This is a genomic window from Microbacterium sp. 2RAF4, from assembly GCF_052115285.1.
GTDB lineage: Bacteria > Actinomycetota > Actinomycetes > Actinomycetales > Microbacteriaceae > Microbacterium > Microbacterium oxydans.
Genome location: NZ_JBFRGI010000002.1, coordinates 1,456,297 through 1,512,139, shown reverse-complemented (window position 1 = coordinate 1,512,139; position 55,843 = coordinate 1,456,297). Strand labels below are relative to the sequence as shown.

At 69.2% G+C, this 55,843-nt stretch carries 55 protein-coding genes (2 of these 55 running past the window's edge); 23 read left to right on the top strand and 32 right to left on the bottom strand.

Features of this window, described 5'->3' with window-relative positions:
- Nucleotides 1–14, top strand: the end of a protein-coding gene (locus AB4070_RS11765; RefSeq protein ID WP_441980255.1) for a VanZ family protein. It extends 430 nt beyond the left edge of the window; 14 of the gene's 444 nt are visible here — the last part of the coding sequence; the start codon falls outside the window, past its left edge; its stop codon occupies nt 12–14.
- Between the two features lie 20 nt (nt 15–34).
- Here the strand turns inward: AB4070_RS11765 and AB4070_RS11760 are convergent, their stop codons facing one another.
- Nucleotides 35–1,231, bottom strand: a complete 1,197-nt coding sequence (locus AB4070_RS11760) for an MFS transporter (protein ID WP_441980254.1) — start codon at nt 1,229–1,231, stop codon at nt 35–37.
- Complete coding sequence (locus tag AB4070_RS11755) at nt 1,228–1,764, bottom strand: Chromate resistance protein ChrB (protein ID WP_441980253.1); 537 nt, start codon at nt 1,762–1,764, stop codon at nt 1,228–1,230. Before AB4070_RS11755 ends, AB4070_RS11760 begins: the two co-directional genes overlap by 4 nt.
- Before the next feature lie 86 nt (nt 1,765–1,850).
- Between AB4070_RS11755 and AB4070_RS11750 the strand changes: the two genes are divergently transcribed.
- Entirely contained in the window at nt 1,851–2,465 is a 615-nt protein-coding gene (locus tag AB4070_RS11750) for a class I SAM-dependent methyltransferase (RefSeq protein WP_441980252.1), read from the top strand.
- Between the two features lie 29 nt (nt 2,466–2,494).
- Here AB4070_RS11750 and AB4070_RS11745 read toward each other — a convergent pair whose 3' ends face one another.
- Nucleotides 2,495–2,950 carry an Lrp/AsnC family transcriptional regulator gene (locus tag AB4070_RS11745; protein ID WP_045262464.1) on the bottom strand — a complete coding sequence of 152 codons (456 nt, stop codon included), beginning with the start codon at nt 2,948–2,950 and terminating at the stop codon, nt 2,495–2,497.
- Nucleotides 2,951–3,048: 98 nt separating this feature from the next.
- On the opposite strand from AB4070_RS11745, the gene AB4070_RS11740 reads away from it, so the two are divergent.
- The 3 genes from AB4070_RS11740 (at nt 3,049) to AB4070_RS11730 (ending at nt 5,154) form a co-directional block, all read left to right on the top strand.
- Nucleotides 3,049–3,672: a LysE family translocator gene (locus AB4070_RS11740; protein WP_441980251.1), complete on the top strand. Its 624-nt coding sequence runs from the start codon at nt 3,049–3,051 to the stop codon at nt 3,670–3,672.
- A gap of 169 nt (nt 3,673–3,841) precedes the next feature.
- The gene (locus tag AB4070_RS11735; RefSeq protein WP_441980250.1) at nt 3,842–4,303 is read left to right on the top strand and encodes a hypothetical protein; all 462 of its coding nucleotides are present in this window, start codon (nt 3,842–3,844) and stop codon (nt 4,301–4,303) included.
- A 146-nt stretch (nt 4,304–4,449) separates the two neighbouring features.
- Nucleotides 4,450–5,154, top strand: coding sequence for a response regulator (locus AB4070_RS11730; protein ID WP_441980249.1), 705 nt, complete (start codon nt 4,450–4,452; stop codon nt 5,152–5,154).
- Here AB4070_RS11730 and AB4070_RS11725 read toward each other — a convergent pair.
- Entirely contained in the window at nt 5,136–5,441 is a 306-nt protein-coding gene (locus tag AB4070_RS11725) for a hypothetical protein (protein ID WP_441980248.1), read from the bottom strand. The genes AB4070_RS11730 and AB4070_RS11725 overlap by 19 nt on opposite strands.
- A 175-nt stretch (nt 5,442–5,616) precedes the next feature.
- On the opposite strand from AB4070_RS11725, the gene AB4070_RS11720 reads away from it, so the two are divergent.
- Nucleotides 5,617–7,158 (top strand): sensor histidine kinase, encoded by a 1,542-nt coding sequence (locus AB4070_RS11720; RefSeq protein ID WP_441980247.1) that lies wholly within the window; start codon nt 5,617–5,619, stop codon nt 7,156–7,158.
- Nucleotides 7,159–7,194: 36 nt separating this feature from the next.
- Here the strand turns inward: AB4070_RS11720 and AB4070_RS11715 are convergent, their stop codons facing one another.
- From AB4070_RS11715 to AB4070_RS11690, 6 genes are all read right to left on the bottom strand, one after another.
- On the bottom strand, nt 7,195–7,422 hold the full coding sequence (locus tag AB4070_RS11715) for an RNA-binding S4 domain-containing protein (RefSeq protein WP_017829834.1): 228 nt from the start codon (nt 7,420–7,422) through the stop codon (nt 7,195–7,197).
- 140 nt (nt 7,423–7,562) lie between these two features.
- On the bottom strand, nt 7,563–8,420 hold the full coding sequence (locus AB4070_RS11710; protein WP_441980246.1) for a hypothetical protein: 858 nt from the start codon (nt 8,418–8,420) through the stop codon (nt 7,563–7,565).
- A gap of 71 nt (nt 8,421–8,491) precedes the next feature.
- Nucleotides 8,492–9,808: a sensor histidine kinase gene (locus tag AB4070_RS11705; protein ID WP_441980245.1), complete on the bottom strand. Its 1,317-nt coding sequence runs from the start codon at nt 9,806–9,808 to the stop codon at nt 8,492–8,494.
- Nucleotides 9,801–10,478: a response regulator transcription factor gene (locus tag AB4070_RS11700; protein WP_441980244.1), complete on the bottom strand. Its 678-nt coding sequence runs from the start codon at nt 10,476–10,478 to the stop codon at nt 9,801–9,803. The genes AB4070_RS11705 and AB4070_RS11700 overlap by 8 nt, the downstream gene beginning before the upstream one ends.
- Nucleotides 10,479–10,570: 92 nt before the next feature.
- Nucleotides 10,571–11,125: a putative immunity protein gene (locus tag AB4070_RS11695; RefSeq protein ID WP_441980243.1), complete on the bottom strand. Its 555-nt coding sequence runs from the start codon at nt 11,123–11,125 to the stop codon at nt 10,571–10,573.
- 23 nt (nt 11,126–11,148) lie between these two features.
- Entirely contained in the window at nt 11,149–11,607 is a 459-nt protein-coding gene (locus AB4070_RS11690; RefSeq protein WP_441980242.1) for a DUF6194 family protein, read from the bottom strand.
- Between the two features lie 61 nt (nt 11,608–11,668).
- Between AB4070_RS11690 and AB4070_RS11685 the strand changes: the two genes are divergently transcribed.
- Nucleotides 11,669–12,469 (top strand): MerR family transcriptional regulator, encoded by an 801-nt coding sequence (locus AB4070_RS11685; RefSeq protein WP_441980241.1) that lies wholly within the window; start codon nt 11,669–11,671, stop codon nt 12,467–12,469.
- On the opposite strand, the gene AB4070_RS11680 is transcribed toward AB4070_RS11685, so the two are convergent.
- Nucleotides 12,402–13,151, bottom strand: a complete 750-nt coding sequence (locus tag AB4070_RS11680; protein ID WP_441980240.1) for a DeoR/GlpR family DNA-binding transcription regulator — start codon at nt 13,149–13,151, stop codon at nt 12,402–12,404. The genes AB4070_RS11685 and AB4070_RS11680 overlap by 68 nt on opposite strands.
- 54 nt (nt 13,152–13,205) lie before the next feature.
- Between AB4070_RS11680 and AB4070_RS11675 the strand changes: the two genes are divergently transcribed.
- Complete coding sequence (locus AB4070_RS11675; RefSeq protein WP_441980239.1) at nt 13,206–13,571, top strand: DUF4406 domain-containing protein; 366 nt, start codon at nt 13,206–13,208, stop codon at nt 13,569–13,571.
- Nucleotides 13,572–13,580: 9 nt separating this feature from the next.
- Complete coding sequence (locus AB4070_RS11670; RefSeq protein ID WP_046748560.1) at nt 13,581–13,757, top strand: hypothetical protein; 177 nt, start codon at nt 13,581–13,583, stop codon at nt 13,755–13,757.
- A 7-nt stretch (nt 13,758–13,764) separates the two neighbouring features.
- On the opposite strand, the gene AB4070_RS11665 is transcribed toward AB4070_RS11670, so the two are convergent.
- Nucleotides 13,765–14,706 carry an SDR family oxidoreductase gene (locus AB4070_RS11665; RefSeq protein ID WP_441980238.1) on the bottom strand — a complete coding sequence of 314 codons (942 nt, stop codon included), beginning with the start codon at nt 14,704–14,706 and terminating at the stop codon, nt 13,765–13,767.
- A 121-nt stretch (nt 14,707–14,827) separates the two neighbouring features.
- On the opposite strand from AB4070_RS11665, the gene AB4070_RS11660 reads away from it, so the two are divergent.
- On the top strand, nt 14,828–15,670 hold the full coding sequence (locus AB4070_RS11660; RefSeq protein ID WP_441980237.1) for a helix-turn-helix transcriptional regulator: 843 nt from the start codon (nt 14,828–14,830) through the stop codon (nt 15,668–15,670).
- Nucleotides 15,671–15,747: 77 nt separating this feature from the next.
- On the opposite strand, the gene AB4070_RS11655 is transcribed toward AB4070_RS11660, so the two are convergent.
- A complete protein-coding gene (locus AB4070_RS11655) occupies nt 15,748–17,130 on the bottom strand; it encodes an LLM class flavin-dependent oxidoreductase (protein WP_441980236.1) in 1,383 nt (460 codons plus the stop codon).
- 184 nt (nt 17,131–17,314) lie between these two features.
- On the opposite strand from AB4070_RS11655, the gene AB4070_RS11650 reads away from it, so the two are divergent.
- Nucleotides 17,315–18,649 (top strand): heparan-alpha-glucosaminide N-acetyltransferase domain-containing protein, encoded by a 1,335-nt coding sequence (locus AB4070_RS11650; RefSeq protein WP_441980235.1) that lies wholly within the window; start codon nt 17,315–17,317, stop codon nt 18,647–18,649.
- Between the two features lie 63 nt (nt 18,650–18,712).
- Here the strand turns inward: AB4070_RS11650 and pnuC are convergent, their stop codons facing one another.
- From pnuC to AB4070_RS11635, 3 genes are all read right to left on the bottom strand, one after another.
- On the bottom strand, nt 18,713–19,426 hold the full coding sequence (gene pnuC / locus AB4070_RS11645; RefSeq protein ID WP_378876645.1) for a nicotinamide riboside transporter PnuC: 714 nt from the start codon (nt 19,424–19,426) through the stop codon (nt 18,713–18,715).
- A gap of 2 nt (nt 19,427–19,428) precedes the next feature.
- Nucleotides 19,429–19,992: a GNAT family N-acetyltransferase gene (locus AB4070_RS11640; RefSeq protein WP_441980234.1), complete on the bottom strand. Its 564-nt coding sequence runs from the start codon at nt 19,990–19,992 to the stop codon at nt 19,429–19,431.
- A gap of 115 nt (nt 19,993–20,107) precedes the next feature.
- Complete coding sequence (locus AB4070_RS11635; protein ID WP_441980233.1) at nt 20,108–21,322, bottom strand: hypothetical protein; 1,215 nt, start codon at nt 21,320–21,322, stop codon at nt 20,108–20,110.
- Nucleotides 21,323–21,403: 81 nt separating this feature from the next.
- On the opposite strand from AB4070_RS11635, the gene AB4070_RS11630 reads away from it, so the two are divergent.
- The gene (locus AB4070_RS11630) at nt 21,404–22,753 is read left to right on the top strand and encodes a DUF222 domain-containing protein (RefSeq protein WP_441980232.1); all 1,350 of its coding nucleotides are present in this window, start codon (nt 21,404–21,406) and stop codon (nt 22,751–22,753) included.
- A 148-nt stretch (nt 22,754–22,901) separates the two neighbouring features.
- Here the strand turns inward: AB4070_RS11630 and AB4070_RS11625 are convergent, their stop codons facing one another.
- Complete coding sequence (locus tag AB4070_RS11625) at nt 22,902–23,819, bottom strand: DUF808 domain-containing protein (RefSeq protein ID WP_441980231.1); 918 nt, start codon at nt 23,817–23,819, stop codon at nt 22,902–22,904.
- 186 nt (nt 23,820–24,005) lie between these two features.
- Between AB4070_RS11625 and msrB the strand changes: the two genes are divergently transcribed.
- Both msrB and msrA read left to right on the top strand, forming a co-directional pair.
- Nucleotides 24,006–24,497 carry a peptide-methionine (R)-S-oxide reductase MsrB gene (gene msrB, locus AB4070_RS11620; protein ID WP_441980230.1) on the top strand — a complete coding sequence of 164 codons (492 nt, stop codon included), beginning with the start codon at nt 24,006–24,008 and terminating at the stop codon, nt 24,495–24,497.
- Nucleotides 24,494–25,039 carry a peptide-methionine (S)-S-oxide reductase MsrA gene (gene msrA / locus AB4070_RS11615; protein ID WP_441980229.1) on the top strand — a complete coding sequence of 182 codons (546 nt, stop codon included), beginning with the start codon at nt 24,494–24,496 and terminating at the stop codon, nt 25,037–25,039. The genes msrB and msrA overlap by 4 nt, the downstream gene beginning before the upstream one ends.
- A gap of 69 nt (nt 25,040–25,108) precedes the next feature.
- Here the strand turns inward: msrA and AB4070_RS11610 are convergent, their stop codons facing one another.
- The 3 genes from AB4070_RS11610 to AB4070_RS11600 all read right to left on the bottom strand — a co-directional run bounded on the left by AB4070_RS11610 (nt 25,109) and on the right by AB4070_RS11600 (nt 28,035).
- On the bottom strand, nt 25,109–25,909 hold the full coding sequence (locus AB4070_RS11610) for an alpha/beta fold hydrolase (protein ID WP_441980228.1): 801 nt from the start codon (nt 25,907–25,909) through the stop codon (nt 25,109–25,111).
- A 185-nt stretch (nt 25,910–26,094) separates the two neighbouring features.
- On the bottom strand, nt 26,095–27,546 hold the full coding sequence (locus AB4070_RS11605; RefSeq protein WP_441980227.1) for a catalase: 1,452 nt from the start codon (nt 27,544–27,546) through the stop codon (nt 26,095–26,097).
- A gap of 69 nt (nt 27,547–27,615) precedes the next feature.
- A complete protein-coding gene (locus AB4070_RS11600; RefSeq protein WP_441980226.1) occupies nt 27,616–28,035 on the bottom strand; it encodes a Fur family transcriptional regulator in 420 nt (139 codons plus the stop codon).
- A gap of 200 nt (nt 28,036–28,235) precedes the next feature.
- Between AB4070_RS11600 and AB4070_RS11595 the strand changes: the two genes are divergently transcribed.
- A complete protein-coding gene (locus AB4070_RS11595; protein ID WP_441980225.1) occupies nt 28,236–33,197 on the top strand; it encodes a DUF7507 domain-containing protein in 4,962 nt (1,653 codons plus the stop codon).
- A gap of 59 nt (nt 33,198–33,256) precedes the next feature.
- Here AB4070_RS11595 and AB4070_RS11590 read toward each other — a convergent pair whose 3' ends face one another.
- The 3 genes from AB4070_RS11590 to AB4070_RS11580 all read right to left on the bottom strand — a co-directional run bounded on the left by AB4070_RS11590 (nt 33,257) and on the right by AB4070_RS11580 (nt 35,962).
- The gene (locus AB4070_RS11590; protein WP_441980224.1) at nt 33,257–34,207 is read right to left on the bottom strand and encodes a DnaJ domain-containing protein; all 951 of its coding nucleotides are present in this window, start codon (nt 34,205–34,207) and stop codon (nt 33,257–33,259) included.
- 92 nt (nt 34,208–34,299) lie between these two features.
- Nucleotides 34,300–34,953 (bottom strand): IMPACT family protein, encoded by a 654-nt coding sequence (locus AB4070_RS11585; RefSeq protein WP_441980223.1) that lies wholly within the window; start codon nt 34,951–34,953, stop codon nt 34,300–34,302.
- A gap of 22 nt (nt 34,954–34,975) precedes the next feature.
- Nucleotides 34,976–35,962 (bottom strand): aldo/keto reductase, encoded by a 987-nt coding sequence (locus AB4070_RS11580; RefSeq protein ID WP_441980222.1) that lies wholly within the window; start codon nt 35,960–35,962, stop codon nt 34,976–34,978.
- 278 nt (nt 35,963–36,240) lie between these two features.
- Here AB4070_RS11580 and AB4070_RS11575 point away from each other — a divergent pair, with 278 nt between their 5' ends.
- From AB4070_RS11575 to AB4070_RS11560, 4 genes are all read left to right on the top strand, one after another.
- Nucleotides 36,241–38,364, top strand: a complete 2,124-nt coding sequence (locus tag AB4070_RS11575) for an MMPL family transporter (protein WP_441980221.1) — start codon at nt 36,241–36,243, stop codon at nt 38,362–38,364.
- Nucleotides 38,330–39,661: a sensor histidine kinase gene (locus AB4070_RS11570; protein WP_441980220.1), complete on the top strand. Its 1,332-nt coding sequence runs from the start codon at nt 38,330–38,332 to the stop codon at nt 39,659–39,661. The genes AB4070_RS11575 and AB4070_RS11570 overlap by 35 nt, the downstream gene beginning before the upstream one ends.
- Entirely contained in the window at nt 39,658–40,281 is a 624-nt protein-coding gene (locus AB4070_RS11565; RefSeq protein WP_441980219.1) for a response regulator, read from the top strand. The genes AB4070_RS11570 and AB4070_RS11565 overlap by 4 nt, the downstream gene beginning before the upstream one ends.
- A gap of 136 nt (nt 40,282–40,417) precedes the next feature.
- The gene (locus AB4070_RS11560; protein WP_441980218.1) at nt 40,418–40,843 is read left to right on the top strand and encodes a DUF2871 domain-containing protein; all 426 of its coding nucleotides are present in this window, start codon (nt 40,418–40,420) and stop codon (nt 40,841–40,843) included.
- 16 nt (nt 40,844–40,859) lie between these two features.
- Here the strand turns inward: AB4070_RS11560 and cycA are convergent, their stop codons facing one another.
- From cycA to chvE, 6 genes are all read right to left on the bottom strand, one after another.
- Nucleotides 40,860–42,329: a D-serine/D-alanine/glycine transporter gene (gene cycA / locus AB4070_RS11555; protein WP_441980217.1), complete on the bottom strand. Its 1,470-nt coding sequence runs from the start codon at nt 42,327–42,329 to the stop codon at nt 40,860–40,862.
- A 99-nt stretch (nt 42,330–42,428) separates the two neighbouring features.
- Nucleotides 42,429–43,205, bottom strand: coding sequence for an ATP-binding cassette domain-containing protein (locus AB4070_RS11550; RefSeq protein WP_441980216.1), 777 nt, complete (start codon nt 43,203–43,205; stop codon nt 42,429–42,431).
- Nucleotides 43,202–44,380, bottom strand: coding sequence for an ROK family transcriptional regulator (locus tag AB4070_RS11545; protein ID WP_441980215.1), 1,179 nt, complete (start codon nt 44,378–44,380; stop codon nt 43,202–43,204). Before AB4070_RS11545 ends, AB4070_RS11550 begins: the two co-directional genes overlap by 4 nt.
- A gap of 38 nt (nt 44,381–44,418) precedes the next feature.
- Entirely contained in the window at nt 44,419–45,597 is a 1,179-nt protein-coding gene (gene mmsB, locus AB4070_RS11540) for a multiple monosaccharide ABC transporter permease (protein WP_441980214.1), read from the bottom strand.
- Entirely contained in the window at nt 45,594–47,135 is a 1,542-nt protein-coding gene (gene mmsA / locus AB4070_RS11535; protein ID WP_441980213.1) for a multiple monosaccharide ABC transporter ATP-binding protein, read from the bottom strand. Before mmsA ends, mmsB begins: the two co-directional genes overlap by 4 nt.
- Nucleotides 47,136–47,200: 65 nt before the next feature.
- Complete coding sequence (chvE, locus tag AB4070_RS11530; RefSeq protein ID WP_441980212.1) at nt 47,201–48,355, bottom strand: multiple monosaccharide ABC transporter substrate-binding protein; 1,155 nt, start codon at nt 48,353–48,355, stop codon at nt 47,201–47,203.
- Nucleotides 48,356–48,638: 283 nt separating this feature from the next.
- Between chvE and AB4070_RS11525 the strand changes: the two genes are divergently transcribed.
- Nucleotides 48,639–50,111, top strand: a complete 1,473-nt coding sequence (locus tag AB4070_RS11525) for an MATE family efflux transporter (RefSeq protein WP_441980211.1) — start codon at nt 48,639–48,641, stop codon at nt 50,109–50,111.
- Between the two features lie 134 nt (nt 50,112–50,245).
- Nucleotides 50,246–50,668, top strand: a complete 423-nt coding sequence (locus tag AB4070_RS11520) for a hypothetical protein (protein ID WP_441980210.1) — start codon at nt 50,246–50,248, stop codon at nt 50,666–50,668.
- 46 nt (nt 50,669–50,714) lie between these two features.
- Here the strand turns inward: AB4070_RS11520 and AB4070_RS11515 are convergent, their stop codons facing one another.
- On the bottom strand, nt 50,715–52,424 hold the full coding sequence (locus AB4070_RS11515; RefSeq protein WP_441980209.1) for an AMP-binding protein: 1,710 nt from the start codon (nt 52,422–52,424) through the stop codon (nt 50,715–50,717).
- Nucleotides 52,425–52,508: 84 nt separating this feature from the next.
- Nucleotides 52,509–52,976, bottom strand: coding sequence for an Lrp/AsnC family transcriptional regulator (locus tag AB4070_RS11510; RefSeq protein ID WP_441980208.1), 468 nt, complete (start codon nt 52,974–52,976; stop codon nt 52,509–52,511).
- 112 nt (nt 52,977–53,088) lie between these two features.
- Here AB4070_RS11510 and AB4070_RS11505 point away from each other — a divergent pair, with 112 nt between their 5' ends.
- Entirely contained in the window at nt 53,089–54,339 is a 1,251-nt protein-coding gene (locus tag AB4070_RS11505) for a trans-sulfuration enzyme family protein (RefSeq protein ID WP_441980207.1), read from the top strand.
- Between the two features lie 53 nt (nt 54,340–54,392).
- Here AB4070_RS11505 and AB4070_RS11500 read toward each other — a convergent pair whose 3' ends face one another.
- Complete coding sequence (locus AB4070_RS11500) at nt 54,393–54,866, bottom strand: acyl-CoA thioesterase (protein WP_441980206.1); 474 nt, start codon at nt 54,864–54,866, stop codon at nt 54,393–54,395.
- Nucleotides 54,867–55,081: 215 nt separating this feature from the next.
- Between AB4070_RS11500 and AB4070_RS11495 the strand changes: the two genes are divergently transcribed.
- A protein-coding gene (locus tag AB4070_RS11495; RefSeq protein WP_441980205.1) for a hypothetical protein crosses the window boundary here: on the top strand, nt 55,082–55,843 show its 5' portion. The gene runs 666 nt beyond the window's last position; only the first 762 of its 1,428 coding nucleotides appear in the window; its start codon is at nt 55,082–55,084; its stop codon lies beyond the right edge, outside the window.

The window sequence follows — 55,843 nt, the reverse complement described above, 5'->3', positions numbered from 1 at the left end:
GGCGCGATCGGTGACGACGGGGCCCGCGGCTCAGTCAGGGACTGGTTGCGGTGCGCGGCAGGGCGCGGGTGGGCAGGGCACGGGTGGTCGCTCCGGACGCGGCGACGACCAGCGCGAGCGCCGCAAGACCCCAGGGCAGCGTCGCGGCCACGGCGACGGCGCCGACCAGCAACGGCCCTCCGGCGTCACCGAGTTCGCGCCCGAGCTCCGCCGTCCCCATCGTGCGCCCCATGCGTTCGGGCGGTGTCGTGTCGGCCAGATGGGCGAAGGCGAAGGGTGTGGCGATACCGATCCCGATGCCGAGCAGCCCGGCGGCGACGTACAGGCACGCGACGGCGGGGACGACGGCGGCGACGAGGATACCCGCCGCGATGACCCCGAGGCCGAGCGCCATCGCGGCCCGATCACTCAGACGTCCACTGTCGCGGAGCCGCCCCGACCAGGGCTGGGTGAGCGCCGAGCTCAGTGCCAGGACCGAGGCGATCGCGATGCTCGCGAAGAGCGGCGCGCCCTCACTGCTGGCGAGAGCGGGGAGGAAGCCGATCGCCGCACCGAGCGCGCCGGTGGACGCGGCGAGCACGAGCGTCGGGATGAGGAAGCCCCGCTCCGTCGCCTGACGGACCAGGTCGGCGACCGTGTACCGGGGTCGAGGCAGCGGCTCGAGTCGGGGCAGGGAGATCGCCACCCAGATCGCGGTGAGGACGGCGAGCGCGCTCAGGCACGTGAAGAGGAGGGTGAAGCCGCCCAGGAAGATCAGTGCGGCGCCGAGGAGAGGACCCAGCGTGTAGCCGAGGCCCTTCCAGGATCCGTACCTGCCGAAGTATCGCCCCTTCGCGCCCGGGGCTGCGAGCCGTGCGACCATCGCCGAGGAAGCGGGCGAGAACGCCGAAGCGGCCGCGCCCTGTCCGAGCCGTGCGATCGCGAGGGCTGCCGTGCTCGACGACCACACCCCGATGAGCGACGCGACACCGAACGCGAGAAGCCCGAACACGATGACCGGTTTCGCGCCGATCCGGTCGGCCAGCGAGCCGAAGACAGGTTTGAGGAACACCTCGGCGAGGTCGTAGATCGCCAGAAGCGCTCCCAGACGCAGCAGGTCGAGACCGATGTCCTCGCCGGTCGCGCCGATGCCTGCGGCGATGCTGTGGGCGCCGAACGCCGTGACGAAGCCGGCTGCATACAGCGGTGCGACCTGGCGGGTCGCCGGTGCGGCGGCGGTCGGCGCGCTCACGCGTGGACGGCCTGGTAGACGAGATCGGCGAACCGGGCGAGGTCCTGCACGCACGCGGCCAGCTCGCGGTCGGCGTCCTTGGATGAGCCGGAGTCGAACACGTCGCGGGCGCGGATCGTGCGGTGCCAGCGCTGCAGTCGGTCGAGGCTCTGCTCCTCCTCCTCGAGCTCCGCCAGCGTGAACTTCTTCTTCTCGATCTCACGCGCGATCTCGGCGCGGTACTTCGCGCAGTCGGCGACGAACTCCGCCCAGTCGTCTGCTCTCGCCGCGTCGAAGAGCTTCCGGAGCGCGGCGGTGTCGCCGCCGTCGGCCTGGGTGCGGAGCACGAGGATGTCGCCATCGCCGCGCTGTGCGAGCGCCCGTGCCCGGTCGACCCCCTCGACGCACGCCGGCACATCGGGCGTGACCCAGGTGCCCTGCCCTGCGGGCACCGCGCCGAACTGACGCAGCTCGCGCCAGACCGCGACGCGATGCCGCGACGGTGATGCGGGTACCTGCACCAGGAGCACGAGCCAGCCGTCTGATTTCGTCACACCCCAAACTGTAACAGCTGTTACATCCATCCTCGAGCGAGACATCGATAGCGTGGAGTCCGATCATCGCGAGAGCGGGGAGGGCCATGGCTCAGCAGGAGACGGACGATGCGCGTGTGCGCGACGGGTACGCCGCGCGAGCCGCCGAGTACACGAAGCTGTTCGGCGACATCGCGCAGATGGACGACGACGACCGGGAGCGCATCGGCAGCTGGGCGGACGGCGTCGACGGACGCATCCTCGACGTCGGGTGCGGTCCTGGACACTGGACGGCGTTCCTCGTCGAGCGCGGCGCCGACGCCGAGGGCATCGACCTCGTGCCGGACTTCATCGCCGGCGCCTCCGCGCGATTCCCCCATGTCTCGTATCGGACGGCGTCTCTGGCCGATACCGATCTCCCGCCCGGTTCCTTGGGTGGTGTGCTCGCCTGGTACTCGCTGATCCACGCGACTCCGGATGGGCTTCCGCATCTGCTCGGGGCCGCTCGCCGCGGGATTCGTGAGGGCGGACATCTGCTGGTCGGCTTCTTCGACGGGCCGGACGGACAGCCTTTCCCGCACACCGTGACGACGGCTCACTACTGGTCGGTGCCGGGCATGTCGACCCAGCTCGAGCGTGCCGGCTTCGCGGTGCTCGACAGCGAGACCAGGGTGCAGGAGGGAAGGCGCCCGCACGCATCGATCAGCGCGGTCGCGATCTGACGTCACGCGACTCTCGAGAGCACCCATCCTCAGGGGATCGGCACCGCGCGGTCGGCGCCGAGTCGCTTCATCACCATCGTCGACGTCAGCCGCTGCACGCCCGGCAGGGCCCCGAGGGTGTTGTCGTAGAGCTCCTGGTAGGTGCCCATGTCACGTGTGAGGATGCGCAGCATGTAGTCGGGGTCGCCGAACAGGCGCTGCGCCTCGACGACCGCCGGGATCGCCACCACCGCCTCTTCGAACGCGACGATGGTGTCTTTGTCGGTGCGCCCGATCGTGACGAAGACGATGGCCTCGAACGTCAGGCCGACGGCCGCCGGGGCCACCACCGCCCGGTACCGCTCGATGGCTCCGGACTGCTCCAGTTCCTTGAGTCGACGATGGCACGCGGACAGACTCAGCCCCACCCGGGACGCGAGGTGCGTCGCGCTCATCCGGCCGTCGTCCTGCAGCAGAGAGAGAATCTCCCGGTCAAGTGCATCCATGGTGACAATTCTTGCAGGTAGACGGCATGCTATGCCGAAGAATCGAAGCACCTTTCGCGAGATCCTTCGTAGTCTCTTCCTCGGATTGAGGAGGACCGATGGACATCGCTCTGGTCATGCAGTTCTGGCTGGTCGCCGTCATGCTCGCGTTGACCCCGGGCGCGGACTGGGCGTATGCGATCTCGGCCGGCCTGCGCGCCCGCTCGATCGCCCCGTCCATCCTCGGGATGATCGCCGGGTACACGGTCGTGATCGTCGCCGTCGCTCTGGGGCTCGGCGCCCTGGTCACCGCGTATCCCGTCACCCTGACGACCCTGACCGTGATCGGCGCGCTCTATCTGGTCTTCCTCGGAGCCATGACCCTCGCCAGCCGCCCTGCCCCGATCGCGGAGAGCGGCGAGCCGATCGCCACCGGAGGATGGGGGCAGTTCCTGCGCGGCTCCGGTGTGAGCGGCATCAACCCGAAGGGTCTGCTGCTCCTGCTCGCGCTGCTGCCCCAGTTCACGAGTCCGAGCGGATGGCCCTCGACCACGCAGATGCTCGCCCTCGGGGGACTGCACCTGCTCAATATCGCCGTCGTGTACACGACCGTCGGGCTGCTCGCCCGTCGACTGCTGCGGACGAGGCCGCGTGCGAGCTCGGTCGTCACGCGGATCGCCGGGATCGCGATGACGGTCATCGGCGTCGGCATCCTGATCGAGCAGGTGCTCGAGTGGCTGTGACGGCAGAGGGCTCTTGCCAGGACACAGGTCGTTACCAGCGCACAGGTCGTTACCAGCACACAGGTCGTTACTAGCGCACAGGGTTTTTCCCCGGTGGATGCTGACCTCTCCCGCACACCGCGGAGGTAGCGTCGAGGCGCGACCACGACCGGCGAGCCAGGAGGACCACGTGACGAAGACGGGACGGACGTCCACGGCCCTGCGGCTGCTGCTGCCCGCGTTCCTGCTGGGCGCGATCATCGCGATCTCGTTCCTCGAGGCGCCGCTGAAGTTCCTCGCACCCGGCGTCACGATTCCGATCGGGCTCGGCATCGGGCGACTCGTCTTCACCGCGTTGAACGTGCTCGCGGGTGTCGTGCTCCTCGTGCTCACGCTCGTGAACGTGCGAGCGCGGGCAGGGCGCGGTCCCCTCATCATCCTGGGCGGGATCTGGCTGGTCTTCGTCGTCGAGGTCGCCCTCATCCGTCCCGTGCTGAACCGGCGCAGCGACCTCGTGATCGCGGGTGCGGAAGCGCCGGGGACGGACTGGGCGCACTATGCGTACATCGCGGCCGACCTCGCGATCACCGCACTCCTCGTATCGTTGATCGTCATCACCGCGAGAAGTGTGCTTTCGCCGCCGGACCGCTGAGCTCGTCCCCGGCACCGCGCGGTTTCAGGCCCGCGCACGACGCTGGGCGGGACTTAGGTCCCAAGGACGTCTATCCGCATGCGCTCAAGTGGAATGACGGCCCTCGATAGCCTGACGACATCGGGGCACGCGGAGAAGGGAGACACGTGACCATCGAGGATTCTGAACGGGAAGCGCCGGTGTCGCCACCAGCGCAGGGGCTCATTCGCGTCTTCCTCGTGGATGACCACGAGGTGGTGCGCCGCGGGGTCGCTCAGATCCTGAACGCCGAGCCCGACATGACGGTGGTCGGAGAAGCCGACGGGGTGCAGGCCGCGTTGCGCGGCGTGCGCGGCACCCGCCCCGACGTCGTGGTGATCGATCTCCGGCTCCCCGACGGGAGCGGCATCGAACTGTGCCGCCAGGTGCGCTCCGACGATCCCTCCATCAGGTGCCTGATCTTCACGGCGTATGACGACGAGGCGGCGCTGTTCAGCGCGGTGCTCGCGGGCGCGGCGGGCTACGTCCTCAAAGAGGTGGGTGCGTTCGACCTCGTTTCCGATATCCGGGCGGTGGCCGCCGGAAGAACGCTGCCAGCGAGTCGAGCGAACCAGGCCGGGGAACCGGTGCTGCGCACTCAAGATCCGCGATTGGGTTCACTGGGGCTGCGCGAGCGGCAGATCCTCGGCCTGATCGGCGAAGGTCTGACCAACAGGCAGATCGGGGAGCGGCTGGGACTCGCCGAGAAGACCGTCAAGAACTACGTCTCCGGACTGCTCGAGAAGCTCGCGGTGGAGCGCCGCACCCAGGCTGCGGTGCTCCACGCCGAGTGGCGTCACCACGAATCGGACCGTCATCGCTTCGAATCCTGACCGGCTGTCCGCCGCCTCTCGAACCTCGCTCCTGTCGAGCGCGTCCCCAGATACAGTGCCGCACCGAGGGCGAGCAGGACGGCCGCTCCCGCGATGAGTGCACCGTCGGCTGATCCGCCGGTGGCGCCGAGCGCACCCGGAGCCTGCTCTCCGGGGAGGGAAACCAAGGCCCTGGACACCGAGGCGATGGCCAGGAGCATCGTCCACGGGTGTCGACGGCGGGATACGGCGGTGTCCCTCTCGTTGCTCACGTCTTCTGCCCGCTTGAGTCGGGCGATGGATGTCATGAACCGTAACCGCCGGAATCGGTCAGTGCGGGGACCGAAGGCCCGGAACGAGTGGCGACAGCCGGAACGCCCCGTCGCATGTGGGTACGATCGGCATATCGGGGGAGAGAGAGCAGGAGGAGAAGACGCAGGAGCTCGGTCGGGCATGGCCGACGGGCGAGCGAAGGAGGGTGCGATGCACGATCGCAGATACGGTCAGGAGGCCGTCGCGCGGTTGCACGCGACGGCCGAGAGGCTTTTAGCGGAGTTGGATCTCGAGACGCTGCTGACCATCATCGTCAGCGCCGGTGCCGAGTTGCTTCGGTGCCGAAAGGCGACCCTTCGGATCGTCGATGGTCAGGGGAACGTCGAACGTGAGATCCGCGCGGGGGAAGCAGGCGGCTTCGTGGACGGAGATGCTCCGACACATTCGTCGGAGTCGACGGACCGGACGAGCCTGACGAGAGACGTCGGCGTCGGCGGGATCCGTTTCGGAGTGCTCTCCTTCGTCGGACCGCATGCGGGAGGCTTCACAGAGGAAGACGTCGATATCGCGGACGCTTTCGCCGCGACGGCAGCGATCGCCTGGCAGAACGCGCTGAGGCACGGCAAGGCGCTGCGAGAGGTCCGAGCTGCTGTGGCACTGAACATGCTGATCACACCGATGATCAGTGCGGATGCCGAGGAGATCATCCAGGTCGCCGCACAGGGTGCGTTCAAGATCGTGCCTGCGACCTTCGTGAGCATCGTCTGTCCGCGCGAGGACTCGGGCATGCTGGTCGTGCGGGGAGCGGTCGGCCCTCATGCGGATGAGATCCGCGGTATCGCCTATCCGGCCGACGGCACACTGGCCGGCCGAGCGCTGGCGACGGGCCGGGTCGCCGTCGCCGTCGGCCCGATCGAGTTCCTGACGGCGTCGGGTCCCTTGCGACTCGCTCATGTGGTCGCAGTGCCGTTGCTGGACGGAGAGCGGCGCCTCGGTGTCATCCATCTGGGGCGCGACCATCGAAGCCCGCTCTTCTCGCACGCAGAGATCGACACTGTGGCGACCTTCGCGTCCGCTGCGGCGGAGATCGTCGGCCGCTTGCGGAAGCGACCGACGCTGCGGGAAGTGACTGCGGCAGTGGCGGAGGAACGCAGCCGGATCGCTCGTGACATTCATGACACGGTGATCCAACGCCTGTTCGCGACTGGTCTCGGACTGCAGGCGATCGCCGTGGCCAACCCGCTCATCGATGACGTCATCGAGGCCCAGACGAGTCAGATCGATGCGGCGATCGGCGAGCTGCGATCCACCGTGTCGAGGCTCGTCTCCGTTGCCCGTTCGGATCGACCGGAAGACGTGCGCGACCGGGTCGTGCAGGAGCTCTCTGACCTTGCGGCGACCGCGGGGGCTACCCACCGGGTGGTCTTCGCCGTCCCGCCTGATCAGAGACTCTCGCCCGCGCTGATCGACGACATCCTCGCTGTCGTGAGGGAGGGGTCGTCGAATGTCCTCCGTCACGCGCAGTCTCGCTGGAGCGAGGTGACCGTCGTCATCGACCAGACGACGGCGACCGTCTGCGTCGAGGACGACGGTGTCGGCATCGACGTGGGTGCCCACCGCAGAAGCGGAATCGGGAACATGGAGGAGCGCGCTCTCCGGCACGGTGGCAGTTTCGTCGTCCGCCCCCGCGAGGAAGGAGGAACGCTGATCAGATGGCGGGTGCCCCTCGGTGCGGAGCCTGTGCAGACCTGAGGCGTCTGCCTCGCCGACCGCGGCTCCCGGCCGAGGTCACGGCCGGACGCGGACGGTGCGCCCCTCGAACGACACGAGGTCGCCGTCGCGCAGCTGTCGTCCGCGGCGTCGATCGATCTCGCCGTTCACGGTCACGTACCCGTCGATGATGACCTCTTTGGCGTCGCCGCCCGAGTCGAGCAGGCCGGCGAACTTGAGGAACTGTCCGAGGCGGATCACCTCACCGCCGATGGAGATGTCGTCGATCGGGTCGGAGTTCGTCATCCTTGAATGCTAATCGGACTTGTGTGCTGATCGGCTTCGTCCTCGCAGGACGCGACGATGCCGCCGCCCCGGTAGGGGAGCGGCGGCATCATCATGCCGGGCGTCTCGCGTCCGCCCGACAGGACGCGGCCCGTACCGAGTCAGTCGATGTCGGTTCCGACGACCGCGAAGCCGGCGTCGAACTCGATGTCGATCGATCGGCTGTCCGCGGTGAGCACCGAGGCGTCGTACGGGCTCACCTCGTCGCCGTCCACATCGAGGTCGGTGATCATGCCCTCGGCCTCGGCGAGTGCGGCGGCGACCAGTGCGCGGATCGTCTCATCGTCAAGGGTGAGCGTCGGGCCGGTGTCGTCGCCGTCTGCCGCGTCGGTGGAGGCGACGGTCGCCGCGAGGTCCTCATCGACGCGGACCTCGGTCTCATCTCCCGCCGCTGTGCTCAGCTGCACCTCCCAGGTGCCGTCGCGCTTCGCATCGATCGAGGTGACGTCGCCGTCGGCTGCGCCGCGTGCGGCATCCGCGATCGCGATCAGCTCGTCGGCGGAGGCGGAGCCGATGCCCGTCACCGGGCCGCGACCGTTCGAGGGGGCGTCGCCGCGATCGTCGCTCCGGGGGCCGTCACCGGGCCGACCGTGATCCTCGCTGTCGTCATGGCGGGGGCCGTCCGACACCGAGGCGCGGTCGTCGTCGTCGAACTCGTCACCGATCGCCGCGCCGATGGCGATGCCGCCGCCCGCGAGGACCACGGCTGCCGCGATGCCGCCTCCGATGAAGAGCGCACGCTTGCGGCCGGCCTTCGGGGTGGATCCCGCGGCCCCGGGGGTCGGCTCGGACGCAGGGAACGTCGGGTGCTCTCCGGCGCCGGGCGTGGGTGCCGTCGCGGCAGGGGGCGCGGGAGCCGTCGGCACGGCTGCAGCATCGGGAGTCGGGGTCACCGGCACGGTCTGCGCGTCCGGCGCGCTCTCGGGGGTCTGGTCGGGAGAGGGTGTCTTGTCGTCCATGACTCGATGCTCTCCCGCGGGCGCTGAAGCCTCCCTGAAGCGTCCTGAAGAATCCTTCAGGAACCCGTCGCTCAGGCGCTGCGGGGGAGGGTGAGGACGAACCGCGCTCCGCCCCATCGGGAGTCGTCGACCGTGAGAGACCCGCGGGAGGAGCTGGCGATGCCACGCGCGATGGCGAGTCCGAGGCCGCTGCCGCCCGCGTCGCGGCTGCGTGCATCGTCGAGGCGCACGAAGCGCTCGAAGATGCGTTCACGCTCCTCGGCGGGCACGCCGGCCCCGTCGTCTTCGATCGTGACGAACACGTATCCGTCCGAGGGGACGACACCGATCGCGACCCGCCCGCGGCTGTGGCGCACGGCGTTGTCGGCGAGGTTGCGCAGCAGTTGACCGAGCAGGCGGGGGTCGCCGCTCACCCTGGCGGCGCTGATGCCCGTGCCGTCGACGTCGATCCCGGCCGTGCGGAGCCGTCGCACCTCCGCGAGGGCGATGTCGTCGAGGTCGACCGGTTCATCGTGCGTGCCCGCACCCTCGTCCAGACGAGCGAGAAGCAGCAGCGACTCCACGATGCCCTGCAGGCGGAGTCCTTCCTCGGACACGACCTCGGCGAGCTCGCCGATGCTCGTCACCTCGGGGTGGGCGTGGGCGAGCTCCGCATGCTGGCGGATGGTGGCGAGCGGGGAGCGCAGTTCGTGCGAGGCATCGGAGACGAAGCGTCGTTGGGCCGTGGCCGCGGCGTCGAGGCGATCGAGCATGCCGTTCATGGTGGTCGCGAGCGCAGCGATCTCATCCGCCGTCTCGGGCACGGGCACTCGCTGGTGCAGGCGTTCGGCGGTGATGCCGTCGACCTCTTCGCGGATGCGTTCCACCGGGCGCAGCGCGCGACCCACGACCAGCCACGTGGTGACGGCCACGAGCAGCAGCAGCAGGGGGACCGCGATCCCGAGCAGCGTCGCGACCGTCGCCAGGGTCTCGGCGTCGTCGTCCATCGAGACCGCGAGCACGAGCGTCTGATCGCCGTCGATGTCTTCCGAGACCACCAGGACGGTGTCGCCGTCGACGGTGGTCGTCTGCGGGTCGTCGTCTGCCGGGAGCGGGGTCGACCCCAGTTTGTCGCGGGCCTCCTCGCTCGCGGCGCGTACCGAGCCATCCGGACCGAGGATCTGCAGGATCTCGTCTTCGAGCGCGTCGATGCCCTTGCCGCCCGGTCCACCCGCACGCTCGGCGAGCTCGCTGAGCCGCTGTTCCGCGGCGCGCTCCGTGCTGTCGTGGATGCTCGCGCTGAGCACGCCGTAGAAGGAGAAGGCGCCGACCAGCAGCGCGACGGCGACGACCGCGGTGGCGCCGAGCGTGGTCCTGCCGCGCACCGAGCGCCAGCTGCGGCTAGCCACCGTCCGCCGCCAGACGATAGCCCGCACCGCGGATGGTCTCGATGGCCTCGCGCCCGAAGGGCTTGTCGAGTTTGCGGCGGAGGTGCCCGACGTAGACCTCGACGATGTTGGGGTCGCCGTCGAAGTCGTCGTCCCAGACGCCGTCGATCAGGGCACGCTTCGACAGCACCTGCCCGCGATGACGCATGAGGTGCTCGAGCACGGAGAACTCCCGAGCGGTGAGGGTCACGGGCGTCTCCCCGCGCCAGACGCGGTGCGCGGCCGGATCCAGCCGCAGATCGCCCGCCTCCAGGATCGCCGGACGCGCCACGGCCCCGCGGCGCACGAGGGCCCGCAGGCGAGCGACGAGGATCGCGAACGAGAACGGCTTCGTGACGTAGTCGTCGGCTCCGCTCTCGAGTGCCTCGACCTGATCCCACTCGCCGTCCTTCGCGGTGAGCATCAGCACGGGTGTCCAGTTCTCCTCGGCTCTGAGTGCCTCGCACACCTTCCAGCCGCTCATGCCCGGCATCATCAGGTCGAGCACGATCGCGTCGTACGGCGTCTCGCGCGCCCGCCAGAGTCCGTCGACCCCGTTGTGAGCGACATCGACGGCGAAGCCCTCGGCCTCGAGCCCCCGACGCACGCCGTCGGCAAGGCGCACCTCGTCGTCCACCACCAGGATCCGCATGCCTCCAGTGTGGCCGGTCGACGCTGAATCGCCGCTGAAGCCGTCACGAGCCGCAGCTCGGATGCACCATCTGCGCGATTCGAAGGAGGGACCTAATCGCTGGTGGACGAAAGGTGTGTCTGGATCTCGCGGATCACCTCGCCGAGGGAGCCGGAGGAGAGGAGCCCGGGGCCGAGGGGGCCGGCGGGGTCGGTGCCCAGGGGTGGGAGGGGGCGCAGGGCTGCAGCGGCTTCGGGGGAGAGGTGCGCGAGTTGCCAGCGCACCTCTGCGGCACGGGCGTCGGCGGCACGGGCGTCGGCGGCACGGGCGTCGGGCGCGTCCGGGTGTGCCAGCTCGACGGCCCGCGCGGCGTAGGCGGCTGCCCCGAGAGCATGCGCGCCCATGTGCGCGACCCCGGCGGCCTGAGCTGCGGAGCGGGCGGCGGCTGTCCCTGCAGGGGTCAGGGCGCTGCGGGCGGCCCTGCCAGCCACGAAACGACGACGGATCTCGCCCGCCGCCGTGAGCTCGCCCCGGGCGAAGGCGCGCGTCCTGGCGATGGCATCGCGCGCACGGACGTCGTCCGGGGCCTCCCTCTCGAACAGCGGCAGCACGCGCTCGGCGCAGTCGGCCGCCCACACCGCGACGATCCGACGGTCGGTCTCGGTCATGCCCTGAGGAGTCGACACCGGGCTCATCTCGCCCGTCGTTCGGTGCGAGCGCGTGCGGCCTCATGCGCGTCGCGGAGGAGGGCGAGCACGGCACCGTCCGTCGTCTCCGTGGGGCCGATCACGCATACCCAGCCGGCGGCGCCGTACAGAGGGTGAGGCCGGAACACGTCGACCGCCGTCGGGTCGGTGCCGTCGTCTGTGAGCGACCCCGCCGCGATGATCGACTCCGCTCGCTCGCGTCCGACGTGGATGTTCACCCGGAAGCGCCCTGGAGCATCCAGCGCCGAGGACGTGTCGTCGGGGTAGTCCTTCGTGATGATCGTCCCGTAGGGCTGAGTGCGCTCCGGCACCCGTCCGTCGGGCGCGTAGTAGAAGTACGCGTCTCCCCACGACAGTTCGGGGAAGTCGCCGCCTGCCTCCGGGGCGACGACGAGGACGCCGCTGAACGCGCTGACCTCTTCGAGGATCTCCTGCATTTCCATCCTTCAATGCTGAGGCTGACGTGCTTATGTGGACTCAAGCACGGGAAAGACGAGGATGAGCGTGCAGAACCCTCAAGAGCAGGCGATGACCACGGCGGCGCTCGGCCGACTGGTCGAATACTCGACGCAGCAGGTGCGCGACCTCGAGCGACTCGGCGTCCTCCCTGCCGCGGAGCGCGGTGCGAACGGTTACCGGCGGTATCGGGCGCCGCATGCGCTGGCGCTGCGCGCCTATCGCGCGTTGGCGACGGCGCTCGGTCCGGTGCCCGCGCGTCGACTGATGCCCGCTCTCATCGGCGGATCGGTCGAGCAGGCGGCGGAGCGGATCGACGCCCTGCACGCGGACCTCGCCCTGGAGCGCTCACGGGTGCGCGCGGCCCTGCGCGGCCTCGAGGACGCGGTGGCGGAGGCCGACGATCCGTTCGTCGAGGACGATGCGATGGCCATCGGGGAACTCGCCCAGGCGCTCGGCGTCCGTTCCTCCGCACTGCGCCACTGGGAGCGAGAAGGGCTCGTGCGCCCCCTTCGACGTGCGGGATCGGTCCGCTCCTACGACTCCATCGCGATCACCGAGGCGCGGGTCGCCGCGGCCCTGCGTTCGGGCGGCTACGGCATCCCCGCCGTTTCGCGGATCATCGACGAGGTGCGCGCGCACGGTGACACCGAGCAGGTGCAGCGCACCCTCGCCGAGCGGCTGGCCGACCTCACGCGCCGCAGCGTCGCGCTTCTCGCAGCGGCGGGACACCTGCACGCCCTGCTCGTGGAACGTCTCGCGGAGCAGGGGGGAGCGTCGCTCACGCCCGTGCCCCGATCTGCGCCAGGACTTCCGGGATCAGCGGATTCTCGTCGAGGGGGTCGGTGATGACCGCGGCGACCGCCTCGAACGGCAGCACCGGGTAGCGAGAGGCGGCGCCGATCTTCTCGTCGCTGGCCAGAACGATGGTCGCGGCGCATCGGGAGGCGATCGCCCGCTTGGTGACGGCATCGTCGAGTTCGCCCGTCGTGAGGCCGTGTCGAGGGTCGACGCCCGTGACGCCGACGAAGAACGCGTCGGCAGCGAGGTGTTGGATCGCCTCCATCGCGAGTCCTCCGCCGGCCACGAGAGAGTGCCTCGTGAGCTCGCCGCCGATCATGATCACGCGTGCATCCGAGTGCTCGGCGACGGCGAGCGCGACGGCGGGGCTCGGGGTGATGACCGTGATGTCGGTTCCGGAGGGCAGCAGCCGCGCCATCGCCAGCGTGGTGGTTCCCGCATCCAGCACGATCGTCGATCCGGGACGGATGGTCGTGACCGCCCGACGGGCGACCCGCTCTTTGCTCTCAGTCGCCAGGTCGTGGCGTTCCCGCACCGGGCGATCCGCCGCGGCGATGGGCAGCGCCCCGCCGTACACGCGCTGGAGCCTGCCCTCCTCGGCGAGCTCGCGGAGGGCGCGGCGGATGGCGTCTTCCGATACTCCGAGGTCCTCGGCCGCAGCCTTCGCCACGACCCGTCCCTCGCGGGCGAGCACGTCGAGCAGGTGTTCTTTGCGCTGAGCAGCGAGCATACGTTTCCTCACGAAGTTGCACGTTTATGCATGATTCAGACTACAGTCATCTCCATGATGAAACCACTCCTGATCCTGATCGCCGGCCCCTACCGTTCCGGCACGAACGGCGACCCCGCCCTGATCGCTCGCAATCTCGCGCGCCTGGAGGAGGCGTCCGGTCCGATCTTCCGCCTCGGCCACGTGCCGATGATCGGGGAGTGGGTCGCGTTGCCGGTCCTGCGCACCCTCGAGCAGGGCGGCTCCGGCGAGGGAGACGTCATGTACGAGACCGCCCGCCGACTGCTGCTGCACTGCGATGCCGTGCTCCGGCTGCCCGGGGAGTCGTCCGGCGCGGACAAGGACGTCGAGATCGCCCACGAGCTCGGGCTCCCCGTGTACCGGTCACTCGACGAGATTCCCGCAGCTCCGACTCCGTAGGCTGGAGGCATGACCAAGAACCTCTGGACCATCCTCGGCGTCATCCTCGCCGTCGTGATCGCGTGGTGGATCGTGAGCGCGCTGTTCTCGGTCCTCGCGTTCATCTTCAAGCTCGGGATCGTCGCTGTCGTCGCCGTGGTGGTCTTCCTCGTGCTGCGCGGCATCTTCAGTCGCAGCGACGACTGACGAGGCGTCACCGCGGGTAGGTCACGTCGCTCAGCTGCTCCGAGAGGTCCCAGCTGCGCGCGGCATCCGCGGTGCTCCGCAGCGGGCGATAAAGAGCCTGCTCGGCCGGAGCCCCGCCCACGTGGCCCAGGCCGCGCGGTCCGTACATCCGCCCGGGCAGAGCGGACGGAACGACGGCCGCATACAGGGCGGGCAGCGCGGCGCTCTCGGCCGTGCCGACGATCAGACCGCGCTGGGAAGCCCACCGGATCACCCGCACCTCGACGGTGTCGTCGGCGCGACCGAGCTCCGGGCGAGCAGCCAGCAGGCTCGTGGGGGCGACTCCGGGGTGGGACAGGTTCGATGTGATGCCCCATCCGAGCGCCTGGCTACGGCGGTCGAGTTCGAGACCGAACAGGCCGAGGGCGATCTTCGACTGCCGGTAGGCCCGCATCCCGTCGTAGGACTTCTCCCCATTCGGGTCCTGCCAGTCGATCGATCCGCGGGCGGCGGCCACGCTCACCTGCGAGGTCACGCGCGCCCGCCCCGCACGGAGCACGGGCAGGAGGTGCGCGACGAGGGCGAAGTGGCCGAGATGGTTCGTGCCGTACTGCACCTCGAATCCGTCGACCGTGGTCTGCCGGTCCGGAGGGTTCATCACGCCCGCGTTGTTGATGAGCAGATGCACGGGGCTGCCGTCCCTGCGCATCGTCTCGCCGAATTCCGCGACGGAATCGAGCGATGAGAGGTCGAGCGGCGTCGTCTGCACCTGCGCACCCGGCGCGGCGTCCCTGAGGGTCGCGGCGGCGGCATCCCCCTTCCGCGGATTGCGCACGGGCAAGACGATCTCGGCTCCGGCGCGGGCGAGACGCGTGGCGATGTGCAGGCCGATGCCGTCGCTGCCTCCCGTCACCACCGCACGGCGGCCGGCGAGAGAGGGGATGCGGATGTCGGGGATGCGCGGACTCATGGTGTGCTCCTTGGGGTCGTCCTCCAGCGTGCGTGCTGTGCGTCGCCGCAACCAGGACTCCCCGTGCAGTGGATACCCGCACCGACGGATGCGAGGATCGGGGCGTCGGGAGGAGGGCCGGATGGTCATCGACAGGACGGCGCTCGCGGGGTTCCTGCGACTGCGGCGAGACAGTCTGCAGCCGGAGGACGTGGGGCTTTCGCGTGGCGCGAGGCGTCGCACCGAGGGGCTTCGCCGCGAAGAGGTCGCCGCGCTCAGCCACATGTCGGCCGACTACTACGCGCGACTCGAACGCGGCGACGGGCCGCTGCCCTCGGAGCAGATGCTCGCCGCGATCGCCCAGGGGCTGCACCTCACGATCGACGAGCGCGACCACCTGTTCCGCCTCGCCGGACATCAACCGCCCGCGCGGGGCGGAGTCGGCGACCACATCGGACCGGGGATGCTGCGAATCCTCGACCGGCTGCAGGACACTCCGGCCGAGATCGTGAGCGAACTCGGAGAGACTCTGCGGCAGACGCCCCTCGGCGTCGCGCTCACCGGCGACACGGCGCACCTCACCGGTATGGAGCGGAGCCTCGGCTATCGCTGGTTCCGCGACCCGTCCACGCGGGACCTGTACGACCCCGCTGAGCATGGGTTCCTGTCGCGGCTGTGGGTGTCGGGACTGCGCGAGGTCATCGCCCGGCGGGGCCCGTCGTCCCGCGCTGCCCGCATGGCCGACTCGCTGCAGGAGCACAGCGCCGAGTTCCGCGAGATCTGGCAGCGTCACGAGGTCGGGCTCCGGCCCCGCGAGACGAAGCGCTTCGTGCATCCCAGCCTCGGGCCGATCGAGCTGACGTGTCAGAGCCTCATCGATCCCGAGCAGTCGCAGTTCCTGCTCGTCTACACCGCAGCCCCGGGGTCGGAGAGCTACGAGAAGCTCGCGCTGTTGTCGACCCTGGCTCCCAGGGCTCTCGTGTAGCGGGACTTTCGAATCGCGCAAAGGGTGGTGAAAGGGCGTGCGGAGTACCCATGCGCGCGATTCGAAGGTGGAGGGGGCTACGCCTTCGCGAAGGAGCCGACGCGGTACTTCGCGGCGCGGTGCGTGTCCTGCACACGGTCGCCGCGACCGTGGAGCTTGTTGCGGAGCGTGCCAGGCGCATACTCCTCGGGGTAGGCGCCACGCTCGCGCAGCACCGGGATCACGTGCTCGATGATGTCCTGCCAGGTGCCGGGTGTGACCGCGTAGGCGAGGTTGAAGCCGTCGATGTCGGTCTCGTCGACCCAGGACTGCAGCTCGTCGGCGATCTCCTCGCCCGAGCCGACGATCGTGGGGCCGAGGCCACCGATCGCGTTGTGGCGCCCGAAGTCGCCGACGGTCCATTCGCGACCGAGGTCGGCCTCTTCCTTCAGGTGCTGCAGCACCGACTGGATCGCGTTCGATTCCACGTTTCCGACCGGCTCGTCCTCGGCGTACTGCGAGAGGTCGACGCCCATCCACCCCGACATGAACGTGAGCGCACCCTCGGGGCTGGCGTAGGAGAGGTACTCGGCGTGCTTCGCGGTGGCCTCTTCGCTCGTGGCGGCGGTGATCACAGTGAGCAGGGTGTAGATGCGGGCGTCGTAGCGGTCGCGCCCCGCGGCTTCCAGGGCGTCGCGGATGCGCTTCACGGTGCCGGCGAGCACCTCCTTCGACGGCGCGGCGACGAAGATGGCCTCGGCGTTCTCGGCCGCGAACCTCACCCCGCGCGGGCTCGCACCGGCCTGGTAGATCACGGGAGTGCGCTGTGGCGACGGCTCGGAGATGTGGATGCCGGGAACGCTGAAGTGCTTCCCCTCATGCCCGATCGGGTGCACCTTGCCGGGGTCGGTGAAGATGCCGCGCTCGCGGTCCTCCACCACGGCGTTGTCCTCCCACGAGCCCTCCCAGAGCTTGTAGAGCACCTCGACGTACTCGTCCGCGTGGTCGTAGCGGTCGTCGTGGGCGAGCTGGTCCTCCTGGCCCATGTTCCGCGCGGCACTGGGCAGGTACCCGGTCACGACGTTCCAGCCGACGCGGCCCTGTGTGAGGTGGTCGAGCGTGCTGAGTCGTCGAGCGAACGGGTAGGGGTGCTCGAACGCCGTGCCGGCCGTGATGCCGAAGCCGAGGTTCTCGGTGACCGCGGCCATCGCGCTGACCAGGAGGATCGGGTCGTTCACCGGCACCTGGGCGCCGTTGCGGATGGCGGCCTCGTTCGTGCCGCCGTAGACGTCGTAGGTGCCGAGCACGTCGGCGATGAAGATGCCGTCGAAGGTCGCGCTCTCCAGCAGCTTCGCCAGGTCGGTCCAGTACGAGATGGTGTTGTACTGCCGCGACCGGTCGTCGGGATGCCGCCACAGGCCGGACGACTGGTGGGCGACGCAGTTCATGTCGAAGGCGTTGAAGCGGATCTGACGGGTCATGGGCTCCATGAAAGGCGAACCGCGCCGGGGAATCCAGAGTCGCCGACATGCGCCGACACATTCGGGCACCACGGACGCGCCACGCTCATCCGCACGACGGATCGACGGGGTACCGAGGGTGGATGCGCATCCTCGACCGCTCATGCTGAGCTTGATCTCTCCGCGATTCTTCGAGAGGTCACCCGTGAGCGCACCGCACATCATCCCGCCGACGGCCGACGGTTCCACAGCCGGATCGGGCGGCCGAGCCGACCGCCGAGAAGGCTCCGTACCGAGCCGGCCACGCATCGTCGGGGTCGACGTGGCGCGCGGACTCGCGCTGGTGGGCATGTTCGGTGCGCACCTGATGGTCGCGATCGGCCCGGAGTTCACGCTCGCGGATCCCGCGACGTGGCTCGACATCGTGAACGGGCGCTCCTCTCTGCTGTTCGCTCTGCTGGCCGGGGTGTCGCTGGCACTGATGACCGGCGGCGCCCGGAACGCGACCCCGGGGGAGTTGAGGAAGATCCGTCTGCGGCTCGTCGGGAGAGGAGCGGCGATCTTCGTGATCGGGCTCTTCGTCGAGCTGCTCGGCTCCGGCATCGCCGTGATCCTGACGCTCTACGGTGTGCTCTACATCCTGGCGGCGTTCACGGTGCACCTGCGCACCAGGACCCTCGTGATCTCGGGAGCAGCGCTGGGTGTCTTCGGGCCGCCGCTGCTCGCACTGCTCGGCACGCTGTCGCCGGACCTGAGCGGGCCAGGAGTGTCGCTCGTGCTGTTCGGCACCTACCCGATCACGGTCTGGGCGGCGCTGCTGTGCGCGGGGCTCGTCATCGGCCGGCTCGACCTGACGCGTGTGAAGACCGCCGCCGTCATGGTCGTGTGCGGTGCCCTGATCGCGATCGGCGGTTACTCGCTGGGCGGTCTGCTCTCCGGATCGCAGCCGGAGATCGACAACGCGGCCTCCGCGTCGAGCTCGCTCAGCACGACTCCGGGCGACGAGGTCGACGTGTCAGGACTCACCTGCCAGAAGAGCGACGGAGTGGTGGCGTGCTACGACCCCGGCAAGGCTTCGCTCTTCGGCGGTGACGACGTCACCGGAGGTGAACAGTCCTATATCGAGCGCGTCGTGGCGCAGGATCCGCCGGCGCAGATGCTGCATGCCGTGATCAGCGCCTCCGCACACTCGGGTGGAGTGCTCGAGGTGCTGGCCTCCGGCGGATTCGCGGTCGCCATCCTCGGCCTCTGCCTGCTGGTGACGCGCTACGCGAGATGGATCGTGCTGCCCCTGGCGGCCTACGGTGCGGTTCCGCTCACCGGCTACGTGCTCCAGGCGGTCCTGATCCTGGCGGGTGCCGGCACCTGGCTGCCGAACCCCGTGCTGGTGTGGGTCGCCCTGTCGTTGCTCATGATGGGCGGCGCGCTCATCTGGACGCGCACCGCGGGGAAGGGACCCCTCGAGCGCCTCACGGCGTGGGCGGCCGACGCCATGGCTCTCACCGGCGGGCGCGCTGCCACGGAGCGGCCGCGCGTGTGACCACCGATCTCGTGCCGAGGAGGGGCGGCATCGGGTCGGAGGGGATGCCGGGGGAGGGCGGGCTCAGGCGAGCTCTTCCTCCTCCGGCCGTCGGGGGCTCGGGTCGGGCGGAATGATCTCGATCGGCGGTGCGGCCGTGCGCTGTGCACGCCACCAGATCACGAAGCCGACCGCCGTGAAGACGCCGTAGAAGACGTACATGAGGCCGGTGGCGTAGTAGCCGGAGCCGAACAGCAGCGGCACCCCGACCACGTCGACGGCGATCCAGATCAGCCAGAATTCGGTCCAGCCCTTCGCCATGCCGTACGTGGCGAGCAGCGACCCGACGAACGTCCAGGCGTCGGCCCAGACGGGCTCCCACGATCCGAGCAGCCGGAACAGCGGGGTCAGGGCGACCGTGCCGACGATCATGACCAGCACGATGCCGATGCGCGCGCCGGTCGGGGCCCAGCGGGGGACGACGCGTCCGCCGTCGAGATTGCGCCAGCGGATCCAGCCGTAGATCGCGACGGCGATGAACATGATCTGTCGCCCGGCCTGACCCAGCAGGTGCGGCAGCGACGGGTCGGGGCTGAGGGCCGAGCCGAGGAAGACCGTGAGCAGCAGCACGTTGCCGATGATGCCGACCGGCCACGCCCACACCTTGCGGCGCATCCCTCCGAGGGCGCTCGCGAGACCGAAGGCGTTGCCCACGACTTCACGCACCAGGAGCGTCTGGCCGCCGGGCAGCATCCACTGCGAGTTGAAGGCGTCGACGAACCACTGCAGCAGGTTCATCGTCAGGATCCGGTGCGGGGTTCGGTGCGGGGTTCGGTGCCGAGTTCGCTGTCGGGTTCGGGCCGATCGTCGAGCACGAGTTGCAGCATGCTCAGATCGAGCCAGCGTCCGAACTTCGCGCCGACCTGCGGCATGCGGCCGACCTCGACGAAGCCCAATCGCTGGTGCAGGGCGATGGAGGCCGCGTTGCCGCTCTCGACCCCCGCGATCATCACGTGCATCCCGGCCGCCCTGGCACGCTCGAGGAGGGCCGTCATCAGCGTGGTGCCGATGCCCCGACCGTGTTGACCGTCGCGCACGTACACCGAGTGCTCGACCGTGTGACGGTATCCGCTGTGCGGGCGCCACTGCGCGTACGACGCGTATCCCAGCACCCCGGTGTCGTCGACGGCCACGATGACCGGGCAGCCGCGGGCGGTGCGATCCGCCAGCCAGGCGACGCGATCGGCGAGGTCGACCGCCTCCTCGTTCCAGATCGCGGTGGTGTGCAGCACGGCATGGTTGTGGATCGCGGTGATCGTCTCGAGATCGGCGGTCTCGGCATCCCTGATTCGCACGGCTGTCATCGGCGGGCGGTCCCTCTTCTTCTGCGCTTCGGGTGCGCATCCTTCGTCGGCGCTCGGGTGCGCATCGCCGACGCTAGCAGGAGGAGCGCCGTTCGGGCGCGCTGCGACCGAACAGTTACGAGGAGCGGCGCGCCGGCGCCGTGCTGACGGCCTCGCGCACGAGGATCGCCCGCCGCATGTCGGCCATGATCGGGTCGAAGAACCGCTCCCGGTAGCGGGCCTCGCTCACGGCCGAGAACACGAAGGGGAGGGCGGCGATCACGGCGAGCAGAGTCGCGGCCTTGAGCAGGTTGACGGTGAGCGGCAGCTTCGCCCCGAAGAACTCCAGGGGCTGCACCGCGAGCGGCTGGGCGGCGCTGCTGGGACCGAGCCAGATGCCGACGACGCCCTGGGGGATCGCGATGCCTCCGATCACGATCAGCAGCGCCGCGAGGAGCCCGGCGAAGAACAGAGCCTGCACGAGTTGCGCGACGGTCATCGCGAGCAGGATGTTGATGCGCTGCGGAGCGTGCAGGCGCCCCGGCCGCTCGGGTGCAGGACGCCCTTCCGCCGGGGTGTCGATGAGCAGCGCGGCTCGCTGCTCGGTAGTCGGAGCCTGGGCGTCGTCGTCGATCTCCGACGCGCTGACGCGTAGCACGACGATGCCGGCGAGCACCGCGACGACGAGGCCGACGAGGGCGATCGATCCCCATGACAGCGCGGAGGCCATCTGCCAGACCTCGGCGGAGAAGAACGAGAACACCACCAGCATGAGGATCACGGGCAGCGCGATCGATGCCATGTGCCCGATCGCCGAGGCGTTGCGCACCGCGAGTCGCGAGGCCCAGGAGATCATGGCGCCGCCGCCCATGCCCGTCACCAGGACGCAGAGGGCGAGCACGAGCGCCGTGCGCAGGATCGGCCCCACCGTCGAGTTCGGATGCGTGCTGTAGTCGTAGACGATCGTGAAGGCGAGGCTGACGGCGATCAGGACGACGGCGACCGCCGTGCCGATCCCCGCAGGGAGACGCCGCAGCAGGGCCCGGACGAGGAAGTAGGCCGCCCAGGCGAGGCCCACCGCCAGCAGGAAGATGATCAGGGCGAGGGGGACGATCAGGAACTCCCACCCGATCGAGTCGTCGTCGAGGGCGAGGTCGAACACGACCTCGATCCCGTCCTGGAAGAGGTAGGCGGCCACCGCGACCCAGGCGATGAGGGGTGCGACGCGACGGGGGAGGTCGGTGAACCAGCGCCGCAGCGGCACGAAGGTCGGAAGGCCCTGCTCGCGGAACCAGCGGTCGGCGTCGCGCTTCGTGCTGCGGGACTTCGGCGACGGCGAGGTGGCGGACATGGCGATGAGACTACGGCACCGGGGCGCACCGACTTATCCACACCCCTCCGATATATCGAAGATATGTTCTAAACTGGCGGTATGGCGAACCCGCATCTGAGCCCTCTCCTCGAGGCCGTGGAGTGCCTCGAAGACGTGTGGGCGGATGCGTCGAACGCGGCCGAGCTGACCAGAGCGCAGCTGCTCGAGGCGCATCGCACGATGGGGCTGGTGCAGCGTCGCCTCGACGGCATCCACGCCGAGATCGCGGCGAGCATCGCGCGCGAGTCGCGCCCGGAACTGGGAGCGGCGAGCCTGGCGAAGGAGCAGGGGTTCCGCAGCCCCGCGACCATGATCGCCGCGACGACCGGCGGATCGACGGGGGATGCGGTGCGCCTGGTGAAGGTGGGGGAGGCCACGGCTCCCCGGGCGAACCTGCTCGGCGAGCCGCTGCCGCCGCGTTATCCCGCGGTCCAACGGGCGATCGGCACGGGCGCGCTGAGCGCCGCAGCAGCGGCGTCGATCGTGACCCTGCTCGATCGGGCCCGGCTGAAGGTCGGTCTGGAGCGGATCATCGAAGCCGAGCGACTTCTCGTCGAACGTGCGGCAGGGCTGTCGCTCGACGACGTGCGCAAGCTGGTCGTGCACGCCGAGGCCTGGCTCGACCCCGACGGTGTGGCGCCGCGCGAGGACGAGGCCCGATCGCGGCGCTCGCTGACGATGTTCGAGCGCGACGGGTCGCTGCACCTGACGCTGCAGACCGACGTCGCTTCCGGCGCTCCGGTGAAGGCAGCGATCCAGGCCTACGTCACTGCGACGTTCCAGGCCAGGGCGCACGTGCTCGATCCCGAGGCGCCCGATGCCGATCGACGCACGATCGCGATGCTGCAGGCCGATGCGCTCGCCGAGATCTGCGCACACGCGAGCGGTTGCGACAACGGCGGCCTTCCCGTGTCCGGAGCGACGGTCGTCGTGCGGGTGGGGCTCGACGACCTGACCGGCGGCAGCGGGTTCGCGACGGTCGATGGCCTCGATGAGCCGGTCAGCATCGCCGCCTGTCGTCGGATGGCGGCGGGCGGCGGCATCATCCCCGTCGTGCTCGGCGGTGGAGGCGAGATCCTCGACTGGGGTCGTGAGAAGCGGCTGTTCACCCGTGCTCAGCGGCTTGCGCTGGTGGAGCGTGACGGCGGCTGTGTGATGTGCGGGCTCGCGCCGCAGCTGACCAGGGCGCATCACCTGCGTTGGTGGCAGCGTGATACCGGGCCGACCGACCTCGACAACGGGGTGCTGCTCTGCGAGAGCTGTCACCACCGCATCCATGACAACGACTGGGAGATCAGGATCGAAGGGGTCGGGTTCGCGGCGCGGGTATGGCTCATCCCACCGCCGAACGTCGATCCGGAACGCAGGCCGAGACTCGGGGGAAGAGCGCGCTACGACATCGCGGCGTGACTGCGTGCCGCGCGGGTGCTTGGGGTGAGGCGCGGGCGCGTGGGTGTGTGCGGGTTGGGTGAGACGCGGGCGCGGGTGCGGCTCGGACGCGGGTTCGCTCAGACGCGGGTGCGGCTCGGGAGCGGGTGTGGCTCGAACGGGGTGCGACTCAGACGTGCACGTCGGCGGGGGAGGTTTCGCCCTCGTGGAAGCTGGGCGTCTTGCCGAAGAGCCGCGCGATGCCGAGCACGATCCCGACGATCAGCAGCCCCAGTGCGAGGCCCGCGATCGCCGACACGACAGTCTCGACCAGCCAGACCACGAATCCGCCGGCCGGCTCCAGGGCGTGCTCGATCCCGTGCAGCAGGTCGGTGGTGACGTGCAGCCCCACCTCGCCCAGGTTCACGAGCGCCAGGTGGCCGCCGACCCAGAGCATCGCGACCGTGCCGAGGATGCTGATGAAGCGGAACACCGCCGGCATCGAGCGCACGATCCTGGTGCCGGTGTGGCGCACGCGCTGCACCGGATTCTTCGCCATCTTCAGGCCGATGTCGTCGATCTTCACGAGCAGCGCGACCGCACCGTAGACGACGCCCGTCATGAGGAGGGCGATCACGGCGAGGATGGCCAGCGTCGCCCAGATGTCGAGCCCCTTCTCGAGGCTCGCGAGCGAGATGAGCATGATCTCGGTGGAGAGGATCAGGTCGGTGCGCACGGCGCCCAGCACCAGCTTCCTCTCGTCGCGCGCGCCCTCGTCGGCGTGGCCGTGCTGCACGCCGAACCACTCCAGCACCTTCTCCGCGCCCTCGAAGCAGAGGTAGGCCCCGCCCAGGATCAGCAGATACGGCAGCACCCACGGCGCGAACGCGGTGAGCAGCAACGCCACCGGGATGATGATCAGGAACTTGTTCGCCAGCGAGCCCAGGGCGATCTTGCCGACGACGGGGAGTTCCCTGGCCGGAGTGAGGCCCTGCACGTACTGCGGGGTCACCGCGGCATCGTCGATCACGACTCCGGCCGCTTTGGCCGAGGCCTTCATCGCGGCGCTCAGGATGTCGTCGACGACGGCCAGAAGTCCAACGGACATGCGTGGGTTCCCCTCGGAGGTGTGCAGTGCGGAGGCAACTCTATCGACTCGGAGGGTCTCGGCCTCGCCCGCGCGAGCGGCCTGAAAACTCACAGCCCGTTCCCAGGGCTGCGGGACCAAATCGGGCCGCTCGTCGGTTCTTCTCTGAGACGGCGCAGCCAGCGACGTCGGAGAAGGAGTCAGATCATGTCGAACGACTACGGCAAGACCCCCGAGGCCGTCAGCGGTCTCAGCCCGCTGCAGTACGAGGTGACGCAGCAGGATGCCACGGAACCGCCGTTCCGCAATGCCTACTGGAACAACCACGACGACGGCATCTACGTCGACGTCGTGTCCGGCGAGCCCCTGTTCTCGTCGACCGACAAGTTCGACAGCGGTACCGGCTGGCCGAGCTTCACGAAGCCCATCGATGCGGACGCGGTGACCACGCGCACCGACCGGTCACTGTGGATGAAGCGCACCGAGGCCCGTTCCGCGGGCGCGGACAGCCACCTCGGACACGTCTTCGACGACGGACCCCGCGCCGAGGGCGGGCTGCGCTACTGCATGAACTCCGCGGCCCTCCGCTTCATCCCGGCCGACAGCCTGGAGGAAGAGGGGTACGGTCGCTACAGCGCCCTCTTCGCACGCCCCACCACCACCACCCACACCCCCGACACCGCTGAGGAGCAGTCATGACCGACGACGGAAACATCACCCGCACCCCTGGAACCGAGACCGCCGTGCTCGCCGGCGGCTGTTTCTGGGGCATGGAAGACCTGATCCGCCGCCAGCCCGGCGTGCTCGACACCCGCGTCGGCTACACCGGCGGCTCGAACGATCACGCGACCTATCGCAACCACCCCGGCCACGCCGAGGCGGTCGAGATCGTGTTCGACCCGACGAAGACGACGTACCGCGATATCCTCGCGTTCTTCTTCCAGATCCACGACCCGTCGACCAAGGACCGTCAGGGCAACGACATCGGATCGAGCTACCGTTCCGCGATCTTCCCGCTCACCCCGGAGCAGGAGACGGTCGCGCGGGACACGATCGCCGACGTCGACGCCTCCGGTCTCTGGCCCGCGAAGGCCGTCACCACGATCGAGCCGGCCGGTCCCTTCTGGGAGGCCGAGGAGGAGCACCAGGACTACCTGATCAAGTACCCGAACGGCTACACCTGCCACTTCCCGCGTGCGGGATGGGTGCTGCCGAAGCGCGACGAGGCTGCCGCCGTCTGAGCGCATCCCGACGCATGGCCCGGTCGCCTGTCGACCGGGCCATACGTGTGTGAACCGCGCGCCTGAGGGCTAGGACTCGGCGAGGAACGCCACGGCCGCTTCCTTGAAGTCGCGGGAACCAGGGGCGTTGAAGTGGTTCCGGTTCGGGATCTCGAAGAACCGGCCGTCGGGAGCCGCTGCGGCCAAGGCGCGCGAGCCCTCGATGATCGCGTCTTTCGAACCGGTGGCGAAGAGGATCGGTCGCTTCGGCGCATCCGAGGGATCGGGGTCGATCATGCCCGATGCCCGCATGCCCTCGGCGAGTGCGACGAGCGCCTGCAGGTCGTTGCCGGGCACCCGCTCGGTCAGCGCGATGTAGTTCTGCGTCGTCCGGTCGGCCACCGGCGTGCCGTCGGCGATGTAGGCGCGCACCTGATCGAGGTCGAGCCGCGCGAGGGGGATGCCGTCCGGCACGCCTCCGAGCACCGCCCGTCCGATGCGATGCGGAAGCTCGCGGACGACCTCCCAGCCCACCCGCGCGCCGAGGGAGTACCCGACGTAGAACGCATCGTCGACGAGGTACGTGTCCATCACGGTCTCGACGTCGGTGACCAGGGTGCGGATGCGATAGCCGTCGGGGTCGTGCGGCTTCTCGCTGAGGCCGTGCCCGCGCTGGTCCAGCGCCAGCACGCGGTAGCCCTCACGCGTGAGCTCGCGCACCCAGCCCGTGAGCACCCAGTTGTCGCGGGCGTTCGATGCGAAGCCGTGCACGATGACCACGACCGGCGCGTCGAACTCACCCCAGGTGTAGGTCGCCAGCCGGGTGCCGTCGGCGGCGTACACGTGTTGGGGTGCGGGCATGCTGGTCAGGTCGGAGAGAGGGACGGCCACCTCTCCATCTTGGCCCTGTTCGCGGACGCGAGGCTCAGAGCACGACGAGGAGCCGAGCACCGCGCTCGCGATGCCCGCGGCAACGGGGCGTCGGCGCAGAACGTTCCCATGACGAAACCCCCTCCTGTCGCCGGGCGCAGAAGGGGGTTTCGGTGCGAAGACGATGTCTCCGCGGGTGCGATGGATCAGACCCGATCGCGCAGAGCGGCACCGAGCTCGGCGTCGACGTTCGTCCAGTACTGGAAGAAGCGCTCGCGGATGGCGTCGACCGTGATCGAACGCCCCTGACCGGTCAGGGTTTCCAGGAAGCGTGCGCGCTGCTCACCGTCGAACACGTCGCGGTAGAGCGTGCCCGGCTGACCGAAGTCGTCGTCCTCGGCGTGCAGGGTCGCGGCGGAGCGCTGGATCTCGCCGTCGGCCTCCCAGTTCACCTCGATGCCCTTCGACGGATCGGCCTCCGGTCCGCCTGCCGCTCCGTAGGAGTTCGGCTGGTAGGTGCGGTGCTCGGCGTCGTTGAACTTGTAGCGCATCGAGCCCTCGTGCTGGTAGTTGCGGGCCTCGCTCGCGTGCGGCTGGTTCACCGGCAGCTGGTTGTAGTTCGGACCGATGCGGTGGCGCTGGGCATCCGGGTAGGCGAAGATGCGCCCCATCAGCATCTTGTCCGGGGAGATGCCGGTTCCGGGCACCTGGTTCGATGGCGAGAAGGCGGCCTGCTCGATCTGCGCGAAGAAGTTCTCCGGGTTGCGGTTCAGGGTCAGGGTGCCGACCTTGATGCGCGGGTAGTCCTTCTTGGAGATGGTCTTGGTGAGGTCGAACGGGTTGAACCGGTAGTCCTTGGCCTCGTCGTACGGCATGATCTGCACGTAGAGGTCCCACTTCGGGAACTCGCCGTCGGCGATCGACCGGAACAGGTCGCGACGGTAGTGGTCGGCGTCCGACCCGGCGAGCTGCTCGGCCTCTTCGTTGCTCATCGCCTCGACACCCTGCTGCGAGATGAAGTGGTACTTCACCCAGAAGACCTCGCCCGCGGCGTTGATCCAGGAGTAGGTGTGCGAGCCGTAGCCGTTCATGTGGCGCCAGGTGAGGGGGAGACCGCGGTCGCCCATGAGGTACGTGACCTGGTGGGCGCTCTCCGGCGACAGGGTCCAGAAGTCCCACTGCATGTCGGGGTCGCGCAGGCCCGAGTCGCCCAGTCGCTTCTGCGAGTGGATGAAGTCCGGGAACTTGATCGCGTCGCGCAGGAAGAACGTCGGAGTGTTGTTGCCGACGATGTCGAGGTTGCCCTCCTCGGAGTACATGCGGAGCGAGAAGCCGCGCACGTCGCGCCAGGTGTCGGGAGAGCCCTGCTCGCCGGCGACCGAGGAGAAGCGGATGAGGGTCTCGCTGGTCGCTCCCGGCTGGAAGACGGCTGCCCGTGTGTAGGCGGACACGTCTTCGGTGACGACGAACTCGCCGAACGCGCCGCCGCCCTTCGCATGCGGGTTGCGCTCCGGCACCCGCTCGCGGTTGAAGGCCGCGATCTTCTCGACCAGGTAGTGGTCGTGCAGGACGGTGGGGCCGTCGGCGCCGACGGTGAGCGAATGCGTGTCGCTCGCGATCGGGGCTCCGGCCTGCGTGGTGGTGGCAGGTTTCGTCATGGTGTTCTCCTTCTCCGCGTGGGTGCGACGAACACCCCCATCCGGGGACGGGTGCTCGGCGGACTGCTCCTACGCGGCGTTCTGGCAACTGGGGCAGAGGCCCCAGAAGGTGACTTCGGCTGTCTGGACGGTGAATCCCCCCGTCGATGACGGGGTGAGACACGGCGCTTCGCCGACGACGCAGTCCACATCGCCGATCGCACCGCAGGAGGTGCAGACGACGTGGTGGTGGTTGTCGTCGATGCGCCGCTCGTAGAGCGCTGCGGAACCTGCCGGTTCGATCCGGCGGATGAGACCCGCCGTCGTCAGGTCCGCGAGGATGTTGTGCACCGACTGGATCGACGTGGTCGGCAGCACTTCGGACACGGCACGGTAGACCCGTTCCGCATCCGTATGGGCCATGGAGTCGAGAGCCTCGAGAACGGCGACGCGGCCCGCGGTCGCCCGAAGCCCAGCACCGCGAAGCGCCGAGTCGAGTTCTGTCTCCATCCCCTGAGGCTACCTTGTTTTTTGAATAACTCAAAAGAAAGCATTCCGGCATGCCGCGGCCGGCGGCGGGGAGGACCGGAGATCTAACCCAGGTGAGGTCACAAAAAAGTCCTGGGAATCCGCCAAGCCCTCCGTTACTCTGGGCAAAATCACAGCTTGGGTGGCGGGGTGGTCGCTCGAGTGAAACCGAGGGAGCCTCGATGCCGTCTCAGAACAGCCAGTCCGGCGCCCTGTCGTCTGCGCGAGAAGAGCACCGCAGATCGTTTCTGGCTCGTCTTCGTGTCTCCCGCGCGCGTCGGAAGCCTTTCGCCGTCGTCGCGCTGCTGACTCTCGTGATGGCAGGGCTCGTCGTCCCTGCGACGACGGCGAGCGCCGCCCCCGGTGATGCCGCACAGCTGTACCTCGGGCCGTCCTACGAGGGCCCGATCGTCGGATCGGACAAGGATCTGACCGCACCGACCGAGTGTCCGTCGAACTCCGTCCTCACCGGGGTGCAGACCGAGAACCGTCAGCAGACCTCTCCTGTCAGCCCCAACGCGAACTCGATCCTGGTGCGCTTCGCTCTTCAGTGCTCGACGATCACGGTGAGCAATGCCGGCGTCATCACCGGCACCGTGAACCCCACCTGGATCAACGGCCCGGTCTACGACCAGAGCCGTGGAAACCTGCAGACCGGAACCTGCCCGGCCAACACGTTCGTGCACCGCATCACGGGTACGACCTACGTCGGCGACAACGGGGCGCGCTGGCCGTCGTCCGTGCAGATCACCTGCCGACCGATGATCCTCACCGGGGCGGGGCAGCTCCGCGTCAACCTCGCCGCCACACCGACGGTCCTCACCATCGGGCAGGACTTCAACACGAACGGCGGGCTGCAGACCCCGACCCCGCGCTGCGGCCCCGGAGACACGACCGGCACCAGCGACATCGTGGTCCGCGGCTACCGCGCGCAGAGCGGTGGGGAGGGCATCGACGGCTTCAACCCCTCGTGCGCCACGGTCCCCGACGACTTCGGCGACGCACCCGCCAGCTACGGTTCCGTCTCCCACGAGCTGAACGCTGCGACCTACCTCGGCTGGTCGGCCGATGCCGAGACCGCGATGCAGTACAGCGCGAACGCCACCGGCGACAACCAGGTCGGCGGCACGGCCCCGAACCAGGTCATCAACGACGAGAACGGCGTCTCCACGTTCAGCCCCATCACGGCAGGCATCACCAGCAGTTATTCGGTCTCGGTGCTGGTCGCGAACAAGGCGCCCGGCACGACCGCCACTCTCGTCGGCTGGGTCGACTTCAACCGGAACGGCGTGTTCGACGCCAACGAAGGGGTCTCGGCACCCGTGCCGGCGGGAACCCCGGACGGCTCGTCGGTGACGCTCACCTGGCCGGGCATCATCTCCCAGACGGTCGCGGGCCCCACATTCGCCCGATTCCGGATCGCGAGCGGCACCGACCTGACGCCGGCGACCCCGACGGGTGCGGCCATCACCGGTGAAGTGGAGGACTACGCCCTCACCATCGCCGCAGCGAACCCCGGCATCTCGGTGCTCAAGACCGCGACGCCGTCGGGGCCGGAAGCGTTCACCGTCGGACAGGTCATCTACTACTCGTTCCTGGTGACCAACACGGGCGACGTGACGCTCACGGGTGTCGCCGTCACCGAGACCGCGTTCAACGGCACCGGAACGATGTCTCCCGCCGTGTGTCCGACGACCACCCTGGCTGCGGGTGCATCGACGACGTGTACCGCGAGCTACACACTCACCCAGGCCGACATCGACAGGGGCTCGCTGTCCAACACCGCGACGGCGACGGGAACCCCTCCCGGCATCCTCACCCCTCCGGTGTCTCCTCCCTCCTCCGTGACGGTGCCTGCTGCGGCCGCTCCCGCGATCACGCTCGTCAAGAGCGCGAACACCACCGAGATCACCTCCGCGGGCCAGGCGATCACCTACTCGTTCCTGGTGACGAACACGGGCAACGTCACGCTCTCCAACGTGTCGGTGGCGGAGACGGCGTTCACCGGAACCGGCACCGCTCCCGTGGTCACCTGCCCGGCGGGCGCGGCATCGCTGGCGCCGGCCGCGCAGGTCACGTGTCAGGCGACCTATACGACGACCACGGCCGACTATCGCGCCGACTCCCTCGACAACACGGCGACGGCGACCGGCACGCCGCCATCGGGCACGCCTCCGGTGTCGCCGCCGTCGACTCTCGAGATCCCGGTCGTGCCTGCTCCCGCCTTGACCGTGGCGAAGACGGCCGACCTCGAGGAGCTGACGGCTGCGGGGCAGACCATCAACTACTCGTTCCTCGTGACCAACACGGGCAACGTGACGATCACCGACGTCTCGGTGACGGAGACGGCGTTCTCCGGCACGGGCACCGCTCCCGTGGCGACGTGTCCTGCGGGCGCGGCATCTCTCGCGGCGGGAGCCAGCGTGACCTGTACCGCGTCGTATGTGGTGACGCAGGCCGATATCGATGCGGGTGGTGTGACGAACACGGCCACGACGACGGGTACGCCGCCGACGGGCACGCCTCCTGTCTCGCCGCCCTCGACGGTGGAGGTGCCTGTCGATCCCACTCCCGGGATCTCGGTGGTGAAGTCGGCGAGCCCGAACACCGCTGACGCGTACGTGGTGGGTCAGGAGATCACGTACTCGTTCGTGGTGACCAACACGGGCAACGTCACCCTCACGGATGTGACGGTGGATGAGGGGACCTTCACGGGGTCGGGGACGGCGCCTGTTCCGACGTGTCCTGCGGGGGCGGCGTCACTGGCTCCGGGTCTTCAGGTGGTGTGCACCGCGACGTATGTGCTGACCCAGGCGGATGTGGATGCCGGAAGCGTGTCGAACTCCGCCACCGCGACGGGTGTCCCGCCGACGGGTACCCCGCCGGTGTCGCCGCCGTCGACGACCGAGGTCCCGGTGGACCCGGCCCCGGCGATGACGGTGGTGAAGTCGGCCGATCTGCAGGAGCTGACGGCTGCGGGGCAGACGATCAACTACTCGTTCGTGGCGACCAACACCGGCAACGTCACTCTCACCGACGTCACGATCACGGAGACGGCGTTCTCGGGCACGGGCACGGCTCCGGTCGTGACGTGTCCCGCCGGAGCGGCCTCGCTGGTCCCGGGGGCCAACGTGACGTGCACCGCCTCCTACGTGGTGACGCAGGCCGACATGGATGCCGGGGGCGTCACGAACACGGCCACGACGACGGGTACTCCGCCGACGGGCACCCCTCCGGTGTCGCCGCCGTCGACGACGGAGGTCCCGGTGGATCCGGCTCCGGCGATGACGGTGGTGAAGTCCGCTGATCTGCAGGAGCTGACGGCTGCGGGCCAGACGATCAACTACTCGTTCCTCGTCTCCAATACCGGCAACGTGACGCTCACCGACGTGTCGGTGACGGAGACGGCGTTCTCGGGCACGGGCACGGCTCCCGTCGTGACGTGCCCTGCGGGCGCCGCATCTCTCGCCCCGGGAACGGACGTGACCTGTACCGCGTCGTATGTGGTGACCCAGGCCGATATCGATGCGGGTGGTGTGACGAACACCGCGACGACGACCGGTACTCCGCCGACGGGCACTCCTCCGGTGTCGCCGCCGTCGACGACGGAGGTCCCGGTGGATCCGGCTCCGGCGATGACGGTGGTGAAGTCCGCTGATCTGCAGCAGTTGACGGCTGCGGGGCAGACGATCAACTACTCCTTCCTGGTGACCAACACCGGCAACGTGACGTTGACGGGGGTCACCGTGACGGAGACCGCGTTCTCGGGCACGGGGACGGCTCCCGTCGTGACGTGCCCTGCGGGTGCCGCATCTCTCGCACCGGGAACGGACGTGACGTGCACCGCCTCGTATGTGGTGACGCAGTCGGACATGGATGCCGGTGGCGTGACGAACACCGCGACGACGACGGGTACGCCGCCGACGGGCACGCCTCCTGTCTCGCCGCCCTCGACCGTGGAGGTGCCGGTGGGGCCGGACCCCGGGATCTCGGTGGTGAAGTCGGCGAGCCCGAACACCGCTGACGCGTATGTGGTGGGTCAGGAGATCACGTACTCGTTCGTGGTGACCAACACGGGCAACGTCACCCTCACGGATGTGACGGTGGATGAGGGGACCTTCACGGGGTCGGGGACGGCGCCTGTTCCGACGTGTCCCGCCGGGGCGGCGTCACTGGCTCCAGGTCTCCAGGTGGTGTGCACCGCGACCTACGTGCTGACGCAGGCGGATGTGGATGCCGGGAGCGTGTCGAACTCGGCCACCGCGACGGGTGTTCCGCCGACGGGCACCCCGCCGGTTTCGCCTCCCTCGACGACCGAGGTCCCGGTGGACCCGGCGCCCGGTGTGAGCATCGTGAAGTCCGCGACGCCGGAGACCATGACGACCGTGGGGCAGACCCTCTCGTACTCCTTCGTGGTCACCAACACGGGTAACGTCACTCTCACCGACGTGACGGTCGATGAGACGGCGTTCTCCGGATCCGGGTCGCTGTCCGCCATCGAATGCCCGGCGGGCGCCGCAAGCGTGCTGCCCGGCCAGATCGTCACGTGCACGGCCGAGTACCGGACGACGCAGGCCGATGTGGACGCGGGGCTGCTGACGAACACCGCGACCGCGACGGGCACTCCTCCTTCGGGGCAGCCTCCGGTGTCGCCGCCGTCGACCGTCGAGGTGCCCTTCGACGGGGACAACTCTCTCGGACTCGAGAAGCGCGCCAACCCGGTCGACGTGAACGGCAACGGTGTGACCGATCCCGGTGACCGCATCGAGTGGACGATCATCGTGACGAACACCGGTGCGCAGACCATCGCGGACATCGTGGTGTCCGACCCCACGGCCGGAGCGGTCACCTGCCCGGCGACCAGCCTGGCCTCCGGGGAGCAGATGACCTGCACGGTTCCTCCGCACACCGTGACGGCTGCCGATGTGCGCAGCGGTCAGGTGCGCAACGTCGCGACGGCCACGGGCACCCCGCCCGGGGGAGACCCCATCGACCCGCCGACCTCGGAGACGACCACGCGGGTCTTCCCGCCGCCGCCGCCCACGCTGGCGGTGACCGGTGGGACGCTGTCGGTCGGCCTGCTGTTCGGAGGGCTGATGCTGGTCGTGGGCTCCGCGCTCCTCCGACGGCGTCGACTGAGCTGACGCGCGGTCAGTGGGCGGAGGTCGGGATTCCCGAGTCCTCCGCCCACTCCGGCCGGTGCTCAGACGAAGCGGACGGTCTGCTGCAATCGGGTGCGCACGTCGAACAGCTCGTTGCCGCCGATAGCACGCGCCTGGGGGACACCCTGGCGCAGGACCATCGCCAGCGCGCTGCGCCGCACGACGACGACTGGCACTCCGCGACTCGTGCCGAGCGGGGTGACGGCCTGGGCGAGGTCGTCGTCGGGCAGCACGATGATCGCGCCGCCGAACTTGACGCGCGCGGCTTTGGCGACGGCGCGCATCCGGCCCAGGGCCGCGGTGACCGGTGCGCGGGTGCCCACGCTCGGGCCGGTGATCTCTCCGCGACGGAAGCCGACCACTCCGCCGAAGTCCTCCGACATCACGCCGTACAGTCCTGAAGGCCCCAGCACCACGTGATCGAGCTTGTCGTCGGCATCGGTTCCGACCGCGACGTCGTGCCACACCGTGTATCCCATGCCGAGATCGGAGACCGTGCGGGCCGTGGCCTCCTCCGCGAGCGCGTCGGCGAGGAGTCGGCGCAGATCGCGCGGGGCGGAGCGCACGAGCGCGGGGTCGTACGGATCGGGGACCTCGACGCCGCGTCCCGCCCATTCGCGGATCAGTGCGAGGTAGCGCTCACGACGCCAGCCGCCGGGGTGACCGTAGGACCGGGCGCGTGGACGGGTGTCGGTGCGGGCCGCGGGCGGACGCCATCCGCTCCAGCCCGCGGTCGAGTCGGTGGTGCCTCCTGCGCCGGCGGTGGATGAACCGGCCACTCCGGTGCGGCGGTCGTAGGCGGCACGGCTCTCGACGGTGCCGACCAGTTCCCACGCGCGCTGCACCTGGATGAACACCGCCGCATCGCCGCCGGTGTCGGGGTGCGTCTGGCGCAGGCGGAGACGGTAGGCGCGGCGCAACTCGATGTCGTCGACGGCGGGGTCGACCTCGAGGATCTCGTAGGCCGAAGCCGAGAGCGGACTGTCGAACATCGCTCTCCCTCCGCGACCGCGGCATCCAGGATATCCGGCGGTTGTTGTGGGTCTGCCCGGATCCACGTCCTCAGAATCGCGCGAAAGCGGGATCAGCCCGGCACGTCGACGATGCGCTCGACGCCGACGACGGGGACGATCGAGCCGGCGGAGGCGGCGGCGATGTCATCGGTGAGCCGGGGGAGCTCTGCCTCGGGAGCCCACAGCTCGAGCGTGGCCATGGCCGCATACGTGGGATCGCCGAGTGTCGCCCCGTGATGCGCGGCCCAGTCGCGGAGCAGGTTGTCGTATCGACCGGCGTCCGCGTGCGGAACCTCGAGTGTGACCTGGCGGAGCGCGGCCCGTCGCACGAGAGACGCCCGGTCGAGCGCTTCGGACACGGCGGACGAGTACGCGCGCACCAGCCCTCCGGCACCGAGCTTCACGCCCCCGAAGTAGCGGGTCACGACCGCGACCACATCGGTGAGCTCTCGTCGCCGCAGCACCTCCAGCATCGGGATGCCCGCGGTGCCTGACGGTTCTCCGTCGTCCGATGACCGGGCCTGATCGCCGAGGAGCCCGGTGACCATGGCGGTGCAGTTGTGGTTGGCATCCCACGCCCGCTTGCGGATCCCGGCGATCACGACCTCGGCCTGCTGGACCGAGGAGACGGGCTCGATGCGGGTGACGAAGCGCGACTTGCGGACGACGCTCTCGTGATCGACCGCCGCCGCGATGGTCGCGGGATAGCTGCGGGCGGAGGTCACCCGCCTCACGATACCGATGCGCTCAACGGTCGACGAAGGCCATCTGCTGCGGGTTGTAGCGGTCGCCGCTCACCCCGAGGCGCGTCGCGAGGGTCGTGAGATCCGCCATCTCGTCGGCCGACAGGGCGACGGACGTGCTTCCGGCGTTCTCGGCGATGCGCGCGGTGCGTCGGGTGCCGGGGATCGGGACGATCCACGGCTGCCGGGCGAGCAGCCACGCCAGCGCGATCTGGCCTGGCGTGGCGTCCTTGGCCGCAGCGAGGTCGGCGACATGCGCGACGAGCGCCTGGTTCGCCGTCCGGTTCTCGGCCGTGAAGCGCGGGATCGTGGCGCGGATGTCCCCGGCGGCGAAGTCGGCCGCGGTGTCGACGGTGCCGGTCAGGAAACCTTTGCCGAGCGGGCTGAAGGGGACGAACCCGATGCCCAGTTCGGCGAGCACCGGCAGGATCTCGGCCTCGGGGTCACGGGTCCACAGCGAGTACTCGCTCTGCAGTGCGGTCACGGGGTGCACGGCGTGGGCGCGGCGGATGGTGTCCGCCGACGCCTCGGAGAGCCCGAAGTGGCGCACTTTGCCTTCCGCGATCAGCTCGCCGACGGTCCCGGCGACGTCCTCGATCGGCACCTCGGGGTCGACGCGGTGCTGGTAGAACAGGTCGATCACGTCGGTGCGCAGACTCCGCAGCGAGGCCTCGGCCACCCGCCGGATCTGCTCGGGACGGCTGTTCAGTCCCACGCTCCTCCCATCCTCGATGTCCCACCCGAACTTGGTCGCGAGCACGACGCGGTCGCGGAGGGGTTCGAGAGCCTCGCCGACGAGCTCCTCGTTCACGTACGGACCGTACACCTCGGCCGTGTCGAAGAAGTCGACACCGTGATCGAGCGCCGACCGCAGCACGGCGATCATGTCGTCGCGGCTGCCCGGGTTGGGTCCGTAGCTCTGCGACATGCCCATGCAGCCGAGTCCGACCGCCGAGACCTGCAGGCCCTGTCCGAGAGTACGCGTGTGCATGGGGTGGTCCTTTCATCGTGGTCGCAGACGGATCGGCGGCGCTGCACCCGACGTTACGCGCGGGCAGGATCGTGAGGGAGGGCCTGACGGAACCCCGCTGACCAGAACCCCGCTGACCAGAACCCCGCTGACCGGAACCCCGCTGACCGGATCCCCGCTGACCGGAACCCCGCTGACCGGATCCCCCTTTCAGGTGCGGGCGGATCCATCGAACGGTGGAGAGGAGTGTCAGCCCCCTGCCCGATCCCCGCGACGGAGGCGGCGGCTGGACTGGATGCATGCTCCGTACCCTCCGTTCCCTTCCCCTGTGGCTCACCTCGCGGCGCGGCGCGTGGATCTCCCTGCTCGTCGCGGTCGTCGCGTTCACCGCTCTGCTCGGTGCCCTGGGTCGGGCATCACTCCCCGCGGGGAACGATGTGGCTCCGCCGGACTCCGAATCCGCGCGGGCGGCTGTGCTCGCGGAGGGCTTCCCCGATGCCGACGAGCGCACGGTGCTCCTGATCGCGACCAGAGACGACGGTGCGCAGCTCGGCGATGCCGACGTCGATGCCCTCGCCGATCTCGCGGTGGACGTCCGAGCCGAGTCCGGGCGCGAGCCGCACGGACCGATCGTCAGCGACGACGGAGAGGCCGCGGCGATCCAGGCGACATTGACGCTGGAAGACGACGATGCCGCCGCTGACGCCGTGCGCGATCTGCGCGACACCGTGACGCAGCATCCGATCGACGGAGTGAGCGTGCGGGTCACCGGCGGACCCGCGTTCGGTGTGGACGTCGCCTCGGCGTTCGACGGAGCCGACTTCACGCTGTTGATGGTGACCCTCGGGATCGTCGCGCTGCTGCTCATCGTCACGTACCGCTCGCCTGTGCTGTGGATGGTCCCCCTGGTGGTGGTCGCGCTCGCCGATCAGCTGGCGAACAAGGCGACGGCGGCGATCGGCGCGGGCCTCGGACTGCAGTTCGACTCCGGCATCGTGAGTGTTCTCGTCTTCGGCGCCGGCACGAACTACGCCCTCCTGCTGATCTCGCGGTATCGCGAGGAGCTCGCGCGCGAGACCGATCACCGCCGGGCCCTCGTGGGCGCATGGCGGGCCACCGCACCGGCGATCGTCGCCTCGAACGTGACCGTGGTCCTCGCCCTGTCGACGCTGGTCCTCGCGGTGATCCCCGGCACACGCGGGCTCGGTATCGCGTCGGCCGTGGGGCTCCTGATCGCGCTCGCCGCCGTGCTGCTGGTGCTGCCGCCCGCGCTCGCCGTGTGCGGGCGGCGCCTCTTCTGGCCGTTCGCGCCGCGGGTAGGCGATGCCACCGCGACGGGTCGTGTGTGGGGTGCGGTCGCGCAGCGCGTCTCCCGGCGCCCGTGGGTGCCGCTGGTCGGGGCGCTCGCGTTGCTCGGCGTCTTCGCCGGTGGTCTCGCGGGGGCCTCCGTCGGACTCACGCAGATCGAGAAGTTCCGTGTCCCCTCCGAGTCGGCGGCGGGTCTCACAACGCTCGGCGAGCACTTCCCCGCGGGAGAGGCCCAGCCGATGATCGTGATCGGCGATGCGGCGGACAGCGATGCGCTGACCGCGGCGATCGGCGATGTGCCCGGGGTGCTCCGGGTATCGACGACCGGCGAGAGCGCCGACGGCGCGCTCGTCCGGCTGCTCGTCGTCGGGGATCCGGCGCCGGGCACGGACGAGAGCCTCGACCTGGTCGGAGTAGTGCGAGAGGCCGCGCACGCCGTGCCCGGTGACGCTGCGGTCGGTGGCCCGGTGGCGGCCGACCTCGACGCGCGCGAGGGCAACCAGCGCGACCTGCTCCTGATCGTCCCGCTCGTGCTCGCGGTCAGTCTGCTCGTGCTCATCGTGCTCCTGCGCTCCCTGGTGGCGCCCGTGTTGCTGCTCGCGGTGAACATCCTCAGCGCGGTCGCCGCGATCGGTGCGGGCACCTGGCTGAGCCGCGTCTTGTTCGGATGGGAGGCGCTGGACCTGCAGGTGCCGCTGCTCTCGTTCCTGTTCCTCGTGGCGCTGGGGATCGACTACACGATCTTCCTCGTCCATCGGACGCGCGTGGAGGCGCGGACCGTCGGCACCCGTCAGGGGATGGTGCGCGCACTCACGGCGACGGGCGGCGTCATCACCAGCGCGGGTGTCGTGCTCGCCGCGGTGTTCGCCGCGCTCGGATTGCTGCCCCTGGTCACGCTCGGGCAGATCGGGCTCATCGTCGGCATCGGAGTGCTGGTCGACACCTTCGTGGTGCGCACACTCGTGGTTCCGGCGATCTTCGCGATCGTCGGCGAGTGGATGTGGTGGCCGGGAACTGCGGGGCGGAGACGATCCCGAGCGGATCGAGGCGGAGAACGGCCCGACGGGGGAGAATACGAGCATGCCGCCGTCGCCAGTACCCGAGATGCGAGCTGAGTCGTCGCCAACGGAGTCGTCGCGGCCGGAGCGCGCGGTCGGCTTCCGCGCTCCGCGCACGTGGGCGAGCCTGGTGGGGTCGATCCGGATCGGCCAGGCCGTCATCACCGTGGTGCTGCTCGCCGTCGGAGCCTGGCGCGCGGCGGCGGACGGCGTGCCGCTGCCGTGGGTGCTCGCCCTCTCGCTCGTGTTCCTCGGCTGGTACGGAGGAGGGCTGCTGCTCAGCGAGCGCACCTCCGACCGCCGTCTGGCGACGTGGTGGCTGCTCGGACTCACACTCATCTGGCTCGGCGCGGTCGTGGTGTCGCCGGAGTTCGTCTGGCTCGCGTTCCCCCTGTGGCTGCTCGCCGGGTTCGTGATGCGCCTGCGCTGGGCGCTGCTGCTCAGCGCGGCCGTCCTCGTCGTCGTGGTGACTGCTCCGCTGCTGCACACCGGCACCACGACCTATGCGAACGTGATCGGTCCCCTCGTCGGCGGGGTCTTCGCTCTGGGGATCTCCCGCGGGTACCTGGAGCTGGTCCGCGATGGACGGGAGCGACGCCGACTGATCGCCTCGCTCGTGGCCACCCAGGAGGAGATGGCCGCGCTGCAGGACGAGCTTGCTCGCACCCAGCGCGAGTCGGGTGCGAGCGAGGAGCGCACCAGGGTGTCGCGCGACATCCACGACACCGTGGCGCAGAGCCTGTCGTCGATCGGGATGCTCACACGGTCGGCTCTGGAGGCGGACGACCCGGCGCAGCGCACCCGTGCCCTCGAACAGATCGGTGCGCTCGCCGCGGAGGGGATGGCCGATGCGCGGCGCATCGTGAACGCCCTGATGCCGGCCGAGCTCGAATCCACCGCGCTCGGCGACGCCTTGGCCCGCATGCTCGAGCGCCTCACCGAGGAGACAGGGATCGAGGCGACTCTGCACGCCGACGACGACCTGCCGTCGCTCGGCATCGACGCCGAGGTCGCCCTGTTGCGCACGGCGCAGTCGGCCCTCGCGAACGTGCGCTCCCACGCATCCGCGACCAGGGTCGTCGTCACCCTCGCTGACGCCGGCGACGCGGTGCGGCTCGACATCGTCGACGACGGGATCGGTTTCGATGCGCGGCAGTGGGACCGGCAGCGGGATGCACAGGGTGGTGTCGGCAGCGCGGGTGGCGGCTACGGACTGCGCTCGATGCGCGCGCGCCTGCGGGAGCTCGGCGGAGGGCTCGACGTGGAGAGCGCCCCGGGAGACGGCACCGCGCTCTCGGCGCACATCCCCCTCGGCGGCACCGCTCAGGGGCGACGGAACGGAGGGGAGGGATGACCGCGGTGCGCGTGCTGCTCGTCGACGACCACCCCATCGTCCGAGCCGGCGTGCGCTCGCTGTTCGACCATCGCGATGACGTCGAGGTGGTCGGGGAAGCGGCATCCGGTGAGGAGGCCGTGGCCCTTGCGCGGCACCTGCATCCGGACGTCGTCCTGTGCGACCTGCGGCTCGGCGAGGGCATGGACGGCGTGCAGACGACCGCCGCCCTCCGCGCGCAGGAACCGGCGCCCGCGGTGCTGATCCTGACGACGTTCGACCGCGATGCCGAGATCCTGGGAGCCATCGAGGCGGGCGCTGCCGGCTACCTCCTCAAGGATGTGCCGCCGGACGACATCGCGCGCGCGATCCGCCAGGCGGCGTCGGGAGCGCTCGTGCTCACCCCCGAGCTCAGCGAGCGGGTCGTGCGCGTCATGCGTGCGCCGCGGGTGCGCCTGACCGACCGGGAGCTCGAGGTGCTGCGTCTGCTCGACACGGGGGCGTCCAACCGCGAGATCGCGAAGACCCTGTTCGTCACGGAGGCCACCGTGAAGACCCACCTCGTGCACGTGTTCGAGAAGCTCGGTGCCGACAGTCGCGCACGCGCCATCGCCATCGCGCACGACACCGGTCTGCTCTGAGTCATCTGTCTGCTCTGAGCCATCTGTCTGCTCCCACGAGACCGCATCCGCATCGGAACGGGCCTGTTCTCAACCGTTCGATGGATCCCCGGAACGGTCACCCCGGCGAGTCTGGGATCAGACCGAAAGGATTCCGATGCGCCGCCTCTTCTCCGCCGCGTTCGCCTACATGCTCGTGGGCGTCGCCTCCGGACTCTTCTACCGAGAGTTCACCAAGATCAACGACTTCCCCGAGGGCGAGGCGACGCAGCTCGGCCTGGTGCACACGCACCTGCTCGTGCTCGGCTTCGTCGTCCTGCTGATCGTCCTGCTCCTCGAGAAGGCGTTCGCGCTGTCCGAGAGCCGCCTGTTCGGCTGGTTCTTCTGGCTGTACAACGCGGGCCTCGTGCTGACGTCGGCCATGATGATCTGGCACGGCAGCCTCACGGTGCTCGGACAGGAGTCGAGCGGCATGATCGCCGGCATCGCGGGCCTCGGCCACATCCTCCTCAGCGCCGGCATGATCCTGCTGTTCCTCGCCCTCCGGAAGCGCCTGTTCGCCCCGAAGCCCGCCGTCGCCTGACTCGGACGGGGAACCGTCAGTCCGCCTCCACCGAATCGTCGCGCAGGTGGGCGATGTGTGCCGCATGCCGGGCGAGGTGGTTCGGTGAGCGGCGCACGAACAGCCACGCCACGAACAGCACCACGAACCAGATCGGTGTCACGAGCAGCGCTGTCAGCGTGTCGGGCTGGGTCGTGAGCGCCCACAGGATGAACACGAAGAACGCCAGCACGACGTAGACCATGAACACGCCGCCGGGCAGCCGGAACGTCGACGCGGCGACCTTGTCCTTGCGGGTGCGCCGATACACGAGGTAGCTGCACAGGAAGATCGTCCACACGAACATGAAGCACAGTGCCGAGACGGTGGTCACCATGTCGAAGGCCGTGCCGATGTCCTTGCCCGCATACAGCAGCACCACACCGGAGAGCAGCAGGATGCACGACAGGAACAGCGCGTTCTGCGGCACGCGGCGGCGGGAGAGGCGGGCGAACATGCGCGGGGCGTCGCCGTCCTGTGCGAGTCCGAACACCATGCGCGAGGTCGAGTAGATGCCGGAGTTGGCGCTCGACATGGCCGAGGTCAGCACCACGAGGTTCACGACCGTCGCGGCGATGCCCAGACCCGCGAGGGCGAACATCGCGATGAAGGGGCTTTCGCCTGCCACGTACTCCGTCCACGGGGTGACCGCCATCAGCACGATGAGTGCTCCCACGTAGAACAGCAGCACGCGGATCGGGATGGCGTTGATCGCCTTCGGCAGGTTGCGCTTCGGGTCCTTGGTCTCGGCCGCGGCGGTTCCCACGAGCTCGATGCCGACGAATGCGAACACGGCGATCTGGAAGCCGGCCACGAAGCCCATGAACCCGTGCGGGAACATGCCGCCCTTGTCCCACAGGTTCGAGAAGCTCGCGGTGCCGGCGTCGTGCTGGAACCCGGTGAAGATCATCACGAGTCCGGTGACGATGAGTGCCACGATCGCGACGATCTTGATCAGCGCGAACCAGAACTCCATCTCGCCGAACGCGGCGACCGTGGGCAGGTTCAGGGCGAGCAGGATCACGATCACGAGGACGCCGGGGATCCACAGCGGGATTCCGGGGATGAGCGCGTCCGTGTAACCCGCGATCGCGATCACGTCGGCGACGCCGGTGACCACCCAGCAGAACCAGTAGGTCCAGCCGGTGAAGAACCCCGCCCACGGGCCGAGCAGATCGCTCGCGAAGTCGCTGAACGACTTGTACTTCAGGTTCGACAGCAGCAGCTCGCCCATCGCCCGCATGACGAAGAACAGCATGAAGCCGATGATCATGTAGACGAAGATCACCGATGGGCCCGCGACCGAGATGGTCTTGCCGCTGCCCATGAACAGCCCGGTGCCGATGGCCCCGCCGATCGCGAGCAGCTGGATGTGGCGGTTGCTCAGTGCTCGCCGCAGGTGCTGTTCCTCTCCGTCCGCGGTGGCATCGCCCTCGCGTTCGGTTCCCCCCGTGTACTGCTTGGTCACATCTTCCTCCGGTCATCGTCGACTGCGCGTGCTCGCGAGCGGGCACGCTGATGCAGGCTAATGCACGCGGATGCCGACGCCTATGTGATCGTCGGCGGTTCAGCGGCGCGGCGCGGCATCGGGCGCGCGGTACGTTCCGATGATCGCCGCGATGAGGTCAGAGTACGCGGCGTCCTGACTCTGGAAGGAGCCGTTGTTGCGGCCGTGTCTGAGCACCTCGACGCGATCGGAGACGGCCTGCACGTCGGCGATGTTGTGGCTGATGAAGACGACGCCGAGGCCGAGCTCGCGCAGCTGCTCGATGTGGGTGAGCACGTCGGCCGTCTGGGCGACGCTCAAAGATGCCGTCGGCTCGTCCAGCACCACGAGACGCGGCCGACTGATGAGGGTCCGGGCGATGGCGACGGCCTGCCGCTGCCCGCCGGAGAGCGAGTTCAGAGGCGACCGGATCGAGGGGATGTTGGCGGCGAGATCGTTCAGCGCCTGCTTCGTCGCCTGTTCCATCTCCGGCTCGCGCAGCATCCCCTTGGTGGTGCGCAGCTCGCGGCCGAGGAAGACGTTCGCAGTGACGTCGAGGTTCTCGCACACGGCCAGATCCTGGAACACGGTGGCGATGCCGAGCCGATTCGCCTCCGCGGGGGAGGAGATATCCACCTGCTGTCCGTTGATGCGGATCTCGCCGGAGGTGGGATCGAGGGCACCGGCGATGATCTTCGCGAGGGTCGACTTGCCTGCCGCGTTGTCGCCCACCAGTCCCACGACCTCGCGCGCGTTCACGGTGAAGTCGACATCCGTGAGCGCCTCGACGGCGCCGAATCGCTTGGTGACGCCGCGCAGGGTGAGCAGAGGCTCGGCTTGCGATGCGGTGAGGTTCATGAGCGGTCCTCGAGGAGCCGGGACGGGTCGGTCGACTGCAGGATGTGGATGGTGGCCCCCACCAGCACGGCATCCTTCCCGAAGGAGGAGGGGACCGGATCCCGGCGCGACACCCGGCTCTGGGGTGCGGTGTCGCGCAGCGCGCTGGTGAAGGGCAGCAGGAAGATCGGCCCGGCCTCGGTCAGCTCGCCGCCGACGGTGATCACCTCGGGCGCGAGGGACTGGTGCACGCCGGCGACGACCCGTCCGAGCGCGGTCGCGGCGTCGGCGACCACGCGTGCACAGCCGGGGTCGCCCGCGGACGCGCGCGCGATCACGTCCTTGAACGTGACCTGCCCGTAGGTGGCTCGCAGTGGCGCCGTGATGGCGTCGGCGCCGGCGACCGTCTCCAGGCAGCCGCGCTGTCCGCATGCGCAGATCGACCCGGAGGGATCGACCTGCACGTGGCCGATCTCGCCCGCCGTGCCCGATCGCCCGCGGTACAGCCGTGAGCCGAGGACCACGCCGGCGCTCGTCGTGTAGGACGCATGCACGAACAGGCTGTCGGCGACGTCTCGTGCGGTCCCGAGCGTGGCTTCGGCGAGAGCGGCGAGGTTGGCGTCCTTCTCGACGAGCACGGGGCAGCCGAGGCGCTGTTCGACGACGTGGGCGACCGGCTGACTCTCCCAGCGGCGCATCACGCCGGGGTAGGCGATGAGTCCCGACGCGGGATCCACGGGCGCGGGCACTCCGATGCAGACGCCGATCAGATCGTCGGCGTCGGCTGCGATCATTCCGAGCATGTCGATCAGCAGCAGAGTGATGCGGTCGAGCACGGTGTCCTCGGCATGGTCGGCCGGCAGCGGCATCGCGCGGTCGGCGAGCACATCCTGGCCCACGTCCGTGAGCCGCACCCTCATGCTGCGGCTGCCGATCTGCACCGCCGCGACGAGCCCCGCCCTCCGCGCGATCGTCACCAGCTGGGCGCGTCGGCCGCTCCGTGACGTCGGGCGGGTCTCCACGAGCCCCGACGACGACAGCTCTTTGACGATGGCGGAGACCGTCGCGGTCGAGAGGCTGGTCGCTTCGGCGAGCTCGACCTGGGTGAGCCCGCCGAAGCGCTTCACGGCATCGACGATCTTCGCGGTGTTGGCCTCGCGCAACCCCGATTGGGAACCGCTGGCCCATCTGCTCATAGCGGGAGCCTACCGCGCGGTGATCGTGTCGATCCGGGTCAACGGGCGGCACCTGTGCGGCGCTTGTTCCAGACGTCGAATGCCACCGCGATCAGCAGCACGAGTCCCTTCACGACCTGCTGCGTCGCCTGGTCGAGACCCATGAGCTGCATGCCGTTGCTCATCACGGCCATGATCAGACCGCCGACGATCGCGCCGCCGACACGGCCGACGCCTCCGGTGACCGCCGCGCCGCCGATGAAGCAGGCCGCGATCGCGTCGAGCTCGAACATGTTCCCTGCGCCCGGCTGCGCGCCGTTGGTCCGCGAGGAGAACACGACGCCCGCGACCGCGGCGAGCAGGCCCATGTTGACGAAGATCCAGAAGTTCACCCTGCGCACGTTGACGCCGCTGAGCAGTGCGGCGTGCAGGTTGCCGCCGATCGCGTACACGTGGCGGCCGAAGACGCTCTTCTGCGTGATGACCGAGTACGCGATGATCAGCACGGCCAGGAGGATCAGCACGAACGGCAGACCGCGGCTCGTCGACAGCTGGTAGCCGAACCACATGACGACGGCGGCGATCGCCACGATCTTCAGGATGAACCACGGCAGCGCCTCCACGGACTGCTGGTGCGAGATCTTCGACCGGCGACCGCGGACCTGCCAGACCGCGTATCCGACGACCCCGACGGCGAAGATGACGAGGGTGAACACATCGACCCCGTAGCCGCCGAGAAGTCCGTTGAAGAAGCCGTTGGCTATCGCGTAGTACGTGCCCCCGAACGGAGACAGCGACACGTTGCTGAGCACGATGAAGGTGAGCCCGCGGAACAGGAGCATGCCCGCGAGCGTCACGATGAAGGCGGGGATCCCGACGTAGGCGACCCAGAACCCCTGCCATGCCCCGACCAGCAGCCCGACGATGAGCGCGGCGATCACGCCGACCCACCAGGGCTGCTGCATGCGGATCACGAGCACGGCTGCCGTGGCGCCGGTGAGCGCGACGACCGAGCCGACGGAGAGGTCGATGTGCCCGGCGATGATCACGATCACCATGCCGATCGCGAGGATCAGGATGTACGAGTACTGCAGCACGATGTTGGTGAGGTTGCCCGCAGAGAGGAAGGCGGGGTTCAGGATCGCGAAGAACGCGACGATCGCGACGAAGGCGACGAGGATGCCGCTCTGGCGCAGATTCCGCGTGGCGAGGGTGAACAGGTTGGTGACGCCGTTCATGGTGCTGTCGTCCTTTCGACGGTCATGAGGTGCATGAGGTTCTCCTGCGTGGCGTCGGCGGCGGGGAGCTCCCCGGTGATCCGTCCGAAGGCGAGGGTGTAGATGCGATCGCAGATCCCGAGGAGCTCCGGCAGCTCGGACGAGATCACCAGCACGCCCTTCCCCTGGGCGACGAGGCGGTTGATGATGGTGTAGATCTCGTACTTCGCGCCGACGTCGATGCCGCGGGTGGGCTCGTCGAGGATCAGCACCTCGGGCTCCGTCTGGATCCACTTGCTGAGCACGACCTTCTGCTGGTTGCCGCCGGAGAGGTTCCCCACCAGCTGCAGCACCGTCGGCGACTTGATGTTCATCTCGGCGCGGTAGCGTTCGGCGATCTCGAGCTCCCGGTGCGCGTTGATCCATCCGCCGGGGCTGATCATCCGCAGCGACGCCATCGTGATGTTGTGCCGGATGTCGTCGATGAGGTTGAGGCCGAACTTCTTGCGATCCTCCGTCGCGTAGGCGATCCCGGCACGGATGGCGGCGCTGGTGGTGGAGGTGTCGACCTCCTTGCCGTGCATGAGCACGCGCCCGCGCGCACCGCGGCCGTAGGTGCGGCCGAAGACGCTCATCGCCAGCTCTGTGCGCCCGGCGCCCATGAGCCCCGCGATGCCGACGACCTCACCGGCACGGACGGAGAGGGTTGCGCCGTCGACCATGACGCGGCCGGGTTGCGTGGGGTGGTGCACGGTCCAGTCCTCGATGCGCAGCACCTCCTCTCCGATGTCCGGGGTGCGCTCGGGGAACCGGTGTGCGAGGTCGCGGCCGACCATGCCGCGGATGATCCGGTCCTGTGTGGACTCCGGATCGCGCATGTCGAGCGTCTCGATCGTTCGACCGTCCCGGATGATCGTCGTGCGGTCCGCGATCGCGGCGATCTCGTTCAGCTTGTGCGAGATGATGATCGACGTCATCCCGTCGTCGCGCAAGCGCCGGAGCAGGTCGAGCAGATGCGCCGAATCGGTGTCGTTGAGCGCGGCGGTCGGCTCGTCGAGGATCAGCAGACGCACGCTCTTCGACAGCGCCTTGGCGATCTCGACGAGTTGCTGCTTGCCGACGCCGAGCTGGCCGACGGGCGTGGTCGGGTTCTCGTCGAGGCCCACGTGCGCGAGCAGTGCGGAGGCCTCGGCGTTCGCGCGGTCCCAGTCGATCAGACCTCCCGTGCCGCGGCGCTCGTTGCCGAGGAAGATGTTCTCCGCGACGCTGAGGTGCGGGATCAGCGCCAGCTCCTGGTGGATGATCACGATCCCCATGCGTTCGGAGTCGGCGATCGACGAGAAGATCGCCTCCTCGCCTTCGTAGATGATCTCGCCTTCGTAGGTGCCGTGCGGGTATACCCCCGAGAGCACCTTCATCAGGGTGGACTTGCCCGCGCCGTTCTCGCCGCAGATCGCGAGGATCTCGCCGCGCTGCACGTCGAGGCTGACGCCCTGCAGCGCCTTCACCCCGGGGAAGCTCTTCTCGATCTCCCGCATCTGCAGAACCGGTGTCGTCATGAACCGATGTCCTTCCGTCAAGAGGGGCGTGCCGKCGTCGCCGACGGCACGCCCCGGGTCATCAGCTATTCGGCGACGCCGGAGTCGACTTCGGCCTGCGTCCAGTACCCGGAGTCGACAAGGAGCGGAGTGATGTTGTCCTTGTAGACGATGTCCGACTGGAGGAGGTAGGAGGGGACGACCTTCACGCCGTTGTCGTAGGTCTCGGTGTCGTTGGCCTCGGGCTCGTCGCCTTCCAGGATGGCCTGCGCGACGACGACCGACTGCTCGGCGAGCTTGCGTGTGTCCTTGAAGATCGACGCGAACTGCACACCCTGGTCGATCAGGGCGACGGAGCCGATCTCGGCATCCTGGCCCGTGACGATGGGCAGGCCGTCGGCGATGGCCGGGCCGAGGCCGCCGGTGCCCTGCAGGGCCGTGATGATTCCTCGGGAGAGTCCGTCGTAGGGGGACAGGACGCCGTCGAGCTTGGTGCCGCCCGCGTACGTCGAGGTCAGCAGGTCTTCCATGCGCTTCTGCGCCGTCTCCTGCTGCCAACGCAGGATCGCCGCCTGCTCGATGTCTGTCTGACCGGACGGCACGGCGAGCACACCGTCGTCGATGAACGGCTGGAGCGTGTCCATCGCGCCCTGCCAGAAGAAGTGCGCGTTGTTGTCGTCGAGGGAGCCGGCGAACAGCTCGATGTTGAACGGGCCCTTCTCGCCGGTCTCCTTGCCGTCCTCGCCGAGCACCCCGAGACCGGTGAGCAGCGATGTCGCCTGCTGCACGCCGACCTTGTAGTTGTCGAAGGTGACGTAGAAGTCGACGTGCTCGCTGTCGCGGATCAGGCGGTCGTAGGAGATGACCGGGATGTTCGCGGCCGCCGCGGCATCCAGCTGCGACGACAGCGCCGTGCCGTCGATCGCGGCGATGACGAGCAGATCGGCTCCCTTGGTGATCATCTGGTCGATCTGCTGTCCCTGGGTCGGGATGTCGTCGCCGGCGTACTGCAGGTCGACCTGGTAGCCAGCCTCCTCCAGCCCGTCCTGCACGGCATTGCCGTCGGCGATCCAGCGCTCCGAGGTCTGCGTGGGCATGGACACGCCGATCAGCAGGTCGCCCTTGTCGCCGGATCCTTCCGCGCCGGAGCCGGCCGTCGAGCCTGCGCCGCCACCGCCGCAGCCCGCGAGGGCGACGATCCCGGCCAAGCCGAGTGCGGCAAGTGCGTACTTCTTCTTCATCACGAGCTCCTTCGCTGTGCAATGGGTCGTCCGAGGTTGCCACCGGACTGGAATCCCGGCCATTCGGGACTCGCTCCGGATACTTTCCTTGAGTTCGAGTCTCGAAGTCAAGGGGTTGTGATGATTTCGTGACAACGGGTGATTACGCTGATTCGCCCATTTCTCCCTTCGAGTCTCGAAGTCAGTCTCGATCGGGAGGAGATAGATATTCCGCCGCGCCGAATCGATTCGATAAGCTTGTCGCACCCCCGATCAACCCCTCAGTTCTGCGAGCCGCCCCTTCATGGCCACCTCCCTCACCACGGGCCGCCCGTGGCGCGTCATCCTTGCCTTCTCCATCCCCCTCCTGCTCGGCAACGTGGTGCAGCAGCTGTACCAGTTCGCCGATGCCATCGTCGTCGGTCGGCACCTCGGCGTCACCTCCCTCGCGGCGGTCGGCGCGACCGGCAGCCTGCTGTTCCTGCTGCTCGGGTTCGCCTGGGGGCTGACGAGCGGTTTCGCGATCCCGATCGCCCAGGCCTTCGGAGCGAGGGACGACGCGGCCGTGCGCCGTTCGGTCGCGACCGGGGTCCTGCTGAGCGCCATCACGAGCGTGATCCTGACGATCGGAGCGCCCCTCCTCGCCGGTCCGATCCTCACACTGCTGCAGACGCCGCCCGAGTTGATGGCCGAGGCCACGATCTTCACCCAGATCAGCTTCCTCGGCGCCAGCGCGACGATGTTCTTCAACTACCTCTCGGCGATCATCCGTGCGATCGGAGACTCCAAGACCCCGCTGGTGTTCCTCACCGTGTCCTGCGCCCTGAACGTCGGGCTCGTCGTCCTGATGGTCGGGCCGCTGGAGTGGGGAGTGGGCGGAGCCGCGCTCGCGACCGTGGTCGCCCAGGCGGTCTCGGTCGCCCTGTGCCTCGAGTTCGTGCGTCGTCGGCTGCCCATGCTCCACCTGCGCCGTGCGGACTGGCGGATCACCGGCGGTGACATCGCAGAGCACCTGCGCCTCGGTCTGCCCATGGGCTTCCAGGCGTCGATCATCGCCATCGGCACGCTGACCGTTCAGGTCGCGCTGAACACGCTGGGTGCGGATGCGGTCGCGGCCTACACGACCGGATCCCGGGTCGACAGTCTCGCTGTGGCCCTGCTGTCATCGCTCGGACTCGCTGTCTCGATGTACGCCGCGCAGAACCACGGGGGTCGCCGACCTGATCGCATCCGTCGCGGTGTCGTCGAGGCGACCTGGATGGCGGTCGCTGCCGGCGTGGTCCTCGGTGGGCTGCTCATCGCCTTCGGTGCGCCGATGGTGCGTCTGTTCATCGGCGAGGGTTCGGACAGCGTCGTCGACGAGGCGCATCGGATGCTCATCATCAACGGCTGCGGGTACTGGGCGCTGGGCATGCTGTTCGTGTTGCGCGGTGCCCTGCAGGGCCTCGGCCACACGCTCGTCCCCACGGTCACCGGTGTGATCGAGCTCGTGATGCGCGTGGGAGCCGCGATCGTGCTGGGGGCGTGGATCGGGTTCGATGGTGTCGCCCTCAGCAACCCGCTCGCCTGGCTGGGCGCGATCGTCCTCCTCGTCCCCGCGTACGTCCGCGCGCACCGCGCCCTCGGTCGGCTGCCCATCGACCCGGCGGAAGCCACCGAGACCTCGGCCATCGCGATCGTCGGCCCGACCGACGGATCGATGGTCGTGGACGCTGTGGTCACCCAGCCTGTCCGCGTCGTCCGCGCGCGCCGCCTGCGCTGGCCGCGTCGTCGCTGACGAGTCCGTCGCTTTGTCCGCACCGCACGGATATCCCTCTCCAGGATGATGCGGATCGCACTTGAGACGGATGCCCTCCCCGGGAGACACTTCTAATGTCGAATGAGTGGAGTAACCACTGACGGGGGGTCGTCATGACGACATTGAGAGTGGCCAGCGATCTGGCTGCGGTGATGGTGCCGATCGGTTACGTGGGTGCGGCGCTCGCCGCCATCTTCGCGATCGTCGCGGCGGTAGCCATCGTCCGGGGAGCCGGTGGGCTCGCCGGGGGAGCGGTGGGACTGTGGATCGTGGGAGCGCTGATGAGCTTCGCGGCGTCGTTCGCGCGCGACTGGACGCCGCTGATCCTGGCGGGCGGATCGCTCGTGGCGATGCTGATCGTCGGGAGCGTCGTGCGTGCCATCGTCGATGCGGGCGGTGTCGGACGCGCCGACCACACGGTCGAGGAGGCACTGCCGACGGCGATCCCGGTCTCGAAGGCTCCCCCTGCTCCGACATCGAAGCCGGTCCTCACCAAGACCGGACCGGCGACGGCCTCGATCGCCATCGTGCGCTGAGCGCTGAGTGCTGACCGCTGAGTGCTGACCGCTGAGTGCTGAGCGCTCAGCGGTAGTCGCGGTCGCGGTGCTGTCCGCTCTCGTCGCCCGACAGCACCCGCTCCGCTTCGCGTGCCCTCAACTCCACGCGGCGGATCTTGCCCGAGATCGTCTTCGGCAGCTCGGGCACGAACTCGATGATCCGCACCCACAGATGCGATGACAGACGCTCGTGAGCGTACGCGAAGATCGCACGCGCTGCCTCGGTCTCGGTGTCCGTGGAGTCCGGGGTCAGGCAGACGTAGGCTTTCGGCACGGCCAGGCGCGTGGGATCGGGACTCGGGATCACGGCCGCCTCGACCACGAACTCATGCTCGAGCAGCACCGACTCGAGCTCGAAGGGCGAGATCTTGTAGTCCGAGGCCTTGAACACGTCGTCGGAGCGACCCACGTAGGTGAGGTAGCCCTCGTCGTCGCGCACGGCGATGTCGCCGGTGTGGTGGTAGCCGCCCGCCCGGGACTCCGCGGTCTTCTCGGGGTCGTCGTAGTACCCGGCCATGAGCCCGAGCGGTGGGTGCGCCAGGTCGAGCGCGATCTCGCCCTCTCCGTCGACGACCTCCCCTGTGACGGGGTCCAGCAGCACGACCGGGTACCCGGGCAGGGGTCGACCCATGGACCCGACCGTGACGCTCTGCCCGGGGGAGTTCCCGATGCAGGCGGTCATCTCGGTCTGTCCGAAACCGTCGCGGATGGTTCCGCCCCAGGCTTCCCGCACCCTGTCGATGACCTCGGGGTTCAGGGGTTCTCCCGCGCCCACGAGCTCGCGTGGCGGGTGCGTCAGGCGGGCGAGGTCGGCCTGGATCAGCATGCGCCACACCGTCGGCGGCGCGCAGAAGGTCGACACGTGATGGGTGTCCATCACCTGCATGAGGGTGTTCGCGTCGAAGCGGGCGTAGTTGTAGACGAAGACGGTCGCCTCAGCGAGGAACGGCGAGTAGAAGCTCGACCAGGCGTGCTTGGCCCAGCCCGGCGACGAGATGTTCAGGTGCACGTCGTCGGGGCGCACTCCGAGCCACCACATGGTCGACAGGTGTCCGATCGGATAGGAGGCGTGCGTGTGCTGCACGAGCTTGGGCCGGTTGGTGGTGCCGGAGGTGAAGTAGAGCAGCGCCGTGTCGGATGACGGAGTGGGGCCGTCGGGCTCGAAGTTCGTGGGCGCCGCAGCGGAGTCGTCGTAGGACGCCCATCCCGAAGGCAGGTCAGCACCCACGCCGATGCGCAGGATGCCGGGATCGATGCCGGCGAGGCGGTCGGCGAGCGTTCCGAGTGTGACGACGGCACGTGCGCGCCCGTGATCGACGCGGTAGGCGAGATCTGCCGCGGACAGGAGCGTGGATGTCGGGATCGAGACGGCTCCGACCTTCGTGATCGCCAGCATCACCTCCCACAGCTCGATCGTGTTGTTCAGCATGACGATCACGTGGTCGCCGCGGCGGATGCCGATGCGGGTGAGCCAGGCGGCCACCTGGTCGGAGCGCGTCGAGAGCTCCCCGTAGGTCCAGGAGTGCAGGCTCAGATCGGGCTCCACGATCTGCACGGCCGGTCGGTCGGGTGTCTCACCGGCGATGACGTCGAACCACTCGAGCGCGAAGTTGAACTCGTCGACCTCGGGCCAGGCGAATCCCTCTCGCGCGGCGGCGTAGTCGGTCGCGTTCGTGAAGAGGAAGTCCCGCATCTCCCGGATGGTGTGCGTGGCGGCGGTGGCGCTGCGGCTCATGGTGCTCCCTTGCTCCTTGCTGGCGTGCACTCCATCCTGGCCCATGGGTCGGTGCCAGGAGAACGGCCGGTGCCAGGAGAACGGTCAGGGGGAGAGGACTCCCGGTCCGTCGCGGAGCTCGAAGACGAGCTGGGTCTCGGTGCCGCGGACGACCGGGTGGATCGTGATGTGCTCGAGCACGATGTCGCGCAGTGCCGTCGCGTCCTGCACGGCGACGTGCACCAGGAAGTCGTCGACACCCGCGACGTGGAACACCTGCAGGACACGAGGGATGCCGGCGAGCGCGTCGAAGAGCGCTGTGACCTTGGCTCCGGTGTGGTTGGCGAGGCGCACCTTGATGATCGCCTGCAGCGGGAAGCCGAGTGCCGCCCCGTCGACGCGGATGCGGGTGTCGCGGATGACACCGCGCTCGCGCAGTGCCCGTACCCGATGCGCGCACGTGGATTCGGCGAGACCGAGTCGATGCGCGAGCGCCTTGTTGGTGGTCGCGGCGTCGCGGGTCAGGACCGCGAGCAGCTCGAGGTCGATCTCGTCGAGTTGTGCTTTCGCCAACGTGAGGCCTCCTCGCCTGCGGGACTTTGCACAGAATAGCGTTTCCACTCCTCGATCCGGCGTCTTCTGTCGATTCCCTGCGCTTCCACCGCGATTCCGTCAACGTGGAGTCATGACTGCACCGCTGCATCCCGATACCGTCGCCGTCCACAGCGGGCGTTCCGATCTGGAGGGTCTCGGGGTGCATGCGCTGCCGATCGACCTGTCGACGACCAATCCGCTGCCCGACATCGAGCGCGGTGGCGACTCGTACGAGGCCATGGCGACGGGCGGTCGTCCCCCGGCCGACGGCAGCATGGTCTACGCGCGGCTGTGGAACCCGACGGTGGCTCGGTTCGAAGAGGCGCTCGCCGAGCTCGAGCACGCCGACGCCTCCGTGGCCTTCGCCTCTGGCATGGCCACGATGACGGCGGTGATCCTCGCTCACACCGGTGCCACCGGCGCGCGGCACGTCGTCGCGGTGCGTCCGCTCTACGGCGGCACCGACCATCTGCTCGGCTCCGGGCTGCTCGGTGTCGAGACCACCTACTGCCACCCCGACGAAGTGGCGGCGGCCATGCGGCCCGACACCGGCCTCGTCGTGGTGGAGACGCCGGCGAATCCCACCCTCGACATCGCCGACATCGCCGACGTGGTGCGGCAGGCAGGCGCGGTCCCGGTCGTGGTCGACAACACGTTCGCGACCCCCGTGCTGCAGAACCCCATCGATCTGGGGGCCGCGATGTCGTTGCACAGCGCCACGAAGTACCTCGGCGGCCACGGCGATGTGATCGCCGGCGTGGTCGCCTGCAGCGAGGAGACCGCGGAGGCGCTTCGTCGTGTGCGGGCCGTGACCGGCGGGCTGCTGCATCCGCTCGGGGCCTATCTGCTGCACCGCGGTCTCACCACGCTGCCGGTGCGGGTGCGGCACCAGCAGGAGAGCGCGCGTCGGATCGTGCAGTGGCTGAGCGATCGGCCCGAGGTGGCGGAGGTGTTCTATCCGGGACTCGACGGCGACCCGCGCGGCATCCTCGAGCGGCAGATGCGCGGCACCGGCGCGATGATCGCGATGCGCATGCGCGGCGGGTTCGCCGCGGCCTCCGCTGTCACGACGGCGACCGCATTGTTCACGCACGCGGTCTCGCTCGGCGGTGTGGACTCGCTGATCCAGCATCCGGCGGCGCTCACCCACCGGCCGGTGCCGCCGGAGGCCCGTCCGGCAGCCGACGTGCTGCGGCTGTCGATCGGTCTGGAGGACGTCGACGATCTGATCGCCGATCTCGCCCAGGCCTTCGCGGCAGCACCGGCCTTCGCTGCCGAAGCGCCGCTCTCCGACCGGGTCACCTCCTCGCGCGACGCCCACCGGGGGGCAGTGCGCGCCTGAGGGGGTGACTCAGCGCCCGCGAGCCCGTCGGCGCGGCGCCGCATCGGCCCGACTCACGGTGAGGGGAGGCGGATCGTCCCGGTCGCGAGGTGCTCCGTCGGCATCCGGTCGCGGTCGTAGGTGATCTCGTCGTAGCCGTGCGGGGTCGGCACTCCGTCGTCGTCGAGGCTCACGAACACGATCTTGTCGATCGTGAGGATGCGCCTGCGTGTGATCATGTTCCTCGCCATCGCGCGCATGGTCAGCGACGTGGTGCCGAAATGAGTCGCCTGCAGGCCGATCTCGATCAGGTCGCCCTGCACGGCCGAGGCCTCGAAGTTGATCTCCGAGATGTGCTTGGTGACGGCGCGATAGTTGCCCAGCTGCACGATCGCGTAGATCGCGGCCTCCTCGTCGATCCACTTCAGCAGACTCCCGCCGAACAGGGAGCCGTTCGCGTTCAGGTCCTCGGGGCGCACCCACTTGCGGGTGCGGAAGTTGAGCCCGTCCTCCGACCACTGCCACGCCGGTGCCTTCTTCTTCGCCATGCGCACGAGGCTAGGCGGCGCGTGAGTCGGAGATGTTACGGCCGGTTTTCACGGAGGACACGGCCGTCGGCCAGGTCCCTTTGTGCATACCTCACAAGAAACTCAGTGTCAGATGTGCTGGGACTTGGTTTCGAGCGGCAAATCCGTCACTCGCGCGTCGGCACAGCCATACAGTCACCGGTGGCAACGACGCCACTGACCCCCGGGAGTCCTCGATGACGAGTACCACGCCCCATTCGCACGGAATCGGCATGCGCATCGCCGTCATCGTGCTCAGCCTGCTGCTGGCCGCCATGGTGGTCCTGTTCCTGGTGACCACAGGCAGGATCGCCGCCGGTGCCTCCGAACTCGCCGACGGCACGACATCGGCCAAGGACGGTTCGGCCGACCTGGCAGCCGGCGCTGCAGACCTCTCCACGGGGGCATCCCGTCTGGCCGAGGGCACGCAGGACCTCGCAGCGGGAGCCGCCAGCGCGCAGCAGGGATCGCAGAAGCTGAGCGACGGCGCCACGACCGCAGCGACCGGCGCGACGACCCTGGCCGAGGGGGCGAACACCCTCGCCGCCGGTGCATCGACCGCCGTGGTCGGTGCGGGCAAGGTCAGCGGGGGCGCGCAGACGGCGCTCGCCGGAGCGCAGGAACTGGCGACGAAGATGGCGCAGGCGGATGCCGGTGCGCAGACCCTCTCCTCCGGGGTGTCCTCCCTCGCCGCCGGTGTGAACGGCGCGCACGCGTATGCGAACGGCGTGCTCGTCGGCGCGACGCAGCTCAGCGACGCCCTGGGAACCAAGGTGAACGCCGACGTGGTGGCTCTCGCGCAGCCGGGAGCGAAGACGCTCCTCCAGGGCGTCGCGGCCTCGGCGCCGGGCCACTCGCAGCAGCTCGCCGACGCCCTCGCGGGGATGCTCGCCGCCGACCCGGAGAACCCGCAGCTGAAGGCTCTCGCCGCTCTCGCCGCCGGAGTCGACCAGGAGGTC

Coding starts and splice junctions, on each gene's coding strand:
- AB4070_RS11750 (WP_441980252.1), top strand. CDS start 1,851: ATGGCTCAGCAGGAGACGGACGATGCGCGTGTGCGCGACGGGTACGCC.
- AB4070_RS11745 (WP_045262464.1), bottom strand. CDS start 2,950: ATGGATGCACTTGACCGGGAGATTCTCTCTCTGCTGCAGGACGACGGC.
- AB4070_RS11740 (WP_441980251.1), top strand. CDS start 3,049: ATGGACATCGCTCTGGTCATGCAGTTCTGGCTGGTCGCCGTCATGCTC.
- AB4070_RS11725 (WP_441980248.1), bottom strand. CDS start 5,441: ATGACATCCATCGCCCGACTCAAGCGGGCAGAAGACGTGAGCAACGAG.
- AB4070_RS11720 (WP_441980247.1), top strand. CDS start 5,617: ATGCACGATCGCAGATACGGTCAGGAGGCCGTCGCGCGGTTGCACGCG.
- AB4070_RS11715 (WP_017829834.1), bottom strand. CDS start 7,422: ATGACGAACTCCGACCCGATCGACGACATCTCCATCGGCGGTGAGGTG.
- AB4070_RS11710 (WP_441980246.1), bottom strand. CDS start 8,420: ATGGACGACAAGACACCCTCTCCCGACCAGACCCCCGAGAGCGCGCCG.
- AB4070_RS11700 (WP_441980244.1), bottom strand. CDS start 10,478: ATGCGGATCCTGGTGGTGGACGACGAGGTGCGCCTTGCCGACGGCGTG.
- AB4070_RS11695 (WP_441980243.1), bottom strand. CDS start 11,125: ATGACCGAGACCGACCGTCGGATCGTCGCGGTGTGGGCGGCCGACTGC.
- AB4070_RS11690 (WP_441980242.1), bottom strand. CDS start 11,607: ATGGAAATGCAGGAGATCCTCGAAGAGGTCAGCGCGTTCAGCGGCGTC.
- AB4070_RS11680 (WP_441980240.1), bottom strand. CDS start 13,151: ATGCTCGCTGCTCAGCGCAAAGAACACCTGCTCGACGTGCTCGCCCGC.
- AB4070_RS11675 (WP_441980239.1), top strand. CDS start 13,206: ATGATGAAACCACTCCTGATCCTGATCGCCGGCCCCTACCGTTCCGGC.
- AB4070_RS11670 (WP_046748560.1), top strand. CDS start 13,581: ATGACCAAGAACCTCTGGACCATCCTCGGCGTCATCCTCGCCGTCGTG.
- AB4070_RS11665 (WP_441980238.1), bottom strand. CDS start 14,706: ATGAGTCCGCGCATCCCCGACATCCGCATCCCCTCTCTCGCCGGCCGC.
- AB4070_RS11660 (WP_441980237.1), top strand. CDS start 14,828: ATGGTCATCGACAGGACGGCGCTCGCGGGGTTCCTGCGACTGCGGCGA.
- AB4070_RS11655 (WP_441980236.1), bottom strand. CDS start 17,130: ATGACCCGTCAGATCCGCTTCAACGCCTTCGACATGAACTGCGTCGCC.
- pnuC (WP_378876645.1), bottom strand. CDS start 19,426: ATGAACCTGCTGCAGTGGTTCGTCGACGCCTTCAACTCGCAGTGGATG.
- AB4070_RS11640 (WP_441980234.1), bottom strand. CDS start 19,992: ATGACAGCCGTGCGAATCAGGGATGCCGAGACCGCCGATCTCGAGACG.
- AB4070_RS11635 (WP_441980233.1), bottom strand. CDS start 21,322: ATGTCCGCCACCTCGCCGTCGCCGAAGTCCCGCAGCACGAAGCGCGAC.
- AB4070_RS11630 (WP_441980232.1), top strand. CDS start 21,404: ATGGCGAACCCGCATCTGAGCCCTCTCCTCGAGGCCGTGGAGTGCCTC.
- AB4070_RS11625 (WP_441980231.1), bottom strand. CDS start 23,819: ATGTCCGTTGGACTTCTGGCCGTCGTCGACGACATCCTGAGCGCCGCG.
- msrB (WP_441980230.1), top strand. CDS start 24,006: ATGTCGAACGACTACGGCAAGACCCCCGAGGCCGTCAGCGGTCTCAGC.
- msrA (WP_441980229.1), top strand. CDS start 24,494: ATGACCGACGACGGAAACATCACCCGCACCCCTGGAACCGAGACCGCC.
- AB4070_RS11605 (WP_441980227.1), bottom strand. CDS start 27,546: ATGACGAAACCTGCCACCACCACGCAGGCCGGAGCCCCGATCGCGAGC.
- AB4070_RS11600 (WP_441980226.1), bottom strand. CDS start 28,035: ATGGAGACAGAACTCGACTCGGCGCTTCGCGGTGCTGGGCTTCGGGCG.
- AB4070_RS11595 (WP_441980225.1), top strand. CDS start 28,236: ATGCCGTCTCAGAACAGCCAGTCCGGCGCCCTGTCGTCTGCGCGAGAA.
- AB4070_RS11590 (WP_441980224.1), bottom strand. CDS start 34,207: ATGTTCGACAGTCCGCTCTCGGCTTCGGCCTACGAGATCCTCGAGGTC.
- AB4070_RS11580 (WP_441980222.1), bottom strand. CDS start 35,962: ATGCACACGCGTACTCTCGGACAGGGCCTGCAGGTCTCGGCGGTCGGA.
- AB4070_RS11575 (WP_441980221.1), top strand. CDS start 36,241: ATGCTCCGTACCCTCCGTTCCCTTCCCCTGTGGCTCACCTCGCGGCGC.
- AB4070_RS11570 (WP_441980220.1), top strand. CDS start 38,330: ATGCCGCCGTCGCCAGTACCCGAGATGCGAGCTGAGTCGTCGCCAACG.
- AB4070_RS11565 (WP_441980219.1), top strand. CDS start 39,658: ATGACCGCGGTGCGCGTGCTGCTCGTCGACGACCACCCCATCGTCCGA.
- AB4070_RS11560 (WP_441980218.1), top strand. CDS start 40,418: ATGCGCCGCCTCTTCTCCGCCGCGTTCGCCTACATGCTCGTGGGCGTC.
- AB4070_RS11550 (WP_441980216.1), bottom strand. CDS start 43,205: ATGAACCTCACCGCATCGCAAGCCGAGCCTCTGCTCACCCTGCGCGGC.
- AB4070_RS11545 (WP_441980215.1), bottom strand. CDS start 44,380: ATGAGCAGATGGGCCAGCGGTTCCCAATCGGGGTTGCGCGAGGCCAAC.
- mmsB (WP_441980214.1), bottom strand. CDS start 45,597: ATGAACGGCGTCACCAACCTGTTCACCCTCGCCACGCGGAATCTGCGC.
- mmsA (WP_441980213.1), bottom strand. CDS start 47,135: ATGACGACACCGGTTCTGCAGATGCGGGAGATCGAGAAGAGCTTCCCC.
- chvE (WP_441980212.1), bottom strand. CDS start 48,355: ATGAAGAAGAAGTACGCACTTGCCGCACTCGGCTTGGCCGGGATCGTC.
- AB4070_RS11525 (WP_441980211.1), top strand. CDS start 48,639: ATGGCCACCTCCCTCACCACGGGCCGCCCGTGGCGCGTCATCCTTGCC.
- AB4070_RS11520 (WP_441980210.1), top strand. CDS start 50,246: ATGACGACATTGAGAGTGGCCAGCGATCTGGCTGCGGTGATGGTGCCG.
- AB4070_RS11515 (WP_441980209.1), bottom strand. CDS start 52,424: ATGAGCCGCAGCGCCACCGCCGCCACGCACACCATCCGGGAGATGCGG.
- AB4070_RS11505 (WP_441980207.1), top strand. CDS start 53,089: ATGACTGCACCGCTGCATCCCGATACCGTCGCCGTCCACAGCGGGCGT.
- AB4070_RS11500 (WP_441980206.1), bottom strand. CDS start 54,866: ATGGCGAAGAAGAAGGCACCGGCGTGGCAGTGGTCGGAGGACGGGCTC.